82 protein-coding genes and 2 pseudogenes (2 of these 84 only partly in view) are annotated in these 53,965 nt (G+C 38.5%); 79 read left to right on the forward strand and 5 right to left on the reverse strand.

Annotation, left to right across the window (positions count from 1 at the left end; genetic code table 11):
• From PGS38_RS05850 to PGS38_RS06140, 59 genes and pseudogenes are all read left to right on the forward strand, one after another.
• On the forward strand, positions 1-27 hold the 3' end of the coding sequence (locus PGS38_RS05850; protein WP_270476033.1) for a hypothetical protein. It extends 144 nt beyond the left edge of the window; only the last 27 of its 171 coding nucleotides appear in the window; the start codon falls outside the window, past its left edge; it ends in the stop codon at positions 25-27.
• 59 nt (positions 28-86) lie between these two features.
• On the forward strand, positions 87-251 hold the full coding sequence (locus tag PGS38_RS05855) for a hypothetical protein (RefSeq protein ID WP_158568357.1): 165 nt from the start codon (positions 87-89) through the stop codon (positions 249-251).
• A 1-nt stretch (position 252) separates the two neighbouring features.
• Complete coding sequence (locus tag PGS38_RS05860) at positions 253-498, forward strand: hypothetical protein (RefSeq protein WP_117802188.1); 246 nt, start codon at positions 253-255, stop codon at positions 496-498.
• A gap of 22 nt (positions 499-520) precedes the next feature.
• Positions 521-805: a hypothetical protein gene (locus tag PGS38_RS05865; protein WP_117802187.1), complete on the forward strand. Its 285-nt coding sequence runs from the start codon at positions 521-523 to the stop codon at positions 803-805.
• Between the two features lie 8 nt (positions 806-813).
• Positions 814-1,488: an ImmA/IrrE family metallo-endopeptidase gene (locus tag PGS38_RS05870; RefSeq protein ID WP_118640173.1), complete on the forward strand. Its 675-nt coding sequence runs from the start codon at positions 814-816 to the stop codon at positions 1,486-1,488.
• 311 nt (positions 1,489-1,799) lie between these two features.
• Complete coding sequence (locus PGS38_RS05875) at positions 1,800-3,020, forward strand: hypothetical protein (protein ID WP_270476034.1); 1,221 nt, start codon at positions 1,800-1,802, stop codon at positions 3,018-3,020.
• A gap of 9 nt (positions 3,021-3,029) precedes the next feature.
• On the forward strand, positions 3,030-3,299 hold the full coding sequence (locus PGS38_RS05880; protein ID WP_147343068.1) for a hypothetical protein: 270 nt from the start codon (positions 3,030-3,032) through the stop codon (positions 3,297-3,299).
• A 15-nt stretch (positions 3,300-3,314) separates the two neighbouring features.
• The gene (locus PGS38_RS05885) at positions 3,315-3,707 is read left to right on the forward strand and encodes a hypothetical protein (RefSeq protein ID WP_270476035.1); all 393 of its coding nucleotides are present in this window, start codon (positions 3,315-3,317) and stop codon (positions 3,705-3,707) included.
• A gap of 305 nt (positions 3,708-4,012) precedes the next feature.
• Positions 4,013-4,624: a hypothetical protein gene (locus tag PGS38_RS05890; protein ID WP_270476036.1), complete on the forward strand. Its 612-nt coding sequence runs from the start codon at positions 4,013-4,015 to the stop codon at positions 4,622-4,624.
• Between the two features lie 41 nt (positions 4,625-4,665).
• A complete protein-coding gene (locus tag PGS38_RS05895; protein ID WP_117802180.1) occupies positions 4,666-4,917 on the forward strand; it encodes a hypothetical protein in 252 nt (83 codons plus the stop codon).
• A gap of 59 nt (positions 4,918-4,976) precedes the next feature.
• Complete coding sequence (locus tag PGS38_RS05900; RefSeq protein WP_117802179.1) at positions 4,977-5,165, forward strand: hypothetical protein; 189 nt, start codon at positions 4,977-4,979, stop codon at positions 5,163-5,165.
• Positions 5,166-5,280: 115 nt separating this feature from the next.
• Positions 5,281-5,670 (forward strand): helix-turn-helix domain-containing protein, encoded by a 390-nt coding sequence (locus PGS38_RS05905; RefSeq protein WP_117802178.1) that lies wholly within the window; start codon positions 5,281-5,283, stop codon positions 5,668-5,670.
• A complete protein-coding gene (locus PGS38_RS05910) occupies positions 5,664-6,011 on the forward strand; it encodes an ASCH domain-containing protein (RefSeq protein ID WP_117802177.1) in 348 nt (115 codons plus the stop codon). The genes PGS38_RS05905 and PGS38_RS05910 overlap by 7 nt, the downstream gene beginning before the upstream one ends.
• A pseudogene (locus tag PGS38_RS05915) lies at positions 6,008-6,223 on the forward strand (single-stranded DNA-binding protein); the annotation flags it as partial. The gene PGS38_RS05910 and the pseudogene PGS38_RS05915, both read left to right, overlap by 4 nt.
• A 39-nt stretch (positions 6,224-6,262) precedes the next feature.
• The gene (locus PGS38_RS05920) at positions 6,263-6,610 is read left to right on the forward strand and encodes a hypothetical protein (protein WP_117802176.1); all 348 of its coding nucleotides are present in this window, start codon (positions 6,263-6,265) and stop codon (positions 6,608-6,610) included.
• 166 nt (positions 6,611-6,776) lie between these two features.
• The gene (locus PGS38_RS05925; RefSeq protein ID WP_117802175.1) at positions 6,777-7,451 is read left to right on the forward strand and encodes a hypothetical protein; all 675 of its coding nucleotides are present in this window, start codon (positions 6,777-6,779) and stop codon (positions 7,449-7,451) included.
• Positions 7,452-7,455: 4 nt separating this feature from the next.
• Positions 7,456-7,692 (forward strand): hypothetical protein, encoded by a 237-nt coding sequence (locus PGS38_RS05930; protein WP_270476037.1) that lies wholly within the window; start codon positions 7,456-7,458, stop codon positions 7,690-7,692.
• 232 nt (positions 7,693-7,924) lie between these two features.
• Positions 7,925-8,719 carry a hypothetical protein gene (locus tag PGS38_RS05935; RefSeq protein WP_270476038.1) on the forward strand — a complete coding sequence of 265 codons (795 nt, stop codon included), beginning with the start codon at positions 7,925-7,927 and terminating at the stop codon, positions 8,717-8,719.
• Between the two features lie 3 nt (positions 8,720-8,722).
• A complete protein-coding gene (locus PGS38_RS05940; RefSeq protein ID WP_117802172.1) occupies positions 8,723-8,932 on the forward strand; it encodes a hypothetical protein in 210 nt (69 codons plus the stop codon).
• 199 nt (positions 8,933-9,131) lie between these two features.
• Complete coding sequence (locus PGS38_RS05945; protein WP_270476039.1) at positions 9,132-9,548, forward strand: hypothetical protein; 417 nt, start codon at positions 9,132-9,134, stop codon at positions 9,546-9,548.
• A 29-nt stretch (positions 9,549-9,577) separates the two neighbouring features.
• Positions 9,578-9,757, forward strand: coding sequence for a hypothetical protein (locus tag PGS38_RS05950; RefSeq protein ID WP_117802170.1), 180 nt, complete (start codon positions 9,578-9,580; stop codon positions 9,755-9,757).
• A 21-nt stretch (positions 9,758-9,778) separates the two neighbouring features.
• Positions 9,779-9,970 carry a hypothetical protein gene (locus PGS38_RS05955; RefSeq protein ID WP_117802169.1) on the forward strand — a complete coding sequence of 64 codons (192 nt, stop codon included), beginning with the start codon at positions 9,779-9,781 and terminating at the stop codon, positions 9,968-9,970.
• Between the two features lie 236 nt (positions 9,971-10,206).
• On the forward strand, positions 10,207-10,485 hold the full coding sequence (locus PGS38_RS05960) for a DUF5983 family protein (protein WP_117802168.1): 279 nt from the start codon (positions 10,207-10,209) through the stop codon (positions 10,483-10,485).
• Between the two features lie 91 nt (positions 10,486-10,576).
• Positions 10,577-11,053, forward strand: a complete 477-nt coding sequence (locus PGS38_RS05965) for a JAB domain-containing protein (RefSeq protein WP_118640184.1) — start codon at positions 10,577-10,579, stop codon at positions 11,051-11,053.
• A gap of 26 nt (positions 11,054-11,079) precedes the next feature.
• Positions 11,080-11,256, forward strand: coding sequence for a hypothetical protein (locus PGS38_RS05970; RefSeq protein WP_158568356.1), 177 nt, complete (start codon positions 11,080-11,082; stop codon positions 11,254-11,256).
• A 208-nt stretch (positions 11,257-11,464) separates the two neighbouring features.
• Positions 11,465-11,650 (forward strand): annotated as a pseudogene (locus PGS38_RS17925) (IS110 family RNA-guided transposase); the annotation flags it as partial.
• 469 nt (positions 11,651-12,119) lie between these two features.
• A complete protein-coding gene (locus tag PGS38_RS05980) occupies positions 12,120-12,410 on the forward strand; it encodes a hypothetical protein (protein ID WP_270422271.1) in 291 nt (96 codons plus the stop codon).
• Positions 12,411-12,503: 93 nt separating this feature from the next.
• A complete protein-coding gene (locus PGS38_RS05985; protein ID WP_117802165.1) occupies positions 12,504-12,797 on the forward strand; it encodes a hypothetical protein in 294 nt (97 codons plus the stop codon).
• Positions 12,794-12,982 (forward strand): hypothetical protein, encoded by a 189-nt coding sequence (locus tag PGS38_RS05990; protein ID WP_117802164.1) that lies wholly within the window; start codon positions 12,794-12,796, stop codon positions 12,980-12,982. Before PGS38_RS05985 ends, PGS38_RS05990 begins: the two co-directional genes overlap by 4 nt.
• Before the next feature lie 27 nt (positions 12,983-13,009).
• Positions 13,010-13,231 carry a hypothetical protein gene (locus PGS38_RS05995; protein WP_117802163.1) on the forward strand — a complete coding sequence of 74 codons (222 nt, stop codon included), beginning with the start codon at positions 13,010-13,012 and terminating at the stop codon, positions 13,229-13,231.
• 318 nt (positions 13,232-13,549) lie between these two features.
• Positions 13,550-14,008, forward strand: coding sequence for an ATP-binding cassette domain-containing protein (locus PGS38_RS06000; RefSeq protein WP_270476040.1), 459 nt, complete (start codon positions 13,550-13,552; stop codon positions 14,006-14,008).
• 172 nt (positions 14,009-14,180) lie between these two features.
• On the forward strand, positions 14,181-16,118 hold the full coding sequence (recG, locus tag PGS38_RS06005; RefSeq protein ID WP_270476041.1) for an ATP-dependent DNA helicase RecG: 1,938 nt from the start codon (positions 14,181-14,183) through the stop codon (positions 16,116-16,118).
• Positions 16,119-16,125: 7 nt separating this feature from the next.
• A complete protein-coding gene (locus PGS38_RS06010) occupies positions 16,126-16,935 on the forward strand; it encodes a DNA adenine methylase (RefSeq protein WP_118640190.1) in 810 nt (269 codons plus the stop codon).
• 386 nt (positions 16,936-17,321) lie between these two features.
• Positions 17,322-19,712: a preprotein translocase subunit SecA gene (gene secA, locus PGS38_RS06015; protein ID WP_270476043.1), complete on the forward strand. Its 2,391-nt coding sequence runs from the start codon at positions 17,322-17,324 to the stop codon at positions 19,710-19,712.
• A gap of 1,519 nt (positions 19,713-21,231) precedes the next feature.
• Complete coding sequence (locus PGS38_RS06020; protein ID WP_270476044.1) at positions 21,232-21,852, forward strand: hypothetical protein; 621 nt, start codon at positions 21,232-21,234, stop codon at positions 21,850-21,852.
• A 14-nt stretch (positions 21,853-21,866) separates the two neighbouring features.
• Positions 21,867-22,166: a hypothetical protein gene (locus tag PGS38_RS06025; protein WP_118640193.1), complete on the forward strand. Its 300-nt coding sequence runs from the start codon at positions 21,867-21,869 to the stop codon at positions 22,164-22,166.
• Positions 22,167-22,197: 31 nt separating this feature from the next.
• Positions 22,198-22,566, forward strand: a complete 369-nt coding sequence (locus PGS38_RS06030) for a DUF3846 domain-containing protein (RefSeq protein ID WP_118640641.1) — start codon at positions 22,198-22,200, stop codon at positions 22,564-22,566.
• Between the two features lie 9 nt (positions 22,567-22,575).
• Positions 22,576-22,911 (forward strand): hypothetical protein, encoded by a 336-nt coding sequence (locus PGS38_RS06035; protein ID WP_117802152.1) that lies wholly within the window; start codon positions 22,576-22,578, stop codon positions 22,909-22,911.
• Positions 22,912-23,028: 117 nt separating this feature from the next.
• On the forward strand, positions 23,029-23,952 hold the full coding sequence (locus PGS38_RS06040) for a hypothetical protein (RefSeq protein ID WP_119207854.1): 924 nt from the start codon (positions 23,029-23,031) through the stop codon (positions 23,950-23,952).
• 26 nt (positions 23,953-23,978) lie between these two features.
• Positions 23,979-24,221 (forward strand): hypothetical protein, encoded by a 243-nt coding sequence (locus PGS38_RS06045; protein WP_117802150.1) that lies wholly within the window; start codon positions 23,979-23,981, stop codon positions 24,219-24,221.
• A 33-nt stretch (positions 24,222-24,254) separates the two neighbouring features.
• Complete coding sequence (locus tag PGS38_RS06050; RefSeq protein ID WP_117802149.1) at positions 24,255-24,437, forward strand: hypothetical protein; 183 nt, start codon at positions 24,255-24,257, stop codon at positions 24,435-24,437.
• Positions 24,438-24,544: 107 nt separating this feature from the next.
• On the forward strand, positions 24,545-24,976 hold the full coding sequence (locus tag PGS38_RS06055) for a hypothetical protein (protein WP_118640639.1): 432 nt from the start codon (positions 24,545-24,547) through the stop codon (positions 24,974-24,976).
• 43 nt (positions 24,977-25,019) lie between these two features.
• Positions 25,020-25,316 (forward strand): hypothetical protein, encoded by a 297-nt coding sequence (locus tag PGS38_RS06060; protein ID WP_117802147.1) that lies wholly within the window; start codon positions 25,020-25,022, stop codon positions 25,314-25,316.
• 44 nt (positions 25,317-25,360) lie between these two features.
• On the forward strand, positions 25,361-25,669 hold the full coding sequence (locus PGS38_RS06065) for a hypothetical protein (protein ID WP_117802146.1): 309 nt from the start codon (positions 25,361-25,363) through the stop codon (positions 25,667-25,669).
• Positions 25,669-25,926 (forward strand): hypothetical protein, encoded by a 258-nt coding sequence (locus tag PGS38_RS06070; RefSeq protein ID WP_117802145.1) that lies wholly within the window; start codon positions 25,669-25,671, stop codon positions 25,924-25,926. Before PGS38_RS06065 ends, PGS38_RS06070 begins: the two co-directional genes overlap by 1 nt.
• A gap of 215 nt (positions 25,927-26,141) precedes the next feature.
• Positions 26,142-26,300, forward strand: coding sequence for a hypothetical protein (locus tag PGS38_RS06075; protein WP_158568353.1), 159 nt, complete (start codon positions 26,142-26,144; stop codon positions 26,298-26,300).
• Positions 26,301-26,342: 42 nt separating this feature from the next.
• Complete coding sequence (locus PGS38_RS06080) at positions 26,343-26,636, forward strand: hypothetical protein (RefSeq protein WP_147343066.1); 294 nt, start codon at positions 26,343-26,345, stop codon at positions 26,634-26,636.
• Between the two features lie 22 nt (positions 26,637-26,658).
• Complete coding sequence (locus PGS38_RS06085) at positions 26,659-26,868, forward strand: hypothetical protein (RefSeq protein ID WP_117802142.1); 210 nt, start codon at positions 26,659-26,661, stop codon at positions 26,866-26,868.
• Between the two features lie 41 nt (positions 26,869-26,909).
• A complete protein-coding gene (locus tag PGS38_RS06090) occupies positions 26,910-27,200 on the forward strand; it encodes a hypothetical protein (protein ID WP_117802141.1) in 291 nt (96 codons plus the stop codon).
• A gap of 29 nt (positions 27,201-27,229) precedes the next feature.
• Entirely contained in the window at positions 27,230-27,595 is a 366-nt protein-coding gene (locus PGS38_RS06095) for a hypothetical protein (RefSeq protein ID WP_118640638.1), read from the forward strand.
• Between the two features lie 150 nt (positions 27,596-27,745).
• Positions 27,746-28,189, forward strand: coding sequence for a hypothetical protein (locus PGS38_RS06100; protein WP_118640637.1), 444 nt, complete (start codon positions 27,746-27,748; stop codon positions 28,187-28,189).
• Between the two features lie 24 nt (positions 28,190-28,213).
• Complete coding sequence (locus PGS38_RS06105) at positions 28,214-28,504, forward strand: hypothetical protein (RefSeq protein WP_270476045.1); 291 nt, start codon at positions 28,214-28,216, stop codon at positions 28,502-28,504.
• A 9-nt stretch (positions 28,505-28,513) separates the two neighbouring features.
• Positions 28,514-28,723, forward strand: a complete 210-nt coding sequence (locus tag PGS38_RS06110; RefSeq protein WP_117802137.1) for a hypothetical protein — start codon at positions 28,514-28,516, stop codon at positions 28,721-28,723.
• An 87-nt stretch (positions 28,724-28,810) separates the two neighbouring features.
• Positions 28,811-28,984 carry a hypothetical protein gene (locus PGS38_RS06115; RefSeq protein ID WP_270476047.1) on the forward strand — a complete coding sequence of 58 codons (174 nt, stop codon included), beginning with the start codon at positions 28,811-28,813 and terminating at the stop codon, positions 28,982-28,984.
• On the forward strand, positions 28,950-29,234 hold the full coding sequence (locus PGS38_RS06120) for a hypothetical protein (RefSeq protein WP_117802134.1): 285 nt from the start codon (positions 28,950-28,952) through the stop codon (positions 29,232-29,234). Before PGS38_RS06115 ends, PGS38_RS06120 begins: the two co-directional genes overlap by 35 nt.
• A 258-nt stretch (positions 29,235-29,492) precedes the next feature.
• Positions 29,493-29,960, forward strand: coding sequence for a hypothetical protein (locus PGS38_RS06125; RefSeq protein ID WP_270476048.1), 468 nt, complete (start codon positions 29,493-29,495; stop codon positions 29,958-29,960).
• Positions 29,957-30,457, forward strand: coding sequence for a hypothetical protein (locus tag PGS38_RS06130; protein ID WP_238033667.1), 501 nt, complete (start codon positions 29,957-29,959; stop codon positions 30,455-30,457). Before PGS38_RS06125 ends, PGS38_RS06130 begins: the two co-directional genes overlap by 4 nt.
• 586 nt (positions 30,458-31,043) lie before the next feature.
• Positions 31,044-31,928 (forward strand): DUF5688 family protein, encoded by an 885-nt coding sequence (locus PGS38_RS06135; protein WP_173816159.1) that lies wholly within the window; start codon positions 31,044-31,046, stop codon positions 31,926-31,928.
• 546 nt (positions 31,929-32,474) lie between these two features.
• The gene (locus PGS38_RS06140; protein WP_147399530.1) at positions 32,475-32,681 is read left to right on the forward strand and encodes a hypothetical protein; all 207 of its coding nucleotides are present in this window, start codon (positions 32,475-32,477) and stop codon (positions 32,679-32,681) included.
• A 58-nt stretch (positions 32,682-32,739) separates the two neighbouring features.
• Here the strand turns inward: PGS38_RS06140 and PGS38_RS06145 are convergent, their stop codons facing one another.
• The 4 genes from PGS38_RS06145 to PGS38_RS06160 are packed head-to-tail and all read right to left on the reverse strand — an operon-like array spanning position 32,740 to position 35,365.
• Positions 32,740-33,279: a hypothetical protein gene (locus tag PGS38_RS06145; RefSeq protein WP_119207864.1), complete on the reverse strand. Its 540-nt coding sequence runs from the start codon at positions 33,277-33,279 to the stop codon at positions 32,740-32,742.
• Positions 33,280-33,298: 19 nt separating this feature from the next.
• Positions 33,299-33,883 carry a hypothetical protein gene (locus PGS38_RS06150; RefSeq protein WP_055222176.1) on the reverse strand — a complete coding sequence of 195 codons (585 nt, stop codon included), beginning with the start codon at positions 33,881-33,883 and terminating at the stop codon, positions 33,299-33,301.
• Positions 33,884-33,914: 31 nt separating this feature from the next.
• Positions 33,915-34,766 carry a hypothetical protein gene (locus PGS38_RS06155; protein ID WP_119207865.1) on the reverse strand — a complete coding sequence of 284 codons (852 nt, stop codon included), beginning with the start codon at positions 34,764-34,766 and terminating at the stop codon, positions 33,915-33,917.
• A gap of 38 nt (positions 34,767-34,804) precedes the next feature.
• The gene (locus tag PGS38_RS06160) at positions 34,805-35,365 is read right to left on the reverse strand and encodes a C39 family peptidase (protein WP_119207866.1); all 561 of its coding nucleotides are present in this window, start codon (positions 35,363-35,365) and stop codon (positions 34,805-34,807) included.
• A gap of 694 nt (positions 35,366-36,059) precedes the next feature.
• On the opposite strand from PGS38_RS06160, the gene PGS38_RS06165 reads away from it, so the two are divergent.
• The 15 genes from PGS38_RS06165 (at position 36,060) to PGS38_RS06235 (ending at position 47,918) form a co-directional block, all read left to right on the forward strand.
• Positions 36,060-37,475 (forward strand): DNA cytosine methyltransferase, encoded by a 1,416-nt coding sequence (locus PGS38_RS06165; protein ID WP_158585834.1) that lies wholly within the window; start codon positions 36,060-36,062, stop codon positions 37,473-37,475.
• A 37-nt stretch (positions 37,476-37,512) separates the two neighbouring features.
• The gene (locus PGS38_RS06170) at positions 37,513-37,707 is read left to right on the forward strand and encodes a hypothetical protein (RefSeq protein ID WP_117802129.1); all 195 of its coding nucleotides are present in this window, start codon (positions 37,513-37,515) and stop codon (positions 37,705-37,707) included.
• A 177-nt stretch (positions 37,708-37,884) separates the two neighbouring features.
• A complete protein-coding gene (locus PGS38_RS06175) occupies positions 37,885-39,414 on the forward strand; it encodes a DNA cytosine methyltransferase (RefSeq protein ID WP_173816158.1) in 1,530 nt (509 codons plus the stop codon).
• Between the two features lie 219 nt (positions 39,415-39,633).
• Complete coding sequence (locus tag PGS38_RS06180) at positions 39,634-39,894, forward strand: hypothetical protein (protein WP_118640630.1); 261 nt, start codon at positions 39,634-39,636, stop codon at positions 39,892-39,894.
• A gap of 176 nt (positions 39,895-40,070) precedes the next feature.
• Entirely contained in the window at positions 40,071-40,370 is a 300-nt protein-coding gene (locus PGS38_RS06185) for a hypothetical protein (RefSeq protein WP_117802122.1), read from the forward strand.
• Between the two features lie 57 nt (positions 40,371-40,427).
• Positions 40,428-40,805 carry a hypothetical protein gene (locus PGS38_RS06190; RefSeq protein WP_117802121.1) on the forward strand — a complete coding sequence of 126 codons (378 nt, stop codon included), beginning with the start codon at positions 40,428-40,430 and terminating at the stop codon, positions 40,803-40,805.
• A gap of 160 nt (positions 40,806-40,965) precedes the next feature.
• Positions 40,966-41,235, forward strand: a complete 270-nt coding sequence (locus PGS38_RS06195) for a hypothetical protein (protein ID WP_117802120.1) — start codon at positions 40,966-40,968, stop codon at positions 41,233-41,235.
• Positions 41,232-41,621 carry a hypothetical protein gene (locus tag PGS38_RS06200; protein WP_117802119.1) on the forward strand — a complete coding sequence of 130 codons (390 nt, stop codon included), beginning with the start codon at positions 41,232-41,234 and terminating at the stop codon, positions 41,619-41,621. Before PGS38_RS06195 ends, PGS38_RS06200 begins: the two co-directional genes overlap by 4 nt.
• Positions 41,622-41,755: 134 nt before the next feature.
• On the forward strand, positions 41,756-43,264 hold the full coding sequence (locus PGS38_RS06205) for a phosphodiester glycosidase family protein (protein WP_118640627.1): 1,509 nt from the start codon (positions 41,756-41,758) through the stop codon (positions 43,262-43,264).
• Positions 43,265-43,423: 159 nt separating this feature from the next.
• Positions 43,424-44,239 (forward strand): hypothetical protein, encoded by an 816-nt coding sequence (locus PGS38_RS06210; RefSeq protein ID WP_117802117.1) that lies wholly within the window; start codon positions 43,424-43,426, stop codon positions 44,237-44,239.
• Between the two features lie 81 nt (positions 44,240-44,320).
• The gene (locus tag PGS38_RS06215; RefSeq protein WP_158568351.1) at positions 44,321-44,476 is read left to right on the forward strand and encodes a hypothetical protein; all 156 of its coding nucleotides are present in this window, start codon (positions 44,321-44,323) and stop codon (positions 44,474-44,476) included.
• Between the two features lie 114 nt (positions 44,477-44,590).
• Positions 44,591-45,097, forward strand: a complete 507-nt coding sequence (locus PGS38_RS06220; RefSeq protein ID WP_270476052.1) for an SLOG family protein — start codon at positions 44,591-44,593, stop codon at positions 45,095-45,097.
• Positions 45,098-45,204: 107 nt separating this feature from the next.
• Positions 45,205-45,573 (forward strand): hypothetical protein, encoded by a 369-nt coding sequence (locus PGS38_RS06225; RefSeq protein WP_147399303.1) that lies wholly within the window; start codon positions 45,205-45,207, stop codon positions 45,571-45,573.
• Complete coding sequence (locus PGS38_RS06230; RefSeq protein WP_270476054.1) at positions 45,570-47,363, forward strand: phage tail tip lysozyme; 1,794 nt, start codon at positions 45,570-45,572, stop codon at positions 47,361-47,363. The genes PGS38_RS06225 and PGS38_RS06230 overlap by 4 nt, the downstream gene beginning before the upstream one ends.
• Positions 47,364-47,555: 192 nt before the next feature.
• On the forward strand, positions 47,556-47,918 hold the full coding sequence (locus PGS38_RS06235; RefSeq protein ID WP_117801182.1) for a hypothetical protein: 363 nt from the start codon (positions 47,556-47,558) through the stop codon (positions 47,916-47,918).
• Positions 47,919-47,958: 40 nt separating this feature from the next.
• On the opposite strand, the gene PGS38_RS06240 is transcribed toward PGS38_RS06235, so the two are convergent.
• Positions 47,959-49,317, reverse strand: a complete 1,359-nt coding sequence (locus PGS38_RS06240) for a PIN domain-containing protein (RefSeq protein ID WP_270476057.1) — start codon at positions 49,315-49,317, stop codon at positions 47,959-47,961.
• 189 nt (positions 49,318-49,506) lie between these two features.
• Here PGS38_RS06240 and PGS38_RS06245 point away from each other — a divergent pair, with 189 nt between their 5' ends.
• From PGS38_RS06245 to PGS38_RS06265, 5 genes are all read left to right on the forward strand, one after another.
• A complete protein-coding gene (locus PGS38_RS06245; protein ID WP_118640622.1) occupies positions 49,507-50,679 on the forward strand; it encodes a PARP domain-containing protein in 1,173 nt (390 codons plus the stop codon).
• 139 nt (positions 50,680-50,818) lie between these two features.
• Entirely contained in the window at positions 50,819-52,234 is a 1,416-nt protein-coding gene (locus PGS38_RS06250) for a PARP domain-containing protein (RefSeq protein WP_270476061.1), read from the forward strand.
• An 11-nt stretch (positions 52,235-52,245) separates the two neighbouring features.
• Positions 52,246-52,758, forward strand: a complete 513-nt coding sequence (locus tag PGS38_RS06255) for a metallophosphoesterase (RefSeq protein WP_117801173.1) — start codon at positions 52,246-52,248, stop codon at positions 52,756-52,758.
• Between the two features lie 142 nt (positions 52,759-52,900).
• Positions 52,901-53,353 (forward strand): DUF188 domain-containing protein, encoded by a 453-nt coding sequence (locus PGS38_RS06260; RefSeq protein ID WP_117801171.1) that lies wholly within the window; start codon positions 52,901-52,903, stop codon positions 53,351-53,353.
• Positions 53,354-53,382: 29 nt separating this feature from the next.
• On the forward strand, positions 53,383-53,965 hold the 5' portion of the coding sequence (locus tag PGS38_RS06265) for a hypothetical protein (protein ID WP_117801169.1). 509 nt of this gene lie beyond the right edge of the window; 583 of the gene's 1,092 nt are visible here — the first part of the coding sequence; it begins with the start codon at positions 53,383-53,385; its stop codon lies beyond the right edge, outside the window.

Raw genomic sequence — 53,965 nt, forward strand, 5'->3', positions numbered from 1 at the left:
ATCTTTGGAACAAATATTGATCAGTAAACCAGAGGCAATTCTTACGTTAAATGAGGGTGATCTAAATTAAACGAGCGATAATTTTTATGGAAGTTATTTGTGACCAGTGCGGCGGGGTTGTATCGAGATATTACAACACCAGCAAAGATGTGAGTACCCTAAAGAAAATGGTCAAAAATTGGGCATATGACGAAAAATATGGCAATCTTTGCCCGGAGTGTCTGAAAAAGTTAAGAAAGGAAGCACAGTAAAATGGAAAAGCTGAAATTATATACCGTCACAAAGCCTAGTTCTGATGGTACTTTCGTGACTGGAGACATTATCTGGCTTTCTGCGAATGGAGATCTGAATAGCTGCAAAGGAAAGGGTTGGCTCTCAAAGGCAGAATGGGACGCTTCTGGAACCAATGACTTTGAAGTCGAGCCTTGCAAGACACACTATTTAGATGTCTCACGATGGAGCGAAACGGTCAGAGAAGTAGAAAACATTTCTAAATAAGATTACAAATGGAGATAGACAAATGGAAAGGAATAAATTGTATACGGTTACAAAAGCCAGTTCTGATAATGTAATTAGACTTGGAGATTTGATTTGGTTATCTGAAGATGACGTTTTACATAGCATTATGTATATGGGAACATGTTTAAGGAAAAATTGGGATATTCCTGGTCAAAATGATTTCCAAGTAGAACCTTGTGAAAAGTTTTATCTTGGTGAGTACGATGGTTTACCTATGCCCATTAGAAATAAAAATTATATTGTGACTGATGAAAAAATAATAGAGAAAGCGCAAAAGCTATACTGATTAATGAAATGAAAGACGTAAAGAAATATTTTCAGTTTTTACCATCGGACATAATTGAAAATATTTTAAAAGATTTAACCTTGACTAAAAAAGAGGTATTGCTGGAATTGTATATACACGAAAAGGAAAAAGCAAAAATGACGGATTATATAAGAAATATGATCAATTCTTTGGCCGAAGATATTTTAGATATATATAAAATCGGTTTCCGAGTTGATGATATAAACGATTTGGTTCAGAAACTGGGCGGATCTATCCAAATGAAAAAAGATTTTTCCTATGCTTCACTCGAAAAAAATGGAGATGGTTTTAAAATAATTGTATCTTCATATCAAGATGAACAGAGAAAACGTTTTGCTATCGCGCAAGAATTAGGGCATCTTTTTCTGCATATGGGGTACAAAACAAATGCTGAAATTTGGGAAAAACAAGCTGATAAAGTTCCGTTTCAAGAAAAAGATCCAGAAAAGGTGCGGCAGGCAAATGAGTTTGCAGCTGCTCTTTTAATGCCGCGATATATTTTTTTCCTTACTTTGGAAGCAGCGTCGGACATTGCAGAATCTGGAAAAAGAACTATTCATATGCAGGCAGTGGCGGACTTCTTCAATGTGTCGCTGAGTGCGGCATATACTCGAGCAAAGATTTTGGGATTATCTGAAAGAGCTTATTATGAGATGTCGTAAAACCTCTGGCTTTAGCATGGTGATATAAGATATAACCATCGAATTTACGCAGTAATGAAACCGGAAAACTCAACAATAATAGAAGGGCAAGCAGGACTAACGCAAAAAGAAATCAAATTCAGAATAAAAATGGGCAGGAACGGCATCTCAACGATTATAATAGAATTCCACAAACGATCCGCAGTTTTATGCGGGTCGTTTTGTTTTTTACCCTTTCTATAATTCTATATTTATCAGATCAATATAACGAAAGGAGCATACGAAAAAATAACGATCTGAAATATCAATTTGTCAATGAAAGGATAATAATCATGAGAGAAGTAGTTACTGAAAAAATTTTTAGTGGAGAAGAGGATCTTATTCAGATCTCCACAGAAGATCGGCTTTGGGATCTTGTTGAGAAGATGAAACGACTTGAAAAGTATATTCCATGTGTCATCAATGATGTCGCTGTAATTGGAATAGACAAGGAGCAGGAGCTGTTTTTGCAGGAGCAGTGTAGCAATATTGCTGTCAATCTGCATGGTTCCCCCCTGAAAGTCGGCAGCATCGACCCATATAAGCCTGAAAATGCTATCTGTATTCAAAAAGACGGCATGTTCCTTGCATATCCGGGTGAATACGGATATGAAATCCGTCCATTAATCTCTGTGGGATACATTTCTATCCTGAAACGACTTGAGATGGACTGCGGAGCAATGATGCGGTTTGATATCAAAGGTGGTGACCGTTTACCACTGCCAGTGCGTGAGAAAGGACAGATTTTGACAAGGGTAGCCCAGTTGAACTCGAAACTGTGCTATGTCATTACGCTGGATGGCTGCGTTCCCGGTGTCGTATCGGATCAGTACGTTCCATTGCCTTATATTGATCTTCTGAAAGCAATGAAAAAGGTTGTAACGAAAGAACATCCGGATCTGGAGTTTCACTCTGGAACGCTGTCTTTCGAATACCTGATTGCCAACTATTGGCTGAATGATCCGGTTATGGAGCAGTCATTAGCATTAACCATGAAAAATGCCGGATGTGACGTAAAATCCATAAGAGCTGGCATTCGTTTTTCTTCCTCGGACCTTGGGCTTTCCAGTGTATTCCTCAGTATGTTTCTGGAAATCAATGGCGTCTCAATGCCGCTTGGTACGGGAATTCAGATGGAACACAAAGGAGATAAAGCCTCTGTTGAAGTCTTTGAGGAGAAATGCGGAGAACTCGGATCGGTTCTGCAGGCGAATGAAGACCGGATTGAAGAATTAGGCAATATGGACGTAAAAGACGTTCCAGGCGTTGTTGCGACCCTGGTTAAGAAAAATGCTTTTCTGCCGAAGAAAGCGGCGGAGAAAGTCTTAGAAGATCTGCGGCTGCAGATGACTTCCGGAACAGGAATTGATGTTTATCTGGCACTCAACCAGATTATTCAGGTGCATTCTACCATGCAAAAGGTAAGTGATGAACGTTTTCTCGCTATGTCAGAAGGCGTAGCAAAACTGATTCACACAGATTTTTCAAAGGTAACTGTACTTGAGGAAGAATAGGTGAATGTTATGAAAAAGAACAAATTGGCAGGAAAATTTTCACTCCTGCATCGCTTGAATACCGATACAGTGATTATCGGACTGCTCCCAGGCATCAATGTAAACGAATTAACCTCAACCGATTTACGATATCTGGCCGCCTTTTATCTTGGTGGCGCAGTATATCGAAATAGTATGGTTACAGGTAAAATTTTCAAGGATTACTGCGGACCATCTAAATATCCGATCGGGAACTATGCGAAAGTCTTGCAAGTCACTGCGAAAAAATATAGTCATTAAAAAGGATATTTAGCTATGGCAAAGCCAGAATACGCTATTCGTGAAGTGAGTTTAGCAGAAGTGATACTTTTTCTTCTAAGTGCAATCATCCTTGCGGCTTATCACTTTGACTACAGAGTGGCTACATACATAATCTTTCTGGATTTTTTTCAGTCGTTCAAGATTATCGTGGCATTACGCCAGCTTATGGAAACGAAAAGGCATCAGAAAATGTTTGGCAGCTTACCGGATGCCTATTATTATGATTCGCTCTTAATGCGAAAATATAACTGGATCTGGACCAATATTCTCATATCTCTTTTAGCGATTGCCGCTGCAACGTGTTTATTTTCTGCAGGTTTTCAGACAATGGTAAAAAGATTTTTGAGACTGCTGTTTTTCTTTCTGGAAAGACTGGATAGAATTTGATTTATGAAAATGGGGAAAATGAGCCTGCTCCAAGCAGGCTCTATCCTGATTGGAGGACAAAATGTCAGATTTAACGCATTTATTTACTATTGGGCAGCCTGTTCGATGCCGGCTGGATGAAAAGTTTTACAATTCCAGCAGGCTCACATATCGAGGAACAGTTAAGGAGACATATCCGGATCATATTATCGTGGATATTCCCGAGATTTCGAAACATTGCTGGTTCGAAAATGACTTCAATATGGACTGCGTGTATCCGGAATATAATTTTCAAGAATACCAAATATGATGAAAGGAAGTACCATATGGACTTAGAAAGAGTATTATACAAAAAAATGACCAAAGATGAGCTGATTGATAAGCTCATCGCTTATAAAAATATCGAATGCCATGATCGGGCAATTGCACATGAATTTCTTTGCATGCAAAAAGAAGATCCGTCACGAATGAATTTCGTTACGCATCGACTCACGGATATTGCTGATCCGAAGAGGGTAGCAGAAGAAATCCGCCGCGTAAAAGCTGAAAGAACGGCCTCTGCGCAACAGCCTATAAAGGACGAGCTTACCGACACGATCCCTGTTTATGTTACTCTCTATAAAAATATTCGGTTCAAAAAGCGTTTTGATGTTACCCTGGATCAGTTAGAGAGACTTAAAGAAGAGAATTCGGCAGAGAGCAAAGAGGTCCCTATTACACTCCTGGATGAAACACTGAATCTTATGGATGCGACGTTAGATGCACTTAACGCCACCAACGAAGCTGATCTGGGTTATGAACTCGAATATTCTTTTTCGTATGGTGATCCAGAACAGCCCTTAGATGGTTCTGAAACTGAGGAAGAGGTTCCGGTTGCAGAAGCAGATGATTCAGATGTAAACAGTGAGATGGAGTCCGTGCTGTTTGATTGGCATTAATCACTCTATGTTGTATTAGAAAGAAAGGAAAAAATATTAATATGGAAAATGATATTAAAACAATCCCTGTTCGCATTACTGTAGAAAAAACCATACGGTTTGAAAGATGTCTCGATGTTACTCCAGAACAACTGGAAGAAATTAGGGCTGGAGAAAGTCCATTAGTAAATTCACTGCTGGAGCATTTTGATCTGGAAGTGAAAGAATCTCTAGCGAAAGAATCTCTGGATCAGGAATTGGATTATTCTGTGGTAAACAGAGATACAGAACAGGTTTTGGTTGATTGGGAGTAATTATTTTCATGCGGCCCAAAATTTAGTAATGCAAAATATTAAAAGAAAGAGGTATAAAGATGTCTAATTCTAACAGAATCACAAGAGAATCCATAGATTCCATTATTGAGGAAATTATGGGAATTTCCGATTGCGATTGGCTTTCAGAAGATTCAAAGCCAAGAGAAATTGAAAGAATTTTAGTCGATGCCGGAATTGTTGAAGTAATTGAGGCGCCTGTTGAAGGTTCTGGAAAGTCCGCTGACTGAAATTTGAAAAGTACATATAATAATTTTTTACGAAAGGAGTTTTACCCAGAACGGATGTAAGAAGTGTTTATTGAAACATACGAATTTGCTGGATAAATCAAGGGAGGACTGACGCATGGTGGTGAATGCAAAATGTAATCTCTGTAAAGAACCTACGAAATACGTGGCAGGGTTCTTCGATGGACCAAGGGGCAGGCACGGATGCCTGTTTGATTGCAAAAATGAGCAGTGCGAGGTTTATCAAGTGAAGAGATTTACAGAGTCAGAGGCAGTCAAGGAAAGAATAAAGATTCAGAACTTGAACAGTCAGAAGGGAATGTATGCAGGCTATATTGCAGCACTGAGGAAAGATGCCAAAATAACAATGATGAAAATGTCGCAGATTGCTGGATGTAGTCCGGCAGAGTACAGTTCCTACGAACGCGAGAAGAAAGAGTTCGATCCGGAAATATACCGGAAATGTGAAAAATATCTGAAAGAGAAGGAAGGTGGAGAGCGATGCTGACGCTGCCAATAAAAAAGAAGTGGTTTGATATGATCGCCTCCGGAGAAAAGAAAGAGGAGTACAGAGAAATCAAGCCGTATTACGACAGCAGGTTTATGAATGCGTTCGGTTTTCTCCTGGTTGGAGGTCAGATGGTATATGGAGATGCAGCACCGAAAGAAATCCGGAAGCCGTGGCCGGTACCAATAGTATTTAGAAATGGCTATTCCGAAGAGTCTCCGGAAATCATCTGCAAATGCACATTACATTTTGGAAAAGGCAAGCCGGAATGGGGAGCTGAGCCGGGAAAGTTATACTACGTGTTAAAAATACAGGAAATCGAGAAAGGAGCAGGACAATGAACAAAGTAATTTTAATGGGTCGCCTCACACGTGATCCGGAAGTTAGATATACTCAGGGAGAGCAGGCTATGGCAGTAGCGAGATACACCCTGGCAGTTGACAGAAGAGGAAAAAACCAGGAAAACTCAGCAGACTTCATCCAGTGCGTTGCATTCGGCAAGGCGGGAGAGTTCGCTGAGAGATACCTGCATAAAGGGACGAAAACCATAATGCCGCAGAAATTCGATTTAAAAATACAATAGGAGGATTTAATGCGAGAAATTGATATTATCAAAGAAGATATTCGGTGCTGTGATGATTTTGATGTGTATCCAAACGATTCCATCAACATCACATATGAACTGTGGTTTGATGTGGACAAATATTTCGGAACACATACTCGTGAATCATCTAGTTGGATCAATTTCTATACTTTCTATCATAAGGACGGAAGGATCACAGCAATGTACGAAATAGACTACGATGACCACATGGAATCTTTTGATTGGGAATTGACAGCGGAAGAGGAATTCTTTTTCCGCAACATGATGAACAGATATTGTAACAAATTATATGGTTGCTCCGTACCGGCGTTATGGAGCGAGCGTGAAACAACATAAGTATTACCATGGATAAGGGACCAATTTGGTCCCTTATTTTATTTTCTGCAATATTCCATATTCTATCTCTATCAGAACCATTATTCAAGAAAGGAGTGTAACAATACCACGTTCTGAAAAACCATATGTCACTACTGGAAAATATTCATTTTAAAAGGAGACGGATATGAAAACATTATATTTTGAGGCTGCTGGCTGTTATATTCTGCACAACGATGTTGAGAGCGGAAGAATCAGAACTGCTTTTACAAACAGAGACGGAAAAAAGGTGTACATTGAATTGATATGTGGCTGCAAAAGTTTAGCAATAAAAAAAGAGGATAAATCTGGAAAAGATATGCGGGAAAAATGGATTATAAAATCCGAATATGGATATATGTTTTGTGATTCCTGCCATTATATCACAGATGATCCCAAAATCAATGATTGTATGGAATCCCGTCTGCCGTGTGAGCGGAATTTGTATATTGAAAAGGTGAAATATACCAAAGAAAATATTCTGAACTTTGTAAATACCTATTGCAATGCTGATTTTGAAGAGGTTGTCGTGTTACATAATCTTGCCGGATATCGTGTATTCTCTGACTGTCAGAAAAAAGGCACTTCTGCAGCATATCGTTATGGGGATGAATTCCCGTATGATGCCGAATTGACCCTGAAACGCAGAAAAAAAGTAGAAGAGATGAAGAAAGAGTTTTGCGAATTGTTTCACCAGCAACGCGATAATACCAGCTACTGGGTTGATGATCTCGGACAGTTAAATGTCAAAATCAACACCTATCAGACAGCATTGGATGCGGCAAACTGGACCAAGGGCAGACATTTCATTGTGGAGGTATAAAAAAATGAAAAAACGTAAAATAACCTATTGCTATTTGATGGAACGTAAATCTGACGGAAAGAAGTTTGTTACTTTTGGAAATTTCAGGGAAGCATGGAATAAACCTGCCAGCCTGTACGATTTTGTAACGAAAATGTATCTCTATCCACAAGAAACACCGTTCGGTTTGTGCGCACACATCTCAAACGGTTTACGTTGTGATCGGGAGCTTTTCAAAGTAATTCAGCAGGCCGCTCTTTGATCAAACAGATTGGAAAGGATTAAAATCATGATGACGAAAGAAGAATTTAGCCGAACAAACTGGAAAATGTCATATGAGCAATACCAAAAATGCTATTGCCCGGAATGCAGTAAAAAAGGTTGCCAGCACAGAAATGCTTACAGAAGAGTTCCATCGATTGATGGCGGCCTCACTCTCTGCCCTAAGCTGAGATCTGACAAATAATAAGATTTTCGAAAGAAATGAGGTAAATATGGGAATTAAATATCATCAGTATGGATGCGGCAATGATTATGGGGATGATCATTACCTTACAGATAATTGGAATCCAGATTATGACTATGGATCACAATACGTTGAAGTTTACTTCAATATCAATACTCCGTCATATATGCATGACAAAGATCCTTCCGTCTTTGGATTTGCATCGGACGAAGCGCGAGATGAGTGGTATGCTGCAGCAAGCAAAGTGATCGCATCCTTTGACATTCTGGAGGACAGCGGGTATAATGTTGAAAACAGCGCTGAAAAACGTGCTTACTTATATCCCCATCCACAGCAAATTAGTGGAGTCATTCTTAAAAATGATGTCAGAAAAGTGGCAGAAGCGATTGAATGTATGTCACTGTCTTCCATTCGCTGGGTGGATTTGTATGATACCGTATATGTGCTTTCTGACGAAGCATATGAGAAGTATCTTATGTTTAAGGATGAAGCCCTCAAAAAAGATCTGTTTGACGTTTGCCAAACTCCGAGAATCACACGATTCTATGATGCAATCGAAATCAGCAGAGCGCTTGCGATGAAGCATCGCTTGAAAAGACTGGGAATAAATGATGGAAGAAATTACGGATCTGGTCAAACAATAGACCATATCATGCGATTAATGCAGAAGATGTCTGAAGATGGGCTGCTCGTTATGACTTCTCCTAGTGGTGAAGAAACGTACGTCCGCAGCCTGAATAAAACAGAGCTTAAAAAGTGGATTCGTTCCCATATGATGCTGATCGAACAATACCGTTTTTTGTGGAGCAACCGGAAAGGATAACATATGAAAGATTGTGAAATTGCAAATATTCTGTATAATTTGAGTACAGATATGGACGCTGATGACTATGCTGACATCTATGATATAGAGGTTCAAGAGATTGAAAAAAGTATCTATAAGCTGAAAGAAAGCCATGATATTCTGTATCCTGTCTTAGTTTCGATCGCAGAAACGCATAAGGATATGTTCGATTTTTGTAAAGACCAAAATTAATCAAACACATATTATTTGATAAACCGCGCCGAATATTGGCGCGGTTTTCTTTATCCCAACGATTTAAAGATTACAAAACAGAAATATTATTTTAGCTCTCTTTGCTAATTCTATACACATCAGGACAATCTATAAGAAAGGAGAAGAAAAATACACGTTCTGAAATACATTATGTCAAAGAAAGGATATTAAAAGTAGCATGAATTTCACATCGACATCCGAAATCAAAGCACGGGTATATGAGCTGTATCTTACTGAAGATCAGGAACTTAACTCCAATTTTTTTGATTTTCATGTAAGAAATTTAAGATCTACATTGCTTAAAACATATGCGGAAATTCAAAAAGCAATCAATGGAGATGCCGTGGTACTCTTGAAAAACAGCATAGAAACCAGGCATGGTTCAGAGATTCAGGTAAATGGAATTCTGAGTTCATGGAAAGAAATTGGGGAAATTTACGCTGAAAATCGTAATGGACTTTATGACGGAAATTATAAGGAATTTCTGGAAGAATACAATGGTAAGGAAAATTTTACGGGATTATATCGGCTAATGGACCCAGTGTACACAGATTCTAAGTCCATTACTGGTGTTAAGCTGGATTTTATTTGGTAATACAGGATCATTGACCTGGAGGAAATTTTATGGCAAAAGTAATTAATATTAAATGGGAAACTGATGGATATGAAATCGATCTGCCAAACGAAGTCACTATTCCGGATTGCTTCATGGATTCGGATGCAGGTCCGGATGTAGATGCTATATCAGATTGGCTTTCTGATATGAGCGGCTGGCTTCATGACGGATTTGAGATTGTCGAATAAGGAAAATGGAGGAAACACAATATGGGAGCGTTTTCATGGCTGCGAGCCGAACGAACGACACAACGAAAAAATATTGCCGTTGGTGATATTTATAAAATTTTGATTCCTCAAGAATTTGGCGGCGGATTCATAAGGGATGAATATTGCGGTTCAGGAATCGTGTTTGGAGATGACTGGGATCATATGGCCGATTTATATGGAATTTTGGCCTAGCTGAAGACTATTATGTTTTTTCTGAGATCAGACCGATTTCAGTTGACGAATATTTAGCTTCTACAAAAACCTCTGTTGGATTAGCTATCAATCCTGACAAAACCATAAGCGATTAAAAAACTGAACTTTTAGAATGTGGCCTTTCACCGGAAGAACTTGATTGGCTTGAGCCTTAATTACAAATTTTCGGCAGCCATTCAAGTAACTCAAAATTTTCAGCAGAAGAGGACAATTATATGATCAAAAAATATTTGGAGTTATGCACAAGCCATCTTACGGAAGAAACTGTGAATAGTTTAAATACAGTCCAGCCTCCGTATAGTTATCAATACCCCTATGGCGTTTTTATTATCGTTCCGGATAGAAGCAGCGAAGAGGAGTTCGCGGATTTTTTCCAAGCCCTCCCAAATGATCTGCAAATTGTGCTGAAGTACGCGTACGAACATGATATCGAGTTGATCCTTTTGGATTCCGATGCGTGTGAAACAAGTGAGCTTCCTACATATGAGTGGTAATAGCAGACGCTGTGCGTAATCAAGCAAAATCAATTTATAAATTCTCGTGCTGGCAACAGCACGAGAAAATCAGATATTGGAGAAATAGCGGATGAAACGAATACAAGAATATCAGATGCTGCTTAATGCATCAAAAATTCCATACTTAGAAAAGAAAAAATCGTATTTATGTGAAAGCAATTGTAATTCGCCTGAAAACGTCGCAGAAATCATGGAGAAATGTTTTCAAATGAGCAATTTGCCAGAAGAACATGTATATGCTATTGCTCTAAACACGAGAAGTAGTATTATTGGTGTTTTTGAGATTAGCAGAGGTACTGTTGCTGCAAGCTTGCTTTCAGCCAGAGAAATTTTGATTCGAATGCTTATCGTTGGAGCAACCCATTTTCTTATTTGCCACAATCATCCAAGCGGACACTTGCAACCATCAAAATATGATGTCGATAGTACGAAGAATATCGTAAACGCTGGAAGGACAATAGGGATTCCGTTAGTGGACCATCTTATTATTGGCGATGGACGATATGTGAGCCTGCTGGAAGAGTATGGAAAGGAACTATTTGGATAAAAATTTTCAAAAGGAGCGACATAATTATGTGGACCATAATGTGGACTGAAAATTCCCAGGACAGGTGGGATAGACTTGAGACAAAAGAAGAAGTAATGCAGCTATTGGACAGCTTAGATAAGAATTCGGGTGTATCTAAAGGCGATGTATGGATTTTTCCACCGCAAGCAGATGACCTCGCGCTTACAGGTAATGATTTTTAAACACTGAAAGGAAGGAATTTTTATGTTTGAAGTAATATACGATAGGATAAAACATGGAACGATTTCCGTGTTTCCAATGATACGTGGAGAGATCTCGGAAAGCGTATATATTGATAAGCTCCAAGAGACATTTCCTAGTCTAAGTGACAGTGATTGCTCAGAAATCCTTCAGCAGCATGCGTGTAAAATCGAAGAAATCATTTTTGTGTATTGGGATGTATACGGAAAGCCGGATGCCAAGAGCGGAATGCTAATTCTTAAAGCAGCACCACTCCCTGAAGATATCCTGACGTTAGGTATCGATGGAGTGAACCAAATCTGGCGTGATGCGAAGTTAAGAGCAGTTGGAAAGGCGAGGGCGAAGATCCTGATAGAAAATAGTATTGGAAATCGTAATATGAATGATTTAGAGCAAGGAAAATATGATGGATATAGAGATATATTTGATTTATTAGATGAGGTGAAACAAATGAAATTTAAGAAAGGTGATAAAGTATTTCACAAAAATTTAAAATTGTTTGGAATATTTGTAGATTATGCATGGGAAAACCCAAATGAGGAGGCAGATGTTGATTTTGAAATGGAAGATGGTTATATTGAACAGCGACATGTTTCAATAAATCAATTACAGAAGTATCCAAGTAACGAAGAGATTGGAAAGAGATTGGAAGGTATAACAGTGGACGAATTAAGAATTAAAATTGAGCAGCTTATTGAGGATTTAGAAAATGAAACGGTAAATCGCAATATGAATGATATGGAAGAAGGTAGATATAAAACTTTGTGTGAGGTATTGGATTTAATTGACGATTGAATATCTTTAATAAGCATATTGCTTCGGAAAAATATGAGGAGGCAACGAAATGAAAATACCATTACCCTGCAAATTTGGTGAGTTATCTGATTGCGACGGAAAATTGTTACCTCTTTGTGGCGTTCATTGGTTTGACTGGATGTCCGGAAGACAATATACATATTTTTTTGAAACAGGGGATCAATGGCATCCCTACACTTTTTATGAAACCCGTCAGGAACAGCAGCCTTTTTCTATGGAAATACCAGATGATCTTCTTTCTAACGATTTTAACGTGTATACAGATAAGGGGCCTTATATGGTCCCTTATTTTGTTTGGGGGAATATTTTCTTATACTAACAATATCAGATCAAATAATCAGGAAGGGAGGAGCAAAAAAGGATCTGAAATTCATTTTGTCTTTCAAAAAAATTATAAAAGGAGCCAGAATATATGGAAACGTCCAATTATACAACTTATGACAAACCCTATCCTACAATCGGAGACTTAATTAAGGGCAAAGATTATGATTGTATTTCGTATAGGATTGCCTATCCCGGATGCGATGAGGAACATGGTACTTTTGCCGGCTATTTTTCAGCTAAAAACGGGGAAATCATTCCTTTGGATGGGGATATTTACGAACTTAATGAAGAAGTAATTGAGTCTGAAGAATGGACTATGCCGGAAGAAGAAATTCAAAACGGACTAACTATTGTGGTGATTGGAGGATTAATTAGAAAATGACCTATAAAGAAGCAAGCCGAGATGTTGTCATTTCTGGTGGACATGTTTACGATATTGGATTTTACGATGGAGACGAACGACAGTTCGTTGCGTTTGGTTCTCGGGATCTTGAACAATTATGGAATGATTTCTGTGACAAAAATAATCTTGAAAGGGATTGCATTGACTATATCGAACTGGTATAAAAACAGAAGAATGAAATGGAGGATATAATGTATACCTATCAGTTTAATTACAGCAGTAGCGTTGATGGATTTGGTACTATTCAGTTTTGCAGCTACACAAAAAAAGAAGCCACAGATTTGTTTGAATCGTGGCAGGCAGAAAACGGATACAATATTCCTGAATATACCGTACAGACCGTGTATAACAGGGCTGATGCGGAAGAATATGGGGCGGAATACTTCGTAAAACAACGTAATTATCCAGAATAATGAAATAAGGGGTTGCAACATCGGCAAATATTTGCTCTGTTACAGCCCCTTATTTCCACGTTTTTCTCGGTTCAAGTGAAGATACTTGGAGTCTTCTAGTGAACTCTAATAACTTCATTTTTATTATAGGATATTTTCTCTTAGACTACAAGTGTGAAATAAGGATTTTAGAAATTTACATAAACATTTCATAAATGTGATGTTATCATTTAGAAAAACATTAGATTTATGTTATACAAATAGAATATATTATAAAATCGTTATTATATATAAAAGTTTTACGCCAAACCAACAAAAACCATCCCTTAAAAATAGATAATGTCAATATTGCAAACCCTAAAGTATAATGACCTTTTTTCTGTAGTTTCTCAAAAACCTTTCTTATTTATTGGAACGATTATAGAAAATATTGATTTAACCGGAAATGCAGAACAAAATAAATTAAAAGATACCTTGATTCAAAGTAAAGTGGCCGAATATTTAGAGCATTTTTCTGAAAAAGAACATACCAAAGTAGGAAACGATGGAGCAACACTTTCTGGTGGAGAAAAGCAAAAGATAGCTATTGCACGAGCATTATTAAAGAATGCTCCTATTGTAATTCTGGATGAAGCAACAACTGGTTTTGACACTGAATCACGTACATACTTGCATGAGATGATAACAAGCCAGATGAAAGAAAAAACCGTATTATTAATCACTCATCATTATGAAGAACTGGATGGATTCGATAAAATTTATCGTTTGGAAAATGGATATTTGTTTCCCGTTAAATAATCATATAAATAAACTAAAAAAGCCAAAAAGAATGTCTTCAATACAGTTTGTAGGATATTCTTTTTTTGTGTGTTTTTTTCCTACGTGAATCTGTTTCTCACTATTTTTCTTAATACTATCTATATAGCCTTCTATAAAATAGGCTAAATTTCCGGGAAAGGAGCAGAAGTTGGTGAATTTATCCGGTGTTGGTGAAAAAACAGAACGAAAATTAAAAAAGATAGGAATTTTAAAAGCAGAAGATTTTTTACAATATTATCCGAACCATTATGAATACTTTCCTTATCTTACCTATATTAAGGATCTTGCCCATTTGGAAGAAGGTACCGTTGTGAGCATTTGGGTACAGCTAAAGGTCAATGTGATGCGTTCCGGCAAAGTTACCCGTATTTGGGGGGAAGATTCCAGCGGAGACATCAATATCTCTTGGTTTCATCCGCCTTATACCGTTCGTCAGTTAAAAAGAGGGAGTAAGGCTGTATTACGCGGTCCAATTTCTTTTTTTCGTGATAAACCCTGTATGTTCCAGCCTTCTTTATATTCACCGGAAGAATATAAGGAATTATTAGGAAAAATGCTTCCTGTATATCCGTCTACATCTGGTATTTCGCAGAGATTACTTCGAAGCTGCGTCCGGGAAGCCCTTGAAATGGAGATTTCAGAGACATTGCCTGAAACAGTGCTTCAAAAATACAACTTATATTCCAGAGCAGATGCTTTAAGAGAAATCCATTTTCCAAAAAACGAATTTACGCAAAAGCAAGCTGTATACCGTTTGAAATTTGAAGAATTTTATCAGTTCAAGAAAGAGTTGGCGGAAAACTATGCTGCAGAAGAGCCAAACGCATGTCCGATGAAAAAATCAAGCCTGCTTAATAACGTTGTCATAAAGGGACTGCCCTACACATTGACGAATGCGCAGCAACAGGCATGGAAAAAGCTGGAAACAGAGCTGTGCGGAAAATATCGGGTAAACCAGCTGATTCAGGGAGATGTTGGCGCTGGTAAGACCATTGTTGGCTTTTTAGCTATGTTATTAGCAGTTGATAATGGCTATCAGGCTGTTTTAATGGCTCCAACAGAGGTTTTGGCAGAACAGCATTACGAAGATATGATGGGTTTCCTGAAAAATTATAATCTGCCTTATGCATGTGTCTTAGTTACAGGAACAACGAAACAGAAAAAAGCGATTTATCGAAGAATTGCGGATGGCACAGCTAATCTGATTATCGGAACCCATGCTGTAATTTCAGAGTCAGTCGCATATCAAAAGCTGGGAATTGTTATTATTGATGAACAGCACCGATTTGGTGTTTCACAGAGGACATCTTTACAGAACAAGGGGAAGAGGCCGCACGTTGTTACAATGAGTGCAACTCCAATTCCCCGTTCTCTTGGACTTATTTTATACGGAGATATGGATATTTCTATCATTAACGAGCGACCGGCTAATCGACTGCCTTTAAAAAATTGTGTAATCTCACGGAGTGATCGTTCCAAGGCATGGCGGATGATTTACCGCCAGATCCAGCAAGGAAGGCAGGCATATATTATATGTCCAATGGTAGAGCAGAACCCGCTGTTTCCAGTTGCTGATGTCCAGAGTTACGCCGAATTTCTTCGGAAGGAATATCCTCCAGATATTCAGATCGGCATCTTACACGGAAAGCTTTCTGCTAAGGAAAAAGCTTCCATTATGGAAAAATTCCAGAAGAATGAAATCCAGTTGTTGATAGCAACTACCGTTGTTGAGGTAGGCGTTAATGTTCCAAACGCTTCCGTGATCATGATTGAAGATGCAGATCGTTTCGGTATGGCACAGCTCCATCAGCTTCGCGGTCGGGTAGGCCGCGGAAAATGGCAAAGCTATTGCATTTTTGTGAATGGAAACAATGATCCTTGCGAACGCCTTGACATCATGAAAAGCACAAATGACGGGTTTGTTATTGCAGAAAAAGACATGGAACTGCGAGGGGTCGGGCTGCTTCTTGGCGAACGTCAGTCAGGAAAAACAAGTTTTGTCTTGGTGGATGTATATCATGATACGGAAATTCTGCGTTTGGCTGCAGAAGCAGTAGAAGAGAGTAACAAAAAAAGCAGCAGGAGGTAATAAAACGATGAAATCTATTCTTCAGTATCCGGGAAGTAAATGGCGGATTGCAAAACAGATTGTTTCTCTTTTACCGCCGCACCATACATATTTGGAGCCTTATTTCGGAAGTGGAGCTGTTTTGTTTAATAAAAGCAGATCCGACATAGAAACTATCAACGATCTGGATGAAAATGTGGTAAATTTCTTTCAATGGTTAAAAAATGACCCAGAAAAGCTTGCTCATGAGCTGTGGTATATTCCTTATTCACATTCTGTTTATAACAATGCAGTACAAAATAAGGCTCAAAATTCTTTGGAACAGGCTGTGAATTATTGTATTATGCTTAATATGGGGCATGGATTCCGCACAGGCGGCCCCGTATCCGGCTGGAAGTCTGATATACATGGACGCGAAAGAGCCTATGCAGCCAAGAATTGGGCATCGTTGCCGTCCAGACTTGAAGAGGCGGCAGCCCGTTTACGCGGCGTACAAATCGAATGTATGCCGGCACTGGAGCTGATTCAAAAATACAGATATAAAGATGTCCTTCTTTATCTGGACCCGCCTTATGTTCTTTCCTCCCGTGCTGGTGGTCTGCAATATGCCAAAGAAATGTCAGATGCAGACCATGAGAAGTTGTTGGAAGTTATATTAGATCATCCGGGACCTGTAGTTCTTTCCGGGTATGATTCGGATTTATACCGCAATATGCTAAAAGATTGGCATCGTATCGAGTTGGAAGGCAGAACACAGAGTCATGCACGGCGGACAGAGGTCATATGGACAAACTATATTCCGCCGCAAGCAGAACAGTTGACGTTTGAGTTAGACTGAAAAGATATGAAGGTTCCTGACGTTTGGCAAAACACTCAATAACACGGACATATTTTTACATTGACTTTTTCCTTTGCAACGAATATCATAATAATAACTCCTCTAACACGTTTAGAAGGAGAATCCGGTTTTCGCATTGCGATTACCGGTTTTTTATGCTTTCTTCATGTTTCGACCACATATTGGACACAACTATTATGTATAGTTATAGTTGTCCACAAGAAAAACAAACATTTTCTTTTTCATACCTTCCGGAGAGATTCCCTTATCTCTCCGGCTCCTTTTTTGTCTAAAAATTCTTGTACGTCAAAATCCATTCAATAAAATCTTTACAATACTTCAAGTAGAAGCTAAAATAAAAAACATTGAATGGAGAATATATATATATGAAATTTTTTAAAACCCACAGCGATCATGAATTAAAAAGAATTAAAAAGACCGTAAAGCAGATTCTGGAGCTGCAGCCAGAATACGCACAGTTGTCGGATGAACAGTTAAAATCTAAAACAGAAGAATTTAAACAACGTCTGAAAGAAGAATCTCTGAATGATCTTCTGCCTGAAGCCTACGCAGCTATCCGGGAAGCGGATAAGCGGGTTCTGGGGATGGAACCATTTCCTGTTCAGATCATGGGCGGAATTATTATGTCCCAAGGACGAGTAGCCGAAATGTGTACTGGCGAAGGTAAGACACTTGTATGCACTCTTCCTGCTTATTTGAACGCATTAACCGGAAAAGGTGTGCATGTCGTGACGGTCAATGATTATCTGGCAAAACGAGATTCCGATCAGATGGGACAGGTGTATGAATGGATGGGACTGTCCTGTGGCTGTATTACGCAGGATATGGAAGCTCCTGATCGAAAGGTTCAGTATGCCAAAGATATTACCTATATCACAAATAATGAGCTGGGCTTTGACTATTTACGGGATAATATGGCTGTACGCAAACCTCAGATGGTTCAGCGCGGACTGCATTTTTGTATTATTGATGAGGTGGATTCGGTTCTGATTGATGAGGCACGTACTCCGCTGATCATTTCCGGTACAAAATTCTGCTCCAAAGGCAAATATCTTGCATTTGATCGTTTTGCAAAGATGCTTGAGCGTGGCGAGACAACGGAATTAAATAAAATTGATTATATTTCCGGAGAAATGGGAACAGATTCCGGAGATTATGTAGCAGATGAGAAAGATAACAATTTGTTCCTGACAGAAGCCGGAGTTGCCAAAATTGAAGAAATGTTCCATATTGGGAATCTTTCGGACCCAGAAAATCTCAGCATCCAGCACGGAATGGTGAATGCGCTGCGTGCCAATGCATTAATGCATAAAGACAAAGATTACGTAGTGCGTGATGATGAAGTCTTATTGGTTGATACCTTCACCGGACGTATTATGCCCGGCCGCCGCTTTTCAGACGGTCTGCATCAGGCGTTGGAAGCCAAGGAAGGGGTATCCATCCGACCGGAAAATAAGACGCTGGCAACGATCAGTTTCCAGAACTTTTTCAATAAATATGAGAGAAAATGCGGAATGACAGGAACCGGACAGACAGAAGAGCAGGAATTCCGTGATATTTATGGAATGGATGTTATCCATATTCCTACCAACCGCCCAATCATCCGAAAAGATCTTAATGATTCTGTATACAAAACCAAGGCGGAAAAATATGCTGCTATCGTAAAAAGAGTACGAAAAATCCACAAAAAAGGCCAGCCGATCTTAGTTGGAACCGAAACAATTGAAGTTTCCGAGATTTTGTCTGAGATGCTCCTGAAAAAAGGCATTGCTCATAATGTGCTGAATGCGAAAAATCCAGAAATGGAAGCTGCAATCGTGGCAAAAGCGGGACAATTTGGGGCAGTAACGATTGCTACCAATATGGCTGGCCGCGGTACTGACATAAAGCTGGACAGCAGATCCAAAGAAGCCGGCGGCCTGTATGTGATTGGCACAGAACGCTCTGAGAGCCGAAGAGTAGATAATCAGCTAAGAGGCCGTTCTGGACGACAGGGAGATCCGGGTGTTTCAAAATTTTTTATTTCTCTGGAAGATGACCTGCTGCGTTTATTTGGTTCCGAAAAATATATTTCCATCTTTGAGAACCTTGGAATTAAGGATGGCATGCCGATCGAACACCGTATGCTGTCCCGTTCCGTCGAAAAAGCGCAGAAAAAGGTAGAGGAGAACCATTTTGCTTCTCGAAAAAGTCTTCTTGAGTACGATCAGGTCAACAATGATCAGCGGGAGATTATATACAGAGAACGCCTGAAAGTCTTAAATGGCGAGGATATCCATTCCGATATTTTGTATATGATCGATTCCATTATTGATCGAAAAGTAATCGAATCCTATGAAGGAAATGAAATCTCGGCAAAATTGCTCAATGACAACTTATTACCAATCATTCCGCTGCCGACAATCGGCGATGCTGATACCAAGGAAGATGATTTTGTTAAAAGTCTGCATACGAGTGCCAAAGTATTATATCAGAAAAAAGAAGCTTTGATGGAGCAGGCATACCCGAATGAGCATATGATGAGGGAAATCGAACGAACGCTGTTGCTCAAAACGGTTGATAAATACTGGCAGCAGCAGATCGATGATATGGATCAGCTCCGGCAAGGTATTCATATGGTTAGTTATGGGCAGAAAGATCCCAAATTAGAGTATCGTTTACAGGGATTTTCCATGTTTAATGCCATGAATGATAACATTCAGGAGGATACCGTTCAGCTTTTATACCAGGTTGCGCCTGTCATCCATGATAATTGATATACCCAAAGAGGTCCGAAAGGATCTCTTTTTTTTGCCCAATTTTATTTTTTTTTACAATACTATATATGAGAAAAAAATATCCAAAGCTGGGAGGCAACCTATGAAGAGAATCGTGTTAGCAATTACCCTATATATTTCTTGTATGGTGGTAGACTATCTTGTCCATTATCTGAACAACAGAAAAAAGTCATCAAGCCCAACAACCACTCAAAACTCTGAAAGCTATGTTGTAAGTTGTCCGGCATCTGTTAAATATGTATATATGACCATATTCGCTTTGGAAATCATACTGTTTGGTGTGTTCCTTTTTTTAAAGTAACTTCAAATTCCAATATCACAGCAGGACATTTTCGATTTGCGCTTATTTTTGCCGGGATCGGATTGTTTGTTGTAATCTGGACCTCCAGTTGGAAATTGGAGGTAAACAAGACTGAATTAAAAATTCATAAATTATTTCATAGAACCCAATCGGTATCTGTTTTTGATATAAAGAATGTAAGAATAGGGGAAAAGCAGGACGTTACCTTATATGACATGGATGACAAGAAAGTCCTTACCGTTGATGCATTATCTGATAACTATAATCGTTTTTTAAAAACCCTGGAATTTTATGGTAAGTATCCGGCTGCATGTAAATAGTGAACAAGGAGGTACATCATTTTGAGTCAATTTCGAAACTTCTAAAATAGATATTTATCAGGAATTTGGGAAATTATGGAGCTTTTTATCAAAGCTGTTTGAAACATTTTTTCATGATTTTTCAACATGTGTTATCAAAATTATAGATTACATATATCCCCGATGGAACGCCTTTATATGGAATAGAACAGGAGAAGCTTGGCCTAAAGATTTATTTTCATTCTTTGTCGGCTGTGCTTTTTGCCTTGGTCTGATATTGCTCCTGCATTTTCTTCACTCAAAACATAAGGCACGGCATAAATTCGATAAAGCGTCTCAAAAGCCTAAGATTACATTCAAAATTCCGTTCTTGCCAATAAGTTCGATTATGACCGTGAAGAAATTCGAACGGCGGCGGGTTCACTGCACAGACTTTTCGGGTGTATATGTTTTGCATAATTGCAAAAACAAGAAAAACTATGTAGGACAGAGCCAGCGGGTGATGAAACGGGTAAATGATCATTTAACCGGACATGGCTGCCGAGATGTATATAGAGATTATAAGAATGGAGATAAATTCTACATTCATACGATTCCATTTAAAGGGAGTGGGTATCGTTCCCTGAATGCTCTCGAGCGCGATAATATAGCCAAATATTCTGGATATACACGCGGTTACAACAAAACTAAAGGAAATATTGGATAGCAGAGGCAGGAGAATATTCTTTTGCTTCTGCTCTTTGTGTGTCCGCCGCACACATGTTCTGATTTTCTGCTTTTTCTGATCCGATTGTTTTCCTGCCCATTCACAATACTTATCATATCAGGCAAATTCATACGAAAGGAGAACTAAATAAGGAAATGTCTGAAAAACAATATGTCAATGGAGGTATTATTTATGGCCAGGAAAAAAGAATTTAAAGATGTTCGGCAGTTATTGGCCGAAAATCTCGAAAAAGCTTATGAACGCTGGGATTTGCTGTATAAGAATGGCGGCAGTGATCCCTTCTGGTGTGACGGGACTAACCTGAACTTGGTACGAAATCATATTTTGTACTATAGAGAACAGTGTGAAGAAGTTTTAGAGCCAAAAGACTATCCGGAAGCGTATCATAAAGAGCTTCCGCCAGTGGTCCCAGATGATTACATGGCAAAAAAAGGTGAAATTATGCAAGATGCCCAGAATCTTTACCTTACCCTTACAGATGCTGCTGGGGATGAGAACGATCCCGATGTAAAAAGCGCACTTGAAAAGGAACTCTGTGCTTTAAAAGTTTCTTTTAACTCGGGATCAAGAGAACTGGTTGCATTGCGTAATATTCTGCGCAGAAATGAGTATTTCCCAATTCTAAAACAGCATCCTGTTACGGATAAGATAGAGAAGACCATTACCGTTACAGGTCGCTGCTCCAGCCGTGAAAAGGCGGTCATAACAGCACCGAATGAGACGCAGAAACCTTTTTTTGAAAGCAAGGAAACACTTCCCGTGGGACAACTTTCTATTTTTGATTATATGTAAGGAGATTTTTTAAAATGGATTATCAAAAGAACACAGAACACATTGGCAGCAGTGATATCGGCATCTTAATTCTTTCCGGTTTTGAACGTGGAAAAGGATTTCAGTTAAAAAAACTTTTTTTCGGGGAAGATGGAACTTATTCAGCTTATATTGTCAATGGACAAACACACATTCCAGATCACTATGAACTCATCTGCGAATTCAACACATGGATGCGCATCTATGATGATGATCATTTTGTTCGAAAATTCTCTGCAGATGCAATTCGGGTATATCGTTCCGGGGATCGTGGATGCATTATTCAGCTGATTTAATTAAAGAAAGGAATGTAATGTGAGAGGATATTTGATTGATGTTATTGAAGGAAAAACGCACTCTGTAGATGTATTTGATCTGGAGGATTATCAAAAATTCATTCACTGCCAGACGATAGATATTGTATCTCGTACTATCGGTGACCGAGAGTATGAGATCATTTGCGATGATGAGGGTCTTTCCAAGCGTCCTGCACTGGTATCTGCTGTAAATAATGATGGCCAGCCAATGCTGGTGGGAAATCTCATTGTCATGGGAAATTCAGGCGGAGATGAAGATATGCATGAAATCTCATTTGATGAAATTCAGCATCTGAAAAAGCATTTTATGCATGTTGTTACAAAAGGATCAGGTCCAATACACCATTATACGTTGCTTTGTGATGTAGAATTTATTTGAGGATATGAAATGACAATACTTCAGCGCGAACATTCTCCTGATGGAATACTTATTCACTTAGAGGATTGGTCCTGCGAATATAAGGCAGCAAAAAATGCAACGATCGCTTTATATCCCGTTGCACAAAATAATATTTGCAATAATGGCCGAACATATCCCAAAAAGGGAAAGTTGTTCCGCGTCAGCTTTGACTTTGAGAGCGCAGCAGAAGCGCAAAGTGCATTTTTCAGTATTATATCCGGGAAGAAAAATATTTTGGACTATCTCAATAAGTATTCATCGGAAACAATACGCAAAGAAGATTTCTTGAAAGCATTGAAAAAAGAGATAAAACCGGGGGCATAAGCTCCCGGCTTTTGTTTTTGGAAGAATTTTCTATTCTATCTGTATCAGAACAAATTATCAAAGAAAGGAGTAACTAAATATACGTTCTGAAAAACATTGTATCGAAAGGAAAATTATATGAAAATTTACAGAAATGGAAAAGAAATTGTCTTAACAGACGAAGAAATCATGGAGGCTCATGCTGAACATATCAAGAGTTTCATGAGAAACGAATTAATCACAGTCTATGGATTACCAGATGAAGAAGCAGAAGACTACGCTGAACTGGCGTATTCGCATTATACAAGTGGAAATGGCTATACCGAATACGATTGCATTGAATGGGCGGTTACCATTTATGATTTACCGAATTTAGAGCTTGAAGATTCCTATCTGCTCCTCTGGCCCAAAGGGACAAAAAAGTTCTTTTCGAGCTTAGATGATGCGGTTTTTGCGGCAGCCACCAAAGTGAGTTTCCCTTTCCCAGCTTATGAGCAGATTTGGATTCTTGCTTCTAACGACAAGGGAAAAGTAGTTCCTGTTAAAAAGTACAGATCTTCAGATTTGTTACTGGAAGATTTATGGAAATCTTTAACGGATGTCCCATTTGATCCGGACTCTGAAGACCGTCTTGTACTTGCTGAACCATGGTTTAACTTTCCTGCTGGAACTGATCAGGAAGAAATCTGGGCATGGTTTGATGAAAGATACAGCGGCGGAGTGGCAAAGCTCATGTTTCCGTCACTTTTCAATCCTTCCCAAAAGGAACCTTCCGAAACAGCTTCTTTATTGGATGCCGTTGAGAAGAAAGTTTTTTCAATGCATTCGACGAATCCGGATGCCTTTACCGATCCTGATACCATCTTGGCAGATTTATTTAGTAAGGTAGATATGCAGCTCACCGGAACATCTGAGGAACTTTTCAATATTTATCGGCGTTCAGGCGATAAACAGGCCGTAAAAGATCTGTTTCTATTCTTTACAGATATTTCTTTTGATGAATATCTGCAGAAATGCATTGAGGAAACGGCATCTCTGGCTGTAGCAGATCTTAAATCTTAAAAACGATTTCAAAGGAGAATAAGAGAATGAACGTAATTGACTTCCATGTTACCAAGATCTTATCCGAAAAATACGGAAAGGTATATGAACTGTATGGAATGACGCTGGAAAAAGCACAGTCTCATCCTAAAAGCTTATGGAGAGAATATCTGCTTAGTGACGGCGTACTGCAGGAGTACGAGTTTTGGGATTACGGCGGAACTCGTACAGAAAAGCGTGTCAGCACACTTGCAGATGCTTATTATCCCGGCTATGTTGGTCAGCACTAAAAGACTTTATAGTTTAATAGAGAAAGGATATCTATGAGCAAAAGAACGAATATTCCAGACAATAAGAGCATCCTGCAGCGAATGGAAGCGGAGCTGGCTCAATCCAGCGGAACAGAGTATCTGCTTACGGATGGCTGTGTTATTTCTGCTGATGTAGAAGCAGTTCGAAAATGGTTCCATGAATACAAATTAGTTTTTGAATCCTCAGAAGAATGACATAGACAAAATGTGATCAAAGCATGCCGAAAGGCAAGATGTCCGGCAGGTGGAGTGAATCTCTATGTCCTGCCGGATGTAAAATAAAACAGATAGGAGAAAATTATATGTTAATTTATGGCGTAAAAATTTCAGACATCAAAAAATATAATGAACAGAAGGCTGAAAGATTCTTCGAAATTCTTCAGAAAACGAATGCAAGCAATATTGCCGAAAAGTATTTTCTTGATAAAACAAAAAATGACGGTACCTTCGGCGATTTTCTTTCCAATTTTGATGATGGCTGCGGGAACTATGGAGCAGCCGCTTGCCTGAAAGAAATTATTGAAAATATTGAAGGCATTAATATCTCATGCGATACCGTAGATGGCGTGCAATACCTTGGATTATCCGTAGATACTCCATGGTATTACAATGAAAAGACAAGAAATATGGGTCAGAAAAAATACGAAGCGATCCTAATGAAATATATTTCTTGTGTCACGGACGAGAAATTAGAAATCAAATATTGGGCAGCAAACGACGATTGCGATTGGTGATTCTATAACCAATCGCGGACAGCATTTTTGAGGAGAAAATAATATGGTGAGAAAAATCAATAACAGATTATATAAAATCAATACATATGCTTCTGAAATGATTGTTGAAGTAGATGACAATTATGACGAAGAAGTACAAAAATTAAAGAAAGAGATTCAGCTTGATAGTCTCGGATGTAAATTAAATTTGCTTGTATATCTGGCAGAATTATCTGTACAGGGATATGCCATTTCAAGTGTAACAGAATTTAATTCAAACGGGACAAAACCTAGAGTTGCCTATGCTAATGACAAGAATTTCAAAAAGATCGTGAAATATTATTCCACAAAGGAAGCATAGGAAGCGGCGATTTTACTATTTTGACAAGAAAAGAGGATAATATTGTGGCAAAGAAATTAATTAAAGAAATTAGGCCATATGTAAAACTTTATAGAGATACTAATAATGGGATTGCTTGGATTGAAGATGGTTCCACTGGTCTTGGCATCAGTGTGCATCCCAACCTTGACAAAAGTGGTTCTGTGACCGGAATGAAAAAACTGGGATACTGGGATAAGTCAGATAGAATTGTGCTGAGTCATGGATGGAAATATAACATTGATAGATTTGTTTGCGATAAGAAAAACGATCTGGAGATGATTGTTGCGGATGAATGCATGTGTCGGGCCTGCCTGAAGAGAAGAGGTGCATAATGGAAACATTCTTTTTTCATCAGGATATCATTATCATTACAGCAAATGCCGCCGGCGAAAAATATTTAATCAAAGCAAAATCTATTCAGGATATTTTAGATGATTGGAATGGGGACTGTGAATTCGTTCCGTCAAACGATGCGTGTGTATTTTATACTGAGTGGAATGGGCGACCAATTAACCCTGCCGGGTATACTGATTTCGGTACACTAATCGAATATCTGAAAGGTTTGCAGAAACGAGAAAGCGGCGTTTAAAAAGAGAAGCCTATTATTAATTTCTGGAGGAATCTAGCATGAAAGAACTAATCAAAGCGGAAGAAGAAAAAACATTGTTTATCGGAAGACATGGTAATGAATGTATATATGTCGTAAGAGGTTGAATGTAGAAGTTTACTGTTAGAACGGATTAATTGGTGTATGACGGCAATTCTTGAAAGCTGATGTAAACGATGAATTTGGAGGAAATTAAAATGAATGAAGAGCTGAAAAAATTTGCAGAAAAGTATAATTGGGAACTAGAAGTATGGCATGGGGAATATAGAGGAGTTTTATGTGGTGTACAAAACACAAACCCAGGGGAAGAACCACTCCCACTATATAGATTTCCAGGCGGAGTTTCTTTAGCATAGTGAGATAAAACAAGAGTTTCAACGGAAGGTTGTGAGAATAACATGACAGAAGAACAATATAATTTTAAACAAAAAATCAAAAAAGATTTAAACTATGATGTGGATTTTAATTCTTACCATATTACAAGAGGTCGCGGATGGTCAAAAGAAGACGGCTCTTGTGGATCTTGCATTGATGCTACTCCTACTGATAACAAAGGAATTTCTAATAAAGTAACGCTATTGCTTTGTTATCCGTTGAGAAAATACAACAGGAAAAAATATAGGTTGATTGAAATAGAAGATATAAGGTCAGGTAGTATATTTATAGAAATTGAAGAAGTAATGAAACGATGATTTCAGAAAATGGAGGAAAATCATGTTATACAATGTAAGTTTTATGCTCAACGGAGTTGATTGCGCAAATCTTGTTGATGCCGATGCTGATATGGAGACGGTAAAAGAATATTTTATTCATGAGCATCTGAATGGAGATAAAAATCGGTTTGTTGGAATTTCCGAAAATAACGAATCTTACAAACCAGGAAAACCTGTGCATAAAATGCCGAATAACTGGAAACGAAAATAAATTTAGAAATGTAGGTGATAGTATAAAAAGGAGCAGAAATCATGAGAGAATACAGAACTGAAAGTTATAAGAAAAAGCTCGCTGGCAATAAATTCTTTAGTTCAGATAGCGATCTAAAAAAATATGATGGTATGAGAGTTGAAAAGGTAATAAAGGAACTCACGGAAAAAGATTATGATAGGGAGCTGTTGGACGATACGGATAGAAATGAAGATGGTAAACGGAGATATGAAATAAATTGTATGTATGAAGTAAAACTTCAAAATGGCGAAATTATTAACGCATATGAAGATGAAATTAACCCAAATTATTGTGGCGATTATGAAGCATGATGAAGTCATAATTTCAGAAAGGAAAAACTATGCGAGAAAAAAATGTGCGAGAAATCAATCTTACAAAAGAAAATATTTGCTTCGCTAATAAGATTAGCGTTGAAGATAATGTGATTGCTGCCGAGTGTACCCTGTTGTTTGATGTTGATAAGTATTTTGGAACAACTATCAAAAAGGATAATACTTGGATTAGCTTTGATGTATGCTGGACTCCTAATGGATCAGTCCATGCTGAATACCGTCTGCGTTCCTTTGATGACTGCTGCAAACGTCTTGTTGATTGGCGTTTAACGGAGGAAGAGCAGGAAATCATCTTAGATAAAATGGAAGAATATTGTATGCAAGAAACCGGAAAGACTTTACAAGAATTATGGGACTCATACGAGGTCGAATAAAAAAAACCATGGCAATACAGAATGGTCGGGAATTCCCGGCCATTTTGTTTGTCCGCGCTTTTTACATTCTAAGAATATCAGATCAATTTAAAGAAAGGAGCATAATAATACATCGATCTGAAATTCAATTTGTCAAGGAGATGAAAAATCATGAAATACCGATGTTACGATTGGTATGGGACCGAAAAGGCAAATAACCTTTCCTCTTTAAAAGATGCCGTAAAAGAAGCATTGAGATTAGGTTGTGAAGTCTACGATGAAAACGGAGAAATCATATTTTCACAATGGGATGGATGGAACGGGGATTATCCTGATATTAAAAAGAAGGCTTTTCCTGTTGCAGATATGGAAATGGTTAAAAAAGCCCAAAATTTTCTTAAAAAAACCAGTACCTATGAAGATTGGTGTTCTTTCAAGAATAACCAATTTCATAAATGGATAGGTAAGGCAGAATGGCTGCATAGTGATCGATGGAGCGCTGCTTATGACTGGGTGTATGATGGAAAATTTGCCGATGTGGATATTCCAGATGATATTATTAATTGCCTCGTTGAAGAATGGGAGAAGTCAATGGGATTGAAAGTTGGCATATAAAAAAATTTGGAAATGGAGTAACATATGGATTATCAAAAACTTTTTTTGCAAATATGGAAAGAGCTGGAAAATGAAATTGAGTTTGAAAAAGAAGATGGAGAAACAAGTTTTTTGGAAAAAGACATCTTTTTCAAATTCTTCACTTCACCTGAACTATTAGTTGGATATTATGTTTGGAGAGAAAGCGGAAACCTAGAGTATGCATATGAGCTGTTTATGGACGAATATGATGACTGGGTTAATGACTGCAAAGATATTGCGTTTAAAGCAAAAGCTGTTTTCGAAGAGCATATAAAAGGATGGTACGTCAATTGAAAAAATGTTATGGTATATGTTGGAATTGTGGCAGGCCATTTACACAGAGCAGAACTGACCAACTATTCTGCTCTGCCAAGTGTAGAAATAAATATCGCTACACACCTGTTCCACGTTGCAAAAACTGTACTGCTCCTGATTGTGCTATCAGAGATGAACAAAGAGCATATGCCCCTAAAGCTTGCCCTGAACGGAATCACTAGGAGCTACGGAGCATAAAAATTTTTATGGTCCCGGGTAATATTATCGCTTGCTTTTATTACTTATGAAAAGTATTAAAAATAACATTGGGATAGGAGATCAGCTATGACAGAGAAAGGGATTGAAGTTGTGATGAATGCATTGGCAGGAACCCCAACAGTGGTAACGGCCGATTTTGCCAATGAAGTAGAACAGATCTTAAGAGAAAAAATACAAATTGAAAAGGAAAACGGAGGAAACCGCCATGAAAGCAGAAGTAAGAGCAAAATACATTACTAAATGGGATGACGGAAGGACGATTCTTGAGTCACCGTGCAAGGTAAATCTTATTACACACGAAATTTTGCATATTGGACGACGAAAAATCATCTGCAGCCCCTACCCAAATCGTGTTCTGGATGATTATGTAGAACACTTGGATGCTGAATATGTCCGTTTTGCAGACGGAACCTGCTGCAATGTTGTCGATTACCAGTCTACGTGGTCTTTCAAGGAACAATGTGGTATTGCACCGTTTTATAGGTCCTAAAAGGATATGGAAGGGTAAATGTTATGCTTAAAAATCTAAATTTGTTTCGTACAAAAAAGCAGTTAGAGAAACAGCGTTACAAAACGATACTCGTAGGAGAAAAAATCACAATGACATCGTATTCCCGCGAAGGATTCATATTTTTAAAGAGCCGTGAAAAAGCAAATAAATCCAATGGTTAATTCGATCGGTTAATACAATATTGGGAAATGTGTTAATCCAGAAGTGACAATTCAAAAAGAAAAGTGAGGAACGAAAATGAACATTCAAAGTATTTCGAAGGAAAACGCTAATGCAAACGTAACTTTAAGTGCATCAGAACTTGTTCTCATTTGCAATATGTTTCATGAGCAGCTTGCCAAAGAGAAAAGTAACCCCAAGTTTTTAGAATTATATGGTGATCTGATGTTGGCCAGAGATTTGTGTCAGTATGGACATGTTGACAACTTTTGTCTGGGCGGCATTGTAAAATGCCGTAACAGCATCGGAAATGGGGTAAATGGGGTATTGTCCGACGAAGATATTGATAAATTCAATAACTTTTTGGAAGATATGCCGACTGCATTAGATAACGCCGAATGGTTAAATGACTATGTGAGTGAAATCGAAAAAATTGCTGCTCAATTGACGATGAGCCAATCCGACGGTTACTCACATATTTTACGAATCTGCGATGCTATGAAAAGGGAGCTTACCGTATCTGCCGAAATGGAGGATGACTTATGATGCTACAAACCCTTAAAGGTTATAAAGTTGTATATAATATAAAGGGATACGACATAACAGCTGGCAATTCCCAGATTTTTCCAAAACGCCATATTGCCGAAATATATAAACGGAATTATGAATCACACCCATGGTTCCACGAAGAACTCATTATCCGGGAAGCAGACTATGAAGGTGTTCCATTGAGCGAGAGTATTATTATCAATGGGAGAGAACTCATTGACCGGGAACATTATTTTGGACTTGATGCGTGCGAAGTGGGATGCTATATTACAGAAGATCTTTTGGATGAGCTTCTTGGTATGCTGCCCCCTGCCTGCACGAGAAGTGATTGTTCTCAAATTGGAGAACCTGTCTCACATCGAATTGCAGAAAATGGTTTCGAAAAGCCCACCTATGCTACATTTAAGAAAGTCGAGGCTGGCATATGGGAGTATTGCGGGGATTGTTTTCGGGGTGAAAACGTATGTTCTGGCATAGAATTACCGTATTTGTAATATTGCGTTTCTTGCTTTCATATGCTATATTGTATATGGATAGATACTAAAAATGAAGTGCTATTTTCATAATAAGTAGCAAAAACCTCGGAGGTAGGCAAACTCCGGGGTTTTTATTTTACTCGAGGCGATATGATATAGACGGATATAACATAACATCTGATAATCACTAAAAAACACGGCAGCATAAATAATGCATCTGCCGTGTTTTTTTGTCTAAAAATATTTTTCGTACGTGAAAATTACAATTCTAATTTTCCCCAATTCTATGTATATCAGACATGCATGAATTAAAAGTCATGATCAAAATTCCGTAAAAAGGATGGCAAAAAGGAGCAGAGTAGAGAAATTGCTGGAGCGTGTAGAAATCGAATTGGAAAATAAAAATCCGGAAGAGAAACAGACACTATAAAACAGGAAAGGATCTTTCTTAAAAATGCGGTGGACATCAATAATGTGTCCACCGTGTTCTTTTGCACATTTTTCTCCTACGTGAAAATCATATTTCTAATTTTTTTCAATTCTCTATGTATCAGAACAATATATAGCCAAAGCGTTCTGAAATACACATTAAGAGGTAAAAAATATGGAAAAGACCAGAAAACAACTTGTGGCAACCGTAGCAGCAATGTTAGGAGATCAGTATAAAGTTTCGATCTCCATACGACATTTTGAGGAATCCCTCAAAGAGTTCGACTCAACGTATTTCATTGAAATCGTAAAAAAGGCAGCGGAAGACAGCTTAGTCCCTGTTATTGCGCTTGATCCCTTTGTAAAGGCGGTCAATCAGAATGAAATTTCCATGAATCGAGCTGCGTCTATAATCATCAATACATTTTTTGAAGCTGAGTCCGAGGCTGATAAAACAGACTTTTCGTCTTGCCTCTCGAAAAAGTATATATTAGATCATGTTTTTTATCAGATGTTTCCATCTGCAGCATGCGAACATTTACCGTTTGCGGCACCGTCAAAAACCTTTTTTGACCTTACTGTATTATACATGCTAGACCTTGATGTTACAGCGTTTGGGGGAGGTACGTGTGTCGTCTCCAGTGCAATGATGAGCGAATTGGGAATTACTGCAGCAGAACTTGATAGTGCAGTGCGAAGAAATATCTCTGATTGTGATTTTAAACTTCAAAAACCGAAACCAAAAACCATTCAACAAAATCCGATTTTGGCAAATTCTTATATAGTTTCCTGTGAAAAACACAGAAATGCTGTTTTGCTGTTCCCTGAGTATTTTCAGAAACTGGCAAATTATTTACAGGATGATCTTTACGTTTTACAGTTAAGCATTTATCATGTTTTGGTTGTCCCGGCAGCAACTTTCACGGCATGCTCCGTTGATGAGATCGCTCCTATTTTGTACTCTGCTCTTCGAAAATTTGCTCCAAAAGCAACGGTTCTTGGAACTTCTATTTATAAGTTCGATCGGACGGAAGGGAACTTTTCTACTATCATCAAATAGTTAAGAGTTAGATCATCCAATAAAATGCGGCGGGCATAATGTGTCAGCCGTGCTTTTGTCTATTTTTCAAAAAAATTTGCGCGTCTAACTTCATCACTGAAGCAACAAGAATGCGACGCGTAGTTTTCAAGGATTATTTTACAGGAGTCTCATATTGATACGGTGATGTACAGAAATGCGTTGCAGATACATGTTCCGAGGACAGGAACCGATGTGGATGTCATTTTATCCGCAGTGGAAGAGTATCTTATGATGTATCTTATGATGCTTGCAAAAGAATGAATTCGTATTGCTTTTGATCATGCACAAAAAGATGTGGGCGATCTCAGACAGCGCACAAAAAAAGGCATTGAAACGGCGAGATTAAATGGAAAAATCATAGGCCGTCCAAAAGGGCAACATAGCGTAAGCGAACGAGAAGTGCGAGCAAAAAGACAAATGATGAAGAGTGTCAGATCGGTTGGAGTGTCAATTTGAAACGATCTCGCGGGTACCATTCCCAGCACCGCTACGCGTTGGTCTGCCCATTTCCCAGGAGCGTAATTCATGAGTAACGTAGCAATATTTTGCGCTTACCTTACGTTTGACGTTTGCAAGCCATCGGCGCTATTTGCCAAAGTTTTAAAAACGAATGCAGAAAAGCAGCAAACCTTTTTAGGGTTTACTGCTTTTCCGTTTCCTGTAGACAATGTGATTTCAGTTTTTTGTTATCTAATTCATCGTATTAGATGTTGTAGAACAATAACCAAATAAAATAACTATTTCATTGTTGGTGGTAATAACTGCATTAGGGGGGATAGAAATAATTAAACTACTCGGTAGCTTCATCACCATTAAATTCACGGTTTGTTTTTCCATTTTGATTACAACTTACTGTAATTGTGGCTGATGAAGAAAGCTTATTTCCAAAAAGGCCTTCTTTATACAATTCAAATACTCCAACTGCTTTTGCAAAAGTGGGAGAAACCTGTTTCTCAGAAGCGCTATTTTTAACCTGCCAACCATCAGCAACATTCCAAACACTGTTTTTACAGTTTGTTACATTACAGATGGTTCCATCATATGTAAATTCGCCAACGGTCTTAAATTCACCCAATGTAGAATTATCAGACTTCAAATAAAAGCGTCCAGATTGCCATGCAGAAGCAGTTTGATACTTGGCAATTGTGACTGGTTCAGAATTATAAAACTCTATACCAACTTCTGAGTTATTGGTATTCAGCAGGATAGAATCGTTTTGTGTTGGTTTGATTGAAGTATGGTCTGCTGCAAAAGCAGTTGTAGGAGACATAGTTCCTAACAAAAATACGGACAAAGTTGCTGCGATAAGTTGTTTAAGTTTTGTATACATATTTATCTTTACCTCCACATTAAATTATAGTTGATTCATCATAATCTCCAGAAAAACTGATTTTTCCGCTTTTACTACATTTTGCTTTACAACTTGCGCTATTATTATATTTACCACTCTTTTTGAGCGTATAGTTTCCTATAATAGAGGCACTTCCGTCATCGCTTTCTTCATCGCTTAGATTATATGTTCCGCTCCATCCAGAAGCTGTTGGATTATGATAGCCACTTGAACCAGTTGCTGTTGCTGATGATCCAGTATATTCAAAAGTTCCATCTAAGCCATATACGGATACAATCTCTTTGCTTGAAGTTAGGCGAAACCAACCCTCCATAGAAAAACTTTTTGCGCGCGCACGAGTTAAATTGTTTACTTTAATTACTACTTCCGTGTAAACTTCTTCGCTTATGTCTAACTTAACTGGAATAGTTGTAATACCATTTTGTACAGTGATATCGGCTGGATCAGCTAATGCAAGCGCTTCTTCAAGGGAGATTTCAAATGATGTATTTTGTTGCCTGTCATTTGATTCTGCCGCAAACGTTGGTAAAGGAAATGAAAATAATAATGTAAAAGCAATCAATAATGGAAATAATTTTTTCATATCACATGCCCTCCATCAAATAAGATTTGTTTTAGAATCTGTTTCTCTTCTTGAAAAAGAAAAATGCACAACCAAATACTGACAAAGCTAATATCCCCCAAATAAACCGACCATAGGTTACTTGAGAATGATCAACATCTTTAACATCTGTTCCGCCAGCCATATCCGAATTTGCTTCTGGTAAATCATTAGCAATTTCTTTTACTTGTTCGTAATCATAAATTACAGAATTACTTCTTGCATAAGTGACTAAATTTTCATCATAATCTGTTGCGGTAACAGGAACAATTTCTTCTATTACACCATCACTATTAGGAATGAGGGCAACAACATCTTGGAATATTGGTAAACCGCCAACCAATATTGTATCTGCTGGAATTTCATCGATGATACTTGAAAGTTTTTTTTCATAATCATAGTTTGAATTTCCATTTTTGTATAATGCAAGGCTAGAAATGACCCATTTCCCCGCATTATCTAATACCTCTTGCTGTTCTTCCTCAGAAAGAATAGCTTTTGCATTCTCACTTAAGGGAAGCCCCTTTTGGAAATTAACTACCACGGTTCCATTAACTGTATCAATCGGTAACAGATAAATATAGTTTCCGTTTTCAAGTGCATTTTCAATTTCACCTACTACGTTAGTGGATAATTTAAAAACATTTGTATCGACATATATTTTGAAAGCACTGTCATAATTTATGTCCTCTGCTGTAATGGATATGTTTTTATCACTGTATACATCATTAACAGCGGTTACAATTTTGTCTGAAATGTTGCTTAATTCCGATTCGGCGTTGCCCGAAAAATCGGATGCAAATGCTGTTGCAGAAAACATGAACATCATAGAGAGCGTTAATAAGCAAGTGATTATTTTTTTCATATTCGTTACCTCCTAATCAATATTAAGCTTTCTATTGGTTATTTTCTTAAAACAGTTTTTTCATAGCAACGAGTTCCCAGTGTTCCAGTTGATCCATTTACCAGCCCAGTATACGAAAAATATTGTGCATCAACATTGGGCGAAGGGTCTAAAATATACAAATAATTTGTAGAACCCGTTTTATAACCACTAGCAACGACTACATGACTTAATGAACCATCCTGGCCTTGTAACCAGACAACAAATGGATCACCATCATCAATTTCAGTTTTACAAGAATTAAAAGAAAGTGCGGTGGATTTACTGGTAAAAGTTACACTATCTACAGATGCATATTTTATCGCATCGCAAATATTTGTAATAGTACCTTCTTGATTATCTGTATTACCCTTAATTTTTTTTACAATAGCATACTGGTCACGATTGCTTCCACTGTTATAATACTTGCCGATCATCTCTGAACAAGAAGCCCAGCACCACTTTGTCTTGTTTTGATCTATCTCAGAAACACCCAAAGTTTTTGATGCTGCAAATACTGGAACAGTTAAAGTCATAATCAGCATGGCAACAACAGGAATTTCTAATAAACGACGTTTCATAAATTATTCCCCCATTTCAATTTTATTTGCCTTATAATACCTACGCTTATAACTACGATACCATGATAATCACCCTCCATCATTTTTAAAATTATGTACACAATAATGTATATCTTAACAAAATTATATCACAATTAAATGTATATCGCAAATAGTTTCTGTAATATCAGGGATTTCGCTTTTAGTAACGCATATTTATAAGTAGCCCCTTTTCTGTATTCACTTTTCCTTTTTTCCTCACAGACAGAACCATTATGCACAAAATTCCCCCTTTTCTGTTTGGAACCGTTTTACCTATTTCTTTTTCCTTTTATACAGCATATTCTATCCACCTTTTTCATACAAAATATCCTTTACTTTTTCTATCAGCAGTTCATCACAGAACTTTCGGCTTACACTCTTTCGGCTGATTCCGCTTCCTTCAAACGTTTGGACTCGTCGATACAGATATAGTTCTCTCATGTTGAAATCTATGATCATCAGGTTAAATATAACTTCTGTCGCTGTGTGACAATAACAGTGCTTCGCGTGATAATACGTTTTTTACTAAGTGAATGTTTCTTGATGGATCTTGATTGATAGAAGCATGTTATTTTGCACGCAATTTCCAATATTATCTATATCAGATCAATTTAAGCAGAAAGGAGTATGTCAAATAACAGATCTGAAATACAATATGTCCATGGAGAAAAAAATGAAAAAATTGCATTCATCAAATAGAGGATTAACATTCTCTATAACACCAAACGAACAATATTATCCCGGCGGTCATTATATTTATGAAGTCCGCCCAACTTGCATTATCATTCGCCCTTCTAAGAGCGGCCTTAAAATTTCCAAAAAGAGATCTGGAGCCAATATAAATGCCTTATTTGATCTTAGGAGTAAAAAAGTACGCGATGCAGTTTCCAGATGCAGTCATATGGAAATGGAGGTTCTGCAGGACAAAATTATCGTACGCTGCATCCGCAGTATTAAGGACAAAATCGTTCCCATTGAACGTGTCCTTGCTGAATTCAGCGTATCCAAAGTAGTTTTAAAGGCTGCCGCTGGCATTGAAGGGCAAATCAGCATTGCGGAATATTTGGATTCCATCGGATTTTCTGACTGGAATACAACCGTTAATGAGGAAGTACGATCTGTATTTTCTGTTATGTCTTTATTTTCAGGAGCAGGCATGTTGGACTGGCCATTTCATCTGGACCCGGCCTTTGAAATCAACTACGCATGTGACTCTGATGCGGCTGCCTGTGAATCGTATCGACATAACATAGGAAATCATATTGTGTGCCGTGATGTCCGGGAAGTTTCGGGAAAGATCCCTCCACAGCACCTGATCATAGGCGGGCCTTCCTGTAAACCATTCTCTTCCAGTAATCGAAGGAGAAGAATGGAGAATCATGAAGATGTTGATCTTGTGGATGAATATATTCGCATCACACAGGAAAATTGTCCGGAAATTTTTGTAATTGAAAATGTTCCGCAATTTATCACCTGTGAAAGCGGAAAATTTCTTTCCAAAGTGCTGCAAAAATTGAGCCATCGGTATACAATCACATCCAACATTGTACGAGACTGCGATATTGGCGGATATACCACCCGAAAAAGGGCGATCATTATCGGATCTCGTATCGGTAAAATTCAGCTTCCACAGCTCAAATTATACCCATTCCATACGGTCCGTGAAGCATTATCCAAAGTCACATCCAAATGGTATAACTACTTTGATGTAACTACAAGCCGTCCGGAAACAGAGAAGAGAATGGCTCTCGTCCGGCCCGGACATAATTTCAAAGACATTCCTGAATTTCGTGATAATAAAACTATGCATTCAGATCGCTACTATCGACTGGATTATGATTCTGTATCTCCTACCATTGTCAATTGGAGAAAGCTCCCCATTATTCATCCAACAGAAAACCGAACATTAACTGTAGCAGAAGCTTCTGCCTTAATGGGATTTGATCAGCGTTTCGAATTTCATGGAACGATCGGGGAACGTCAGCAGCAGTGTGGAAACGGATGTACCTACGCAATAGGTAGTCTGATCAAAAAGGTCACCAAAGAAGCCCTGCTCCGGTATCATTGCGATCCGATCCTTAGTGTGTAGTACATATTTGAATGTTAAATAGAAGGAGGAAAATTTTATGTTATGGACAGTATTATTTCAAAAGCTGAAACGTCAGCCGCCGAAAGCATCCCAGATATATGCACTTCTGGACAATCCCAAGACACATCGAACAGAAAAAGTATATCTGAAATTAAAGTATGATTCTCATGGATATCCTTATTTCGTTCCAAGAGACGAAAATATTGAACGCGGATATCGGAAAACGAAATAAACAACCCAGGGGGTGCGAGCAGCATCCCCTTTTCTTATTGCAAATACCGCCCCCAAAAAGACCTGCATTTTTTGTTTTTTACATTCTTTCTAATTCTATCAGTATCAGATCAATAAACGAGGAAAGGAGTATACAAATTAGATCTGAAATACATTTTGTCAAAAAAGGAGAATTAACATGATCAACGGAGAATTAATCGTTGACAACTTTGCTGGCGGTGGCGGGGCAAGTACAGGCATTGAACTTGCTACTGGTTATAGCGTTGATATTGCTATAAATCACGATCCAGAGGCAATTCGAATGCACCAGACCAATCATCCAAACACAAAACACTATTGCGAAGATGTATGGATGGTAGATCCTGTTAAGGTTTGCAATGGACGTCCAGTAGGGCTTGCCTGGTTTTCACCAGATTGTAAACATTTCAGCAAAGCAAAAGGCGGAAAGCCCAAGGATAAGAACATCCGTGGCTTGGCCTGGGTAGCCTGCAGATGGGCGGGATTAGTACGTCCGCGAGTTATTATGCTGGAGAATGTAGAGGAATTCAAAGGATGGGGGCCTCTTAACAGGCAGCATCATCCAATCAAAGCCAAACGCGGCACAACATTTCAGAAATTTGTTCATCAGCTCAATGATTTAGGATATGAGGTTCAATATCGAGAGCTGATTGCTGCTGATTATGGCGCACCTACAACCCGAAAGAGATTTTTTCTGATTGCTCGATGCGACGGAAAGCCTATTGTATGGCCCTCACCTACGCATGCGCCGGCTGATAGCCCAGAAGTCAAAAATGGGCATTTAAAGCCATATCTGGGAGCCTACACGCAAATCGACTTTCAGCGTCCTTGCCCAAGTATTTTTGATACGGCAGAAGAAATTAAGGAAAAATATGGCATCCGTGCGCAAAGACCGCTTTCTCCGAAAACGATGGAGCGGATTGCAAGAGGAATCCAAAAATATATCTTAGAGAACCCAGAACCTTTTCTTGTCCAATGCAACCACGGTGGAGATCGGAAAGCAGGGGATTTACACATCCCGCTCCCTACAATCACAGCGAAAAATGGGTATGGAATTGTGCGGCCGACGCTTGCTCCCTGCAAATCAGGAAAAATTTCTGCATTTTTGCACAAATATTATTCAGGAGGATATAAAGGAGCAGGAGAATGCATGAAAAATCCATTACCTACTGTTACTGCATGGGATCATAACAGCATTGTGGCTGCAACTCTTGTTCAGATGAATAATCACTGCGATGGAAAGGACATTCGGAATCCTCTTCCTACCATCACAGCCGGAGACGGACATTTCGGTGAAGTAAGAGCCTTTCTTTTGAAATTCCATGGAAATCGTAGCGAAGGAGACCTGAAAGAACCATTAAATGTCATAACTACCAAAGATAAATTCGGGCTTGTTACAATTTCAGGAACGGATTATCAAATCGTAGATATTGGGCTGAGAATGCTGGAACCACAGGAACTTTATGGATGCCAGGGCTTTCCAAGTGATTATATCATCGATCATGACTATACGGGAAAGACCTATCAGAGAGCAGAGCAGGTTAAAAGATGTGGCAATGCCGTTTGCCCACCCATACCAGCCGCCCTTGTAAAAGCGAATCTTCCTGAACTGTGCAAAGCAGAAAGGCAGCCCATTTGTCGCCCAGACAGAATCCAAACTGAGCGCAATGGACAGTTGAAATTTGCATAAATATTGTGCGGAATTTTCACGTAGACGCTTGGAAGACCCGCGGACACATGCGGACATATAAGTCCGGAAAAACTGTATATATTAAAGAAACTACGCACCACCGGAAAGCACATAACGGTGATGCGCAAAATGTAAAAATGATTGTGAAATCATTAAAAGAATAGTAATTTAAATTTTGCAAATGAAAAATTGCTTTCATGGGAAAAGAAGGATGAAAATATGAATAAAATTGAAACACCAACGCTGGATATAATGATTGAAATTCAGGAACAATCACAGCTTTGTGGAGAATTTCTTGATTGGCTCTTAAGAAAATATACCATGTTTGACAGAAAACAAAAGAGAGAAAGTCCATTTGCCAATGTTATGGGTAACGGAGACTATATCAATAAAGAAAAGTTACTTGCTGAATTTTTTGATATTGATTTAGTAGAAGCTGAAAAAGAACGACAAGCTATTCTGGATGCTATGCAACGATGAAAGATTGTCTTAAATGTGACCGTTCCAAAAGATAGTAAAATAAATCTTTAATGTATTGAATATTTTTCACATAAAACATAACCTGTTTTATAGCACATGATAAAAATTAAAGTTTATTTTTATCGTGTGCTTTTTTTACAATTCTATTAATATCAGTAGAAAGAGAGGTAATGAGCATGATACACGCTATATGTGATTTTTGTGGAAAAGACTGTGATAGAACGGCAACGCTGTTATCTATGACACCTTTTCAAAATTTTGCTAGGTATCATACAGATAATGAACCATATGGAAATAGAGAAAAAACTAGAAGTTTTGTAATCTGCTATGAATGTTGTAAAAAACATAATCTTCCTAATCCGTATGAAACATATTCAGGAATTACTAAGCAAGAGGGGCATTATGAGAAATGCCTTGATAATTATACAGATGTTGACCTTGTAGAAGATAAAAAATACGATAAGAGATTTGATTAAATAAGGATTTAACTGATGATAGCTCAAGGTGAAGATAATTAAAAGGAGACAAATAATATGCAAAAAAAATTTATAACAATTGCAAGAGAAAATAAAAATGCAGACTTTTATTTAGTATGTCATACAGCCTGTAATGAACTAGGAAACTTTCAATGGTTCTTAAAAGATGACCCCAACTCTGAACATGAAGTAAATCTTGAAAACCAAGTTTATGAATCATTTTCAACTGACTCAAATTGGATCAGAAAAAATGCAGAAAATAAGTGGCTAGGTTGTCATTGTCTATTAAAAGATGATGAATATAATGAATATACAGAAATGATTTGTCATCTATCAAGCGATATTTTAACCATGCTTCGCAATAATATTTTTGATATGATTAGTACATTTAATTCTCAAGGGAATTTTGACCATAATTATATTTTAGAAAATTAAATACGAATTTGATCCACTTTTTGTCCTTTCTCCGGGATATAACGAGGGATATTATCTGGATCTTTCTATCCGCGGAGCCTGGTCTATTACGTACAAAATAGACACGCTTCATTTAGGTACCATAAAAACGCTGGGTAATTCCGTAGAAGGAATCCGTCAGATGGCAACACTCTATGGAGAATGCCTTGTTTCGTTTCAGAAGATCATGCATGATAATATGGATTCGTTTACTCGAAAAGGCTTCGATCTGAAGTTCTATAACACAAAAAAGGAATATTCCGGCGGATTTTCCGGTTTAGAGAGTTCCGACATAGCCCGCCAGCGATTCCAGGAATATCATTCAAAATCGCCTGAAGAGCTTAATTATGGTATTATTCGGGACAATATGTCTCGTAGAGAAAAAATTGTTACAGAAAGGAGCAGCTTATGAAAATCAATTTTTCCATAAACTATAAAGGATACACTGCTGATATATCATACGAACCAGAAGATAAGATCTATGTAGGTGAGGTCCGCTGCATTTCTGATTCTTTGAATTTTCATGGAAGATCCATTCTTGAGGTCAACGCAATGTTTCACCAATCCATTGAGAATTATTTGGATCTCTGCAAACAGATTGGTAAAGATCCTGAAAGGGCTGCCGACTATGAGCTTGCATGCAGAATTTACACCTGCATTTCTGATAATACGGATTGTACGACAGAACCCGAAGCAGTAGAAGCGCTCAGAGAAGCCGTTTTAAAGAGTGGAAAAGCCGGTACTTCAGCTTTTGAGTTATTATGTGATCGTATTGAAGAATTGCTGGAAAACAAGTAAAAAGCACTATTCAGAAAGGTTCTGGGAACACTGCAGATGCATGTGTTTCCGGAACCTTTTTCAATTTTTCAAAAAATCCCATTGTGTTTTCAATACTATATTTGAACAACAAATACAATAGGAGGTATGAAAAATTGAGACACAAAAAACTTATTATTGGAACAGGTATTTGCCTTCTAGGCATTGCCTTATCTGCCGCATGGTTTATTCCATGCAAATTGGAAGCTACTTACGCTGGTAAAACACCTTATCAGTACGATGCAGTCTCTGCCAAAAGCTTTCATGCAAACACTGTAAGCCTGCTCGGAAGGAAAAATCCGGTAACAGACATTTCTATCAGCCCTAAAAAGCTGTCTAAGTCCATCCAACGCATTACTGTGACGTACGGAGATATGTCCGTATCTGTACCTGTAAAAGCTATTAAAGCCGATCATATCGCATGGAGTTATGCGGATGGACCGATCTACGAAGGAGATTCTTTCCACTCGGAAGACATATCTGCGAAGCTTATTTATGCGGATAATACCCAAAAGGAACTGGCCGTATCCGATTTTGAACTCACAAAGACTCCTGAAATTTTAACTGCAGATGATCATACTGTAACTGCAAAGACTATTCTGGGCGAGGAGCAGTATGAGATTCCACTGAACACGATCAGCAAATTGTCAATGGAAAGTAAAGAACTTCTCTATGAAGGGGATTATCCAAAATCTGATTTTTCTTATGAAGTCACGTATAGTGGCAACGAAAAGAAAGAATTGTCTGTAGATGATGTTGAAATTTCTGACACAATTTCATTGGCAGCAGGAAATAATGATATTTCTGTTACCTATCTTGGAAAAGAATATACATCAACAATCACTGCAAAGCAAAAAACAGCTGCTGTCGTCGCCGCCGAGACCTATAAGGCAGAATTAGATAATAGTGTATCTAATGTCACAACCGATAGTATTTTCGTTTCCGTTCAGCAAAAATACACGGAGAGCGGTGAATATTTCTTAACCCATATTATCGTCAACGATCCATCTAATCAAGTCAAAGGCGGACTATCAAATGACAGTTGGGGCAGCTATAGAGAATATCCGACTACATATGCCGGCCGTACAGGAGCAGCAGTCACAACAAACGGCAGTTATTTTTCATATGATAGTGGGCAACCTGTATGCGCTGGATGTTTTATTAAAGATGGAAAAATTTTAAAAGACGGTGTGACGAATGGGAAAGAAATCTGCCTGGACAACACTGGAAAGTTTTATACTCCATCGGCTGGAATTTCAGCTTCTACACTCCTTGCATCCGGAGTCAAAGATATTTGGGGGACAGCTGATCCACTGCTAATCCAGGACGGTCAAAAAGTAGATTTGGCAAATCAGCAAAAAATAAATAATACTTACTATAACCGAACAGCAATCGGTATGGTTCAGCCAGGAGAGTATTATATGATTACTGCCGGAACGGCACAGTACAAAAATGGATTGTCTTTTGCTGAATTGCAGAGTATTTTCGCCAATCTTGGATGTACCTATGCAAGAAGCATGGACGGCGGCGGTAGCAGTTCCCTTGTCGTGAATGGAAAGTTATTAAACACACCTGCGCAATACGATGAACGTCCGGTTGTCGATTTTCTGAGCTTTTTGCCATAAATATTCATAGCTCTGGATTGGATGGGAAACTCTCCCATTTATAATGACATTTTTGTTTTCGGGCTAATTTTTCATACTATTTTCATCAGATCAAATAAACGATGAAAGGAGTACCGAAACCTATAAGATCTGAAATACATTTTGTCAAGGAGTATATTTATGAAACCTATTAAAATTTTGCGTCTAAACAGAAAGCATCTTTCACAAATGACCTATTATTTCACAAGTTTTCAGGATAATAGCTGTTCCCATGATGGACAGTCATCTATCTGCCGTATTCACAGTATGCAATATATTCCGGTAACCCCTAATATGCGTGACTACAATTTGCTTGATTCCCTTGGTGTCGCACCTGATCTGGAGCGGATTCTGGATTATGCAATGTTATATGGTGCCACTTACGTAGAACTTACTGGAAATGATGCGGATATTGATCCTTTGCTCCCCACGTTCAAATGGACTCTGGACAACGATATCTTGTATGCTATTTTGAAAGATGGCGAACAGATGGCAACTTATTTTGCTATCGGAATTGATTTTCCTTGCCATTGCATTGTCCCAGCTAACTTTGTACTTGGATCATCGGATTTTTCAGCATGCATTGAGGATACGTTACGTCGTATTGCTTCCTTATATCCTGAATCAACTACGGCAGAACTTTATGCCAACATGGGTGCTGTACCTGACGAAAAAATCCCGGAAGGAGAAGAGGATAACTGGGTTCCTGTAGATCTTGGATATTCGATTCCGGAAATTCTGAGGATTGAAAATTCGCCAAAGCCTCCACTTTACTTCAAGGTAAATCCTCATTATGAAGATACGCTGGCTTTTAAAATGCCCTATTTTGATATGGACTACCTTGAAAAACATGTTCGGCCCGAGTTTGATGAGATTTCAGAAATTATCCCAATTTCTCCAGAAGATTATCAAAAATCGATCAAATACGAAGATGTATGTACTTCCGCACGGAACTAAATCTATTTTACGACTATGCTCAAATGATATTTTTTATCAAGAAAGGATTATATTATGCTGAATTTTTTGAAAAAACTTTTTATGCGTAACCCAAAACACTACATCGTTTCCGGCCCATCTGTACCGGAGAAAGACTTTACAAACAAACGCAACGCGCGTAAATTTCTGTTTCAGAACAGTGAAAATGGCTACGATGCTATGATCGACTGCCTTGATACAGATCCTTGCTGCAAATAATCAAAAATCCCCATAGCCACAAAGGTTCTGACTTCATTTTGAAGATTCAGGACCTTTTTTATTTTATATTTACAATACTAAATATATAGAAATTATTTCAAGGAGAGCATCAACATGGCTAAAGCATGCACATTTATCGGAAACAGAGACTTATCATTAAATGAACAGTGGGCTTTGCGCCCCCGTCTGCAGCAGGCTATTCTGAATTATCTGAATGCAGGAGGCTATTTTTTTGCGTGTGGTGGCTCATATGGGTTTGACTTAGTTGCTGCGGAAGAAGTTCTGAATTTCAAACAATATTATCCCTATATCCAGATGATTCTGCTGCTCCCATATCCCCATTATACCTCAAGGTGGACGATGGAAGACCAGCAACGCTTACAACAGGTTATGCAATACAGTATTTATCGTTATTCTTATTCTGCTTATCGAAAAGGCATCTATTCAGAGCGTAATCAGCAGCTTATTGATGGTAGTAATTATTGTATTTACTATTCGGATTCCAAGACTGCGCCTTATACGCAATCCATCATAGATTATGCAATTGATAATGGAATATGGACTACAAACCTCGCTGATAACCTTCTTTGGAGCGCAGATGACTACTTTGAACATCTTTGAGTGAAAATTTTTTAAATATTTACAATACTATACTTAGAAACAAAATTTACCAAAGAAGGAGGACGCTGTTTCATGTTTTTTAATGTATGATTACGGCCAATAATTTAATGATCAAAACAGTATTAGAATTTTTGAATGAAATTTCCCTTCCAAAACCAGATAAGAACTCATATGCTGCTAATTTTTTGAAGTTGTATGAAAACGGTTCGGAAGCCACCTATGTGCATATTACCAAAGAGAATGCATATGGAAAAGAATATCTGCAGATTTCGAATGATACAGGAGCTTGTATGTCTGACCGCGTTCAGCCATCTGAGCCTGTTTCCTATATTGATCTGATTCAGTTATCTGATAATATCTGCACCGTAGCGGAGCATGCAAAGGAATCAATTCCTTTCCAGCTTACTGCTGATGAATTTTGCTTAGTTACGGGCGTTGATATTTATAAATCAAATTTACAGGAGGACAAAAAGTGAAATCAAAGAAAGTCAGCACTACTTTTACCGTTCTTAGCATGGCTGCAGGAATGTTTCTCACTCCAGCATCCGCCTATGCAGAACCATTAGCATCCGGGCAGGAAACTGTAGTGGATTCAAGTGATGTCTCGACAGATGATTCTGTATCTGAAAAAACAGATTCTGATTCTGGCGCATCTGAAACACCGGAAAAGCCAGAAGACTCGTCATCTGATACTTCTAAGGAACCAGAGGAAAAAGATGACTCAGAAGATCCGGCACCTACGGAACCAGATGTTACCCCATCTGTCACCCCATCCGTTACTCCGGCTCCAGAGCCTTCCAAAGCTCCAACACCAGACGCATCAACCTCTGAGACTAAGCCAAAAGCTGATTCTGAATCCACTAAAAAAGATGCAAATTCCAGTTCTACATCCACAAAAGACGCAGATCCCTCTTCCGATAATGCGGCAGAAGCGGCTGCAGTAGAAGATTGGAGTCAGACAATTAACTATGAAAATTACATAGGGAAAAAGGATCTTCGTGCCGGGTTTGCCCGCGTTGATAAAGTGTATGCTTATGCAAAGGTCAACACAAGGCTTAATGTCAGAGAATCCGCTTCCACAAAGTCACGTATTGTCGGAACCCTTTCTCCAAAAGCTCTTTGTTATGTTATTTCTGATTCAGATCAAAAATGGGTATACATCGAATCTGGCGATGTCCGCGGCTTTGTCAAAAGCAACTATCTGCAGCAGGGAAAAACGGCATTAACCTACGTTTCCCGGACTGGAGAAGACAATATGGAGCTTGCTGAACAGGTAATTGATCCTGAAGAAAATGAAGCGTTTTCTTATAAAAAAGAAACTGTTTATGATGTAACCAATTCTTCCGGCGAAGGAATCATCACTTTTGCCAAACAGTTCGTCGGAAATTCCTACGTCTGGGGCGGAAATTCGCTCACGAATGGAATCGACTGCTCCCATTTTGTATGGCAGATTTTGACACGCTGCGGCGCTTACGATGATGAATATACCACCTCTTATGGCTGGAGATCACTGGGCGAAGAGGTAAAAAGCCTTGCTGATGCAAAAGCTGGTGATGTTGTCTGCTACGATGGACACGTTGCTCTCTATGACGGAAATGGAAAAATCGTAGAAGCCCTTAATGAAGATCAGGGCATTGTCGATACCCGGAAGGTAGATAGTGACACCATTCTTACCATCCGCCGTTTTACATCTAATGATGAGATCGGAGATACCAATGCTGAAAAAATTTGGAATTATCTGCGTATGCATGGCTTTTCCAAGGAAGGAACCGCCGGTATTATGGGCAACATTGCAAATGAAGCCTCTACAGATCTGGACCCAACACTTCTGGAAATCGGTTCTGTGAAGAAATCCGGACTCACTGGTACGCAGTATACTGCACTGGTTGATGCCGGCAGTATCAGCCGTGAAGAAGTCATTCACAGCTCTTCTTTGGGTATTTACAGTGGTGGTAGATATGGGTATGGTTTATGCGGCTTCACAGATCCTGAAATCAAGTCCTATCTGTGCAAATATACCATTGATAAAGGGAAGAGCTTAGGGTCTATTTCTGGGCAGCTGGATAGCCTTATCGCCTATCTGGAAAAACATAATCCTTCGCTGTTAGAACGTCTTAAAACTTCAGACAGCGTTGAAGATGCTGCCACTGCATTTCTGCGCGAATACGAAAAATGCAAAGACCTTGATCGTGAAGAAATCGAGCGGGTTTCGGCAGCCAAACAGATTTATGAGGTATTCCAGGAATACCAGTCACCCGTAGAATAAAACTTTCTCAAAAAAATCTCCATGTTACCCAAAATCCGACTGATTTAAGCAATTCTGCTTGGAATCAGTCGGATTTTATTATCTTTTATAACTTCTTTTACGATTTTGGTTGCTATATCAACATTATTTGGCGTACAATATTAATTACGAGTCTATTTATATATGAGCATCGTTAATGAGGAGGGGTTGGATGTGAAAAAGAAACATATAGTTATTGCAATGATGGCTTTTATCATTCTATTATCAGTAGCTTATTTACAATGGGGCCGTAAGGAACGTGTGGTGAATTCTTTTTCGACCGCCTCTGATACGTCCTATACTCAGGAATTTAGTGTAATTGCCAACACTTTATTTTTGAACAAGAATGAATACGCAAAAGATTTAATTGCCAAAACCCTTCATAATGGCTTTCAAAATATTCGTTTTTCCTATGATGTCGGCTTTCCAGAGCAAATAACAATCTACGTTTACAAAAACAGATCTCTCTATCACCATGGAAGAGAAAATTTTCGAGTCATATACTCACAAGAAGGGAATTATAAGATAGAAGAGTAGTAAAAAAGAGATGCCGACTGACATCTCTTTTTTTTCGCCATTAAATTTCCAAAGATATATATCCGTTTTTCTGAACCGTGTGCAAATTTTTCAAGTATTTCTGTTTGTACTGCTCCACTTCGTTTGGGGACAAATTAATCCGGATATTTTCAACCGCCTTAGCCAGTATGTCATCCATACAAAATCCGTATTTTCCAAGGGCATTCTGGACTTCTTGATTAAGTGCCAGCGCATACACTTTTTCAAGATTCGAGGAGCAGAAATCATCAATCTCCGCGTATGGAATCCCATTCCGTATCATTGCACTTTTAATTGCGGAACTGGTATTTTCCTGTTCAACCAACAGAAGGAAACTGCATTCCGGCAGCCCCTTAATCAGTCCCCAATAATCCGAATCAGACGATACCAAAATGAAAGCTTTTATTCCTTGTTCAAAATATTCCCTTGTTGTTCCGACAGCCAAAGAAATGTCCACTAAAGACTTATCTGCCTTAACCCGCGGAATCATTTTGTGTTCTACCCCCGGAATCAATCGCTGCAGCAATCGCCAGGTAACCGTAGTATGTACATCGTTATATAAAACAATTTTTTTGATGTGTTCTCGTGTTGCTGGCTCAAGTCCGTCCAAAACAGAGTAGAGCTTATATGGGTTTGCATTTTCACAATCCACAACAATCGTAATTTCCTGATTGTCCCGAATATAATCCTTAATATTCTTTTTGATTTCGTCGCTGGCATCCGTCACCTTAGAAAGATCATCAAAGACATCTCCGTTTCGCCTGTACAGATAACTTACAAACTTCTCATCATTGTACAAGATATTCCCTACTTCTACAGATAATGCCCCTACGACATACATCGTATAGGGAAATCGGTTCCGTTTTTCTCCATACGATTCTACCAGCTTTGAAACTTGTCTTTCTTTGAGTTCCGGAAGGCAAAACATATCTTTTACGTAGTCCCAATTAAGCCATAGTGGAAAACTATTCTTGCAGCCATTGATATACTTTTTGATTTCAGCACTGACTAACACAACGTATTTCGCCGGGGTCCAATTAGCTCTCCAGATATCTACGTCATCCTTTTTGAGCTTTTTAATACATTCCGGGTCAATATATTCCGGAATTGTATCAATATTTTTCATATCATACTGAAACAAATTCCGGATTCTTCCATTGTTTCTTAATAATGCAGTCCGAATAATACACAAATTCCGGACAATCCTTGCATCTTTACATTCCTCCAGCCCCGTATAGATTGTCTCATCAAAATTGCTTTCTTCACCCCAAAAATACTCCTCCGATACGCCTAGCAGATACGCGATTCTTGAAACAATATCGAATCTCGGATTTTTATATTTGGATGCTTCCAGTCCGAGATCCATTTCTGAATTACACATAATCAAATTCCTCCTTTGTATATTTTGTTTCCGATATATAGTATGGAAAATAATTTCAAAAAACGTTTTTCACGTACATAAAATTTATTCTTCTTTTGATTCGTCATTCTAAAAACATCAGATCAATATTTCATGAGAGGAGCGTAAAAACGAAGGTCTGAAATACATTATGTCAAAAGGAGATGTCAAATGGCACACGTAGCTATTATGATCCGAATTATACCATCTGAAAATCGAAATATGTATTTTCGAATGATTCAGGACTCGAATACAACATTTAAGGTAGAAATGGGGCGTGTTGGGGCTGCTCCATACATCCGTTATTATCCTATATCAGTATGGGATAAAATGTATCAAAAGAAAATTTCAGAGGGCTATCAGGACAAGACAGAACTCATGGATGTACATTCTTCCTATACATACAAAGAAATCGAGGATGATTCTGTTCGTGAACTCATTTCTTTTTTGCAACAGGAATCATCTATGGCCATCAAATCTAATTATTCTGTATCCGTATCCGAGGTTAGCCCGCAGATGATCACGCAAGCAGAAGATATTTTGAATCAATTTTCAAATGATCCATTAAAGGATAATTCTCTTCTGGAACAATTATTTGCTCTATTGCCTCGGAAAATGAAAAATGTTGCAGACTATTTGCTCCCGGCAGATGCCGATCCGGAGCAGATTCAGAATGTTATAGATCGAGAAACTGATCTGCTGCGCATGATGGAAACCCAGATGCAGGCATTGCCGTCTAATGACAGCAAAGAAAAAACTCTTCTGGAAGAATGGAAGTTATCAATCACCCCTGTAAACGATGAAAAAGAACTCCGGCAAATCAAACGACACATGGGGCATTCTGCAGATTGCTTTTCAAAAGCATTCCGTGTTAAAAATTCCAATAGAGATAACGCTTTTTGGAATTATTATGACAAACATAATTATCATAAAGAAGACATTCATTACTGGTATCATGGGTCCAGAAATATGAATTGCCTGTCCATTTTACATAATGGACTTATCTTAAATCCCAAAGCGCCCAAAGTCGGTCATATGTTCGGCTATGGAATATATCTTGCTCCAAAAGCGAAAAAAAGTATTGGATATACCTCATTGAATGGGTCTTTTTGGGTACATGGCACCTCAGACAAAGCCTATCTATTTGTTATGAAAACCGTGTACAAGTCACCCTATCATGTCTACACATGGACCTCGGGCATGAAATCGCTAACCAAATCCCGCATTTCACCTCACGATGCTGTTTTTGCTCATGCTGGCACATCTTTAAGGAATGACGAGGTTGTTATTTTTGACGATGCACAGGTAACGCTTCAGTATATTATCGAATTGAAACAACAATAGAGACACAAAATGGTCGGGAATAAATCCCGGCCATTTTGTTTTTTTCACTTTTCCACATTCTAGGGGTATCAGATCAATTCATGAAGAAAGGAGTATATCAATAACCGATCTGAAATTCAATTTGTCCAAGGAGAAAAATATGCATATTACTATTAAGACGTACAACGATACCCGGAATATGGAAGTTCCACAAACAGAATCTGCCTTGTATAAGGCCATTGGGGAGCAGTTATTAAATTTGTCCGTTCCCAATCGTTTACTTGTTTCTACACCTGTAGGAGAAGCGGAGTTTGACGTTAAACAGCGTGGCACATTCGCAAAGGACGGGACCATCTATCCGAGTATGTATGTAACAGAAGAGTACAATACCATCCAGCTCCCACAGGATACCTATCCGGAAGCTTATTTAACCTGTATTAACCCAGTATCCAACAATTACAAATTCTACCATTTTCGGCCATCTGGTTCCGTACTGAATGCAACTTACGGACGTATCGGAGCTGGCAGGGGAGAAGCATTTGGAAAAAAGGACTTGAAAACCCCATATCCCATCCATCTATATTGGATTCGCTACTATGAAAAGCTTTCAAAAGGATACAAGGACGAGTCTTCTATTTATCTTGCTCCAGCTGTGTCGGAAACACCTGTTGCACCCACCATTCCTGATCAGCGTCCGGAAGCTATTGAATTATATCAAAAACTGTATACCTACGCTAAAGGTATGGTCGAACGGCATTTGGTCCACCATGACAAAGTGACCGTTGAACAGGTATCTCAGTCGAAGAAAATTCTTGCGGAATTAAGTACCAAGACTACTTTGAAGGATTTCAATGAGACGCTTCAGAAATTATTAACTATTTCCCCTCGAAAGAGCAGATATGTTAAATCTCTTCTTGCTGTGAAAACGTCTGATTTTCCTGCGATTATAGATCGTGAAAATGACCTTATCACGGCGATGGAAGTTATGCGTCCGTCCGGTTCTATCGGCAGTTTTCGGGAACATAATATTCATGTATTTGAGGCTACAGATTCCCAGCGGCAGGAAGTTATCGAACACTTAACCCCTTCTCTGCAGCGGAAAGTACGAAAGATCTGGCGTGTTATCCCAGATCGGCAGCAAAAAACCTTTAACAGCTATTGTAAAGAGCATCATATTCGCTATGTACGGCAGATGTGGCACGGAAGCCGGAATGCAAACTGGCTCAGTATCACGGAAAATTCCATCAAAATCCTTCCCTCCTATGAGAATGGACGCATGTTTGGTGACGGAGCTTATTTTGCCCTTAATCCGAACAAGAGTTTTTTGTATACAAGCAGTTCTTCTGCAAAATACACAAACGAACATGAAAATGTTGTATATATGGGGCTTTTTGCGGTTGCTTACGGAAAACCACTTTATGTGGAATCGAGCCACCACTTTACTCCAAAAGAACTGGAAGCGAAAAAGAAAAATTGTGTTCATGCCAAAGCTGGACGCTCTTTAAGAGAAGATGAAATCATCTTTTATTCAGAGGCTACCATGGTAATGAATTATCTCGTTGAATTTGACGCTTAAAGGAGATTTTTATGAAATATTATATTAGTGATTTACATTTGTTTCACCCGGCGATTCTTCAAAAATGCAGTCGCCCATTTGCAACAATCGATGACATGCACCGGACTATTTTCCAAAATTGGAAGAAAAAAGGTATTGGTCCTTGTGATGAAGTATATATTCTTGGTGATGTTGGCATGTATCATGAAAAGGGAATTGGGAAGTTTCTTATGGCTCTTCCAGGCAAAAAATACCTTGTTACTGGGAATCATGATTTCAAGAATATCCATAATCGGGACTTCTCCAGCGCTTTTTTATGGTGCCGTCCCTATGCAGAAGTAAGGGATACTGAACGTAAAGTTGTTCTGTTCCATTATCCGATTGAGGAATGGAATGGATTTTATGTGGGTTCCTATCACCTGCACGGTCATATTCACAATACAACTGTAACACATATTGACAGAAGATATAATGTATCCGTCGATGTTATCAATTATACCCCAGTCACTCTGGATGAACTGATCGCTCAAAATGACGTAAAATAACAGCCTATTCAAAGAAAAACACTGTTCCATAAAATGCATGGGCAGTGTTTTTTTTGCAAAAAAATCACCTACGTGAGAATATAAGTATTTTTCTTTTTGCAATACTATCAATAAGAAAATTTTCGAAGAGGAGGTTTTACAAATGAGAATTATTGTTGACGCGGATTCTTGTTCAAAAATCCGTCAGATTGAAGAAATTGCGGAAGAGAAAGGCTTACCAGTAATGTTGTTCTGCGATACAGCGCACCAGCTTTATTCTGATTACAGCAAAATTAAAAAGGTGGCTCCCGGAAGAGATGCTTCCGATATGCAGATCTATAATGAATGCAAAATAGGAGATATCGTTATAACACAGGATTACGGACTTGCTTCGTTGGTCCTGGCTAAGGGCGCACTGGTTATGCATCCAAGTGGAGCTATTTATTCAAAAGAAACAATTGACACCCTTCTTATGAGCCGTTATTTGAATCAGATCGATCCCAATATCCGCCATCGTAAGAAAAAAAGACGCTCTGTTCAGAAAAAATATGATTTTCAGAAATCTTTATTGCAGATGATTAACCCCGCCGAAACTAAAAAGACCGCTTTTGCCTAAGAATTTGTATTAGAAAAGGGAGGTGTTTTATGCGCATATCTAAACGAAGACAACAATATTTGGATAAATTCAAGTTTCCTTATCACGGACAGATATTTTCCAGCATTAAAGCTTGTTGCGAATACTATGATGTGGCCTATTCCTGTGTTTTCCCGCTGAAAAAGGAGAAAAATATCACAGCGGAAAAAGCCATTGACCATCTAAGGGCTGCAAAAAAAGGACGTTGCGTGAAATATCACGGTCAAACATATCCATCTATGAAGGTATGCTGTGAATTGTTTAATGTTCCTGTTGACAATGTGAGTTACTATAAGCGCACTCATAAATGCTCTTTTGAAGCAGCATTGGATCATTATGTCTTAAATGAAAGCCGTTATTCTTTCAAGTTCAACAACCAAAAATATCCATCTATTATCGCTTGTTGTAAAGAATATGGATTGAGTCCTAGTGTTGTATATGCCTATAAAAACAAGAATCAGCTAACTCCTTCCGCCGCTATCAGGGCTTGTCTAGCACAAAAACAGCGTCAAGAGAATCAGATTGCTCCACCCAAAGTGCTTCCCAAGAAGAAAAAGAAAAAAGTCTCTGCCCCACCTAAGCCTCGCCCATCAG

The sequence above is a fragment of the Fusicatenibacter saccharivorans genome, assembly GCF_027667425.1.
Lineage (GTDB): Bacteria > Bacillota > Clostridia > Lachnospirales > Lachnospiraceae > Fusicatenibacter > Fusicatenibacter saccharivorans.

What these genes read in the sequence shown, in the direction of transcription:
- PGS38_RS05855 (WP_158568357.1), top strand. Translation starts at nt 87, where the DNA reads ATGGAAGTTATTTGTGACCAGTGCGGCGGGGTTGTATCGAGATATTAC.
- PGS38_RS05860 (WP_117802188.1), top strand. Translation starts at nt 253, where the DNA reads ATGGAAAAGCTGAAATTATATACCGTCACAAAGCCTAGTTCTGATGGT.
- PGS38_RS05865 (WP_117802187.1), top strand. Translation starts at nt 521, where the DNA reads ATGGAAAGGAATAAATTGTATACGGTTACAAAAGCCAGTTCTGATAAT.
- PGS38_RS05870 (WP_118640173.1), top strand. Translation starts at nt 814, where the DNA reads ATGAAAGACGTAAAGAAATATTTTCAGTTTTTACCATCGGACATAATT.
- PGS38_RS05875 (WP_270476034.1), top strand. Translation starts at nt 1,800, where the DNA reads ATGAGAGAAGTAGTTACTGAAAAAATTTTTAGTGGAGAAGAGGATCTT.
- PGS38_RS05880 (WP_147343068.1), top strand. Translation starts at nt 3,030, where the DNA reads ATGAAAAAGAACAAATTGGCAGGAAAATTTTCACTCCTGCATCGCTTG.
- PGS38_RS05885 (WP_270476035.1), top strand. Translation starts at nt 3,315, where the DNA reads ATGGCAAAGCCAGAATACGCTATTCGTGAAGTGAGTTTAGCAGAAGTG.
- PGS38_RS05890 (WP_270476036.1), top strand. Translation starts at nt 4,013, where the DNA reads ATGGACTTAGAAAGAGTATTATACAAAAAAATGACCAAAGATGAGCTG.
- PGS38_RS05895 (WP_117802180.1), top strand. Translation starts at nt 4,666, where the DNA reads ATGGAAAATGATATTAAAACAATCCCTGTTCGCATTACTGTAGAAAAA.
- PGS38_RS05900 (WP_117802179.1), top strand. Translation starts at nt 4,977, where the DNA reads ATGTCTAATTCTAACAGAATCACAAGAGAATCCATAGATTCCATTATT.
- PGS38_RS05905 (WP_117802178.1), top strand. Translation starts at nt 5,281, where the DNA reads ATGGTGGTGAATGCAAAATGTAATCTCTGTAAAGAACCTACGAAATAC.
- PGS38_RS05910 (WP_117802177.1), top strand. Translation starts at nt 5,664, where the DNA reads ATGCTGACGCTGCCAATAAAAAAGAAGTGGTTTGATATGATCGCCTCC.
- PGS38_RS05920 (WP_117802176.1), top strand. Translation starts at nt 6,263, where the DNA reads ATGCGAGAAATTGATATTATCAAAGAAGATATTCGGTGCTGTGATGAT.
- PGS38_RS05925 (WP_117802175.1), top strand. Translation starts at nt 6,777, where the DNA reads ATGAAAACATTATATTTTGAGGCTGCTGGCTGTTATATTCTGCACAAC.
- PGS38_RS05930 (WP_270476037.1), top strand. Translation starts at nt 7,456, where the DNA reads ATGAAAAAACGTAAAATAACCTATTGCTATTTGATGGAACGTAAATCT.
- PGS38_RS05935 (WP_270476038.1), top strand. Translation starts at nt 7,925, where the DNA reads ATGGGAATTAAATATCATCAGTATGGATGCGGCAATGATTATGGGGAT.
- PGS38_RS05940 (WP_117802172.1), top strand. Translation starts at nt 8,723, where the DNA reads ATGAAAGATTGTGAAATTGCAAATATTCTGTATAATTTGAGTACAGAT.
- PGS38_RS05945 (WP_270476039.1), top strand. Translation starts at nt 9,132, where the DNA reads ATGAATTTCACATCGACATCCGAAATCAAAGCACGGGTATATGAGCTG.
- PGS38_RS05950 (WP_117802170.1), top strand. Translation starts at nt 9,578, where the DNA reads ATGGCAAAAGTAATTAATATTAAATGGGAAACTGATGGATATGAAATC.
- PGS38_RS05955 (WP_117802169.1), top strand. Translation starts at nt 9,779, where the DNA reads ATGGGAGCGTTTTCATGGCTGCGAGCCGAACGAACGACACAACGAAAA.
- PGS38_RS05960 (WP_117802168.1), top strand. Translation starts at nt 10,207, where the DNA reads ATGATCAAAAAATATTTGGAGTTATGCACAAGCCATCTTACGGAAGAA.
- PGS38_RS05965 (WP_118640184.1), top strand. Translation starts at nt 10,577, where the DNA reads ATGAAACGAATACAAGAATATCAGATGCTGCTTAATGCATCAAAAATT.
- PGS38_RS05970 (WP_158568356.1), top strand. Translation starts at nt 11,080, where the DNA reads ATGTGGACCATAATGTGGACTGAAAATTCCCAGGACAGGTGGGATAGA.
- PGS38_RS05980 (WP_270422271.1), top strand. Translation starts at nt 12,120, where the DNA reads ATGAAAATACCATTACCCTGCAAATTTGGTGAGTTATCTGATTGCGAC.
- PGS38_RS05985 (WP_117802165.1), top strand. Translation starts at nt 12,504, where the DNA reads ATGGAAACGTCCAATTATACAACTTATGACAAACCCTATCCTACAATC.
- PGS38_RS05990 (WP_117802164.1), top strand. Translation starts at nt 12,794, where the DNA reads ATGACCTATAAAGAAGCAAGCCGAGATGTTGTCATTTCTGGTGGACAT.
- PGS38_RS05995 (WP_117802163.1), top strand. Translation starts at nt 13,010, where the DNA reads ATGTATACCTATCAGTTTAATTACAGCAGTAGCGTTGATGGATTTGGT.
- PGS38_RS06000 (WP_270476040.1), top strand. Translation starts at nt 13,550, where the DNA reads ATGTCAATATTGCAAACCCTAAAGTATAATGACCTTTTTTCTGTAGTT.
- PGS38_RS06010 (WP_118640190.1), top strand. Translation starts at nt 16,126, where the DNA reads ATGAAATCTATTCTTCAGTATCCGGGAAGTAAATGGCGGATTGCAAAA.
- secA (WP_270476043.1), top strand. Translation starts at nt 17,322, where the DNA reads ATGAAATTTTTTAAAACCCACAGCGATCATGAATTAAAAAGAATTAAA.
- PGS38_RS06020 (WP_270476044.1), top strand. Translation starts at nt 21,232, where the DNA reads ATGGCCAGGAAAAAAGAATTTAAAGATGTTCGGCAGTTATTGGCCGAA.
- PGS38_RS06025 (WP_118640193.1), top strand. Translation starts at nt 21,867, where the DNA reads ATGGATTATCAAAAGAACACAGAACACATTGGCAGCAGTGATATCGGC.
- PGS38_RS06035 (WP_117802152.1), top strand. Translation starts at nt 22,576, where the DNA reads ATGACAATACTTCAGCGCGAACATTCTCCTGATGGAATACTTATTCAC.
- PGS38_RS06040 (WP_119207854.1), top strand. Translation starts at nt 23,029, where the DNA reads ATGAAAATTTACAGAAATGGAAAAGAAATTGTCTTAACAGACGAAGAA.
- PGS38_RS06045 (WP_117802150.1), top strand. Translation starts at nt 23,979, where the DNA reads ATGAACGTAATTGACTTCCATGTTACCAAGATCTTATCCGAAAAATAC.
- PGS38_RS06050 (WP_117802149.1), top strand. Translation starts at nt 24,255, where the DNA reads ATGAGCAAAAGAACGAATATTCCAGACAATAAGAGCATCCTGCAGCGA.
- PGS38_RS06055 (WP_118640639.1), top strand. Translation starts at nt 24,545, where the DNA reads ATGTTAATTTATGGCGTAAAAATTTCAGACATCAAAAAATATAATGAA.
- PGS38_RS06060 (WP_117802147.1), top strand. Translation starts at nt 25,020, where the DNA reads ATGGTGAGAAAAATCAATAACAGATTATATAAAATCAATACATATGCT.
- PGS38_RS06070 (WP_117802145.1), top strand. Translation starts at nt 25,669, where the DNA reads ATGGAAACATTCTTTTTTCATCAGGATATCATTATCATTACAGCAAAT.
- PGS38_RS06075 (WP_158568353.1), top strand. Translation starts at nt 26,142, where the DNA reads ATGAATGAAGAGCTGAAAAAATTTGCAGAAAAGTATAATTGGGAACTA.
- PGS38_RS06080 (WP_147343066.1), top strand. Translation starts at nt 26,343, where the DNA reads ATGACAGAAGAACAATATAATTTTAAACAAAAAATCAAAAAAGATTTA.
- PGS38_RS06085 (WP_117802142.1), top strand. Translation starts at nt 26,659, where the DNA reads ATGTTATACAATGTAAGTTTTATGCTCAACGGAGTTGATTGCGCAAAT.
- PGS38_RS06090 (WP_117802141.1), top strand. Translation starts at nt 26,910, where the DNA reads ATGAGAGAATACAGAACTGAAAGTTATAAGAAAAAGCTCGCTGGCAAT.
- PGS38_RS06095 (WP_118640638.1), top strand. Translation starts at nt 27,230, where the DNA reads ATGCGAGAAAAAAATGTGCGAGAAATCAATCTTACAAAAGAAAATATT.
- PGS38_RS06100 (WP_118640637.1), top strand. Translation starts at nt 27,746, where the DNA reads ATGAAATACCGATGTTACGATTGGTATGGGACCGAAAAGGCAAATAAC.
- PGS38_RS06105 (WP_270476045.1), top strand. Translation starts at nt 28,214, where the DNA reads ATGGATTATCAAAAACTTTTTTTGCAAATATGGAAAGAGCTGGAAAAT.
- PGS38_RS06110 (WP_117802137.1), top strand. Translation starts at nt 28,514, where the DNA reads ATGGTATATGTTGGAATTGTGGCAGGCCATTTACACAGAGCAGAACTG.
- PGS38_RS06115 (WP_270476047.1), top strand. Translation starts at nt 28,811, where the DNA reads ATGACAGAGAAAGGGATTGAAGTTGTGATGAATGCATTGGCAGGAACC.
- PGS38_RS06120 (WP_117802134.1), top strand. Translation starts at nt 28,950, where the DNA reads ATGAAAGCAGAAGTAAGAGCAAAATACATTACTAAATGGGATGACGGA.
- PGS38_RS06125 (WP_270476048.1), top strand. Translation starts at nt 29,493, where the DNA reads ATGAACATTCAAAGTATTTCGAAGGAAAACGCTAATGCAAACGTAACT.
- PGS38_RS06130 (WP_238033667.1), top strand. Translation starts at nt 29,957, where the DNA reads ATGATGCTACAAACCCTTAAAGGTTATAAAGTTGTATATAATATAAAG.
- PGS38_RS06135 (WP_173816159.1), top strand. Translation starts at nt 31,044, where the DNA reads ATGGAAAAGACCAGAAAACAACTTGTGGCAACCGTAGCAGCAATGTTA.
- PGS38_RS06140 (WP_147399530.1), top strand. Translation starts at nt 32,475, where the DNA reads ATGAGTAACGTAGCAATATTTTGCGCTTACCTTACGTTTGACGTTTGC.
- PGS38_RS06145 (WP_119207864.1), bottom strand. Translation starts at nt 33,279, where the DNA reads ATGTATACAAAACTTAAACAACTTATCGCAGCAACTTTGTCCGTATTT.
- PGS38_RS06150 (WP_055222176.1), bottom strand. Translation starts at nt 33,883, where the DNA reads ATGAAAAAATTATTTCCATTATTGATTGCTTTTACATTATTATTTTCA.
- PGS38_RS06155 (WP_119207865.1), bottom strand. Translation starts at nt 34,766, where the DNA reads ATGAAAAAAATAATCACTTGCTTATTAACGCTCTCTATGATGTTCATG.
- PGS38_RS06160 (WP_119207866.1), bottom strand. Translation starts at nt 35,365, where the DNA reads ATGAAACGTCGTTTATTAGAAATTCCTGTTGTTGCCATGCTGATTATG.
- PGS38_RS06165 (WP_158585834.1), top strand. Translation starts at nt 36,060, where the DNA reads ATGAAAAAATTGCATTCATCAAATAGAGGATTAACATTCTCTATAACA.
- PGS38_RS06170 (WP_117802129.1), top strand. Translation starts at nt 37,513, where the DNA reads ATGTTATGGACAGTATTATTTCAAAAGCTGAAACGTCAGCCGCCGAAA.
- PGS38_RS06175 (WP_173816158.1), top strand. Translation starts at nt 37,885, where the DNA reads ATGATCAACGGAGAATTAATCGTTGACAACTTTGCTGGCGGTGGCGGG.
- PGS38_RS06180 (WP_118640630.1), top strand. Translation starts at nt 39,634, where the DNA reads ATGAATAAAATTGAAACACCAACGCTGGATATAATGATTGAAATTCAG.
- PGS38_RS06185 (WP_117802122.1), top strand. Translation starts at nt 40,071, where the DNA reads ATGATACACGCTATATGTGATTTTTGTGGAAAAGACTGTGATAGAACG.
- PGS38_RS06190 (WP_117802121.1), top strand. Translation starts at nt 40,428, where the DNA reads ATGCAAAAAAAATTTATAACAATTGCAAGAGAAAATAAAAATGCAGAC.
- PGS38_RS06195 (WP_117802120.1), top strand. Translation starts at nt 40,966, where the DNA reads ATGGCAACACTCTATGGAGAATGCCTTGTTTCGTTTCAGAAGATCATG.
- PGS38_RS06200 (WP_117802119.1), top strand. Translation starts at nt 41,232, where the DNA reads ATGAAAATCAATTTTTCCATAAACTATAAAGGATACACTGCTGATATA.
- PGS38_RS06210 (WP_117802117.1), top strand. Translation starts at nt 43,424, where the DNA reads ATGAAACCTATTAAAATTTTGCGTCTAAACAGAAAGCATCTTTCACAA.
- PGS38_RS06215 (WP_158568351.1), top strand. Translation starts at nt 44,321, where the DNA reads ATGCGTAACCCAAAACACTACATCGTTTCCGGCCCATCTGTACCGGAG.
- PGS38_RS06220 (WP_270476052.1), top strand. Translation starts at nt 44,591, where the DNA reads ATGGCTAAAGCATGCACATTTATCGGAAACAGAGACTTATCATTAAAT.
- PGS38_RS06225 (WP_147399303.1), top strand. Translation starts at nt 45,205, where the DNA reads ATGATCAAAACAGTATTAGAATTTTTGAATGAAATTTCCCTTCCAAAA.
- PGS38_RS06240 (WP_270476057.1), bottom strand. Translation starts at nt 49,317, where the DNA reads ATGTGTAATTCAGAAATGGATCTCGGACTGGAAGCATCCAAATATAAA.
- PGS38_RS06245 (WP_118640622.1), top strand. Translation starts at nt 49,507, where the DNA reads ATGGCACACGTAGCTATTATGATCCGAATTATACCATCTGAAAATCGA.
- PGS38_RS06250 (WP_270476061.1), top strand. Translation starts at nt 50,819, where the DNA reads ATGCATATTACTATTAAGACGTACAACGATACCCGGAATATGGAAGTT.
- PGS38_RS06255 (WP_117801173.1), top strand. Translation starts at nt 52,246, where the DNA reads ATGAAATATTATATTAGTGATTTACATTTGTTTCACCCGGCGATTCTT.
- PGS38_RS06260 (WP_117801171.1), top strand. Translation starts at nt 52,901, where the DNA reads ATGAGAATTATTGTTGACGCGGATTCTTGTTCAAAAATCCGTCAGATT.